Annotated in this window: 45 protein-coding genes, 1 tRNA gene and 1 pseudogene (2 of these 47 cut by a window edge); 42 read left to right on the forward strand and 5 right to left on the reverse strand. The window is 36.0% G+C overall.

Annotated features, from left to right (window positions below; translation table 11 throughout):
* Nucleotides 1-167, reverse strand: partial view of a Rossmann-like and DUF2520 domain-containing protein gene (locus GD597_RS05985; protein ID WP_394353234.1) — the 5' end (the start) only. Its footprint begins 613 nt before the window's first position; the window shows 167 of its 780 coding nt (coding positions 1-167); its start codon is at nt 165-167; its stop codon lies off the left edge, out of view.
* Nucleotides 168-178: 11 nt separating this feature from the next.
* Here GD597_RS05985 and GD597_RS05990 point away from each other — a divergent pair, with 11 nt between their 5' ends.
* The 11 genes from GD597_RS05990 to GD597_RS06040 all read left to right on the forward strand — a co-directional run bounded on the left by GD597_RS05990 (nt 179) and on the right by GD597_RS06040 (nt 15,485).
* Entirely contained in the window at nt 179-1,042 is an 864-nt protein-coding gene (locus GD597_RS05990) for an alpha/beta hydrolase (protein ID WP_171606924.1), read from the forward strand.
* A 374-nt stretch (nt 1,043-1,416) separates the two neighbouring features.
* The gene (gene topA / locus GD597_RS05995; RefSeq protein ID WP_171606925.1) at nt 1,417-4,035 is read left to right on the forward strand and encodes a type I DNA topoisomerase; all 2,619 of its coding nucleotides are present in this window, start codon (nt 1,417-1,419) and stop codon (nt 4,033-4,035) included.
* Nucleotides 4,036-4,361: 326 nt separating this feature from the next.
* Nucleotides 4,362-5,240, forward strand: a complete 879-nt coding sequence (locus tag GD597_RS06000; RefSeq protein WP_171606926.1) for a transglutaminase-like domain-containing protein — start codon at nt 4,362-4,364, stop codon at nt 5,238-5,240.
* Nucleotides 5,241-5,323: 83 nt separating this feature from the next.
* On the forward strand, nt 5,324-6,118 hold the full coding sequence (gene surE / locus GD597_RS06005) for a 5'/3'-nucleotidase SurE (RefSeq protein WP_171606927.1): 795 nt from the start codon (nt 5,324-5,326) through the stop codon (nt 6,116-6,118).
* Entirely contained in the window at nt 6,115-6,405 is a 291-nt protein-coding gene (locus tag GD597_RS06010; protein ID WP_171606928.1) for a hypothetical protein, read from the forward strand. Before surE ends, GD597_RS06010 begins: the two co-directional genes overlap by 4 nt.
* 231 nt (nt 6,406-6,636) lie before the next feature.
* Complete coding sequence (gene pfkA, locus GD597_RS06015) at nt 6,637-7,620, forward strand: 6-phosphofructokinase (protein WP_171606929.1); 984 nt, start codon at nt 6,637-6,639, stop codon at nt 7,618-7,620.
* A gap of 55 nt (nt 7,621-7,675) precedes the next feature.
* Nucleotides 7,676-9,169, forward strand: a complete 1,494-nt coding sequence (gene pyk / locus GD597_RS06020) for a pyruvate kinase (protein ID WP_171606930.1) — start codon at nt 7,676-7,678, stop codon at nt 9,167-9,169.
* A gap of 378 nt (nt 9,170-9,547) precedes the next feature.
* On the forward strand, nt 9,548-11,428 hold the full coding sequence (locus GD597_RS06025) for a CocE/NonD family hydrolase (RefSeq protein WP_171606931.1): 1,881 nt from the start codon (nt 9,548-9,550) through the stop codon (nt 11,426-11,428).
* 6 nt (nt 11,429-11,434) lie between these two features.
* The gene (locus GD597_RS06030) at nt 11,435-13,069 is read left to right on the forward strand and encodes a beta-N-acetylhexosaminidase (protein ID WP_171606932.1); all 1,635 of its coding nucleotides are present in this window, start codon (nt 11,435-11,437) and stop codon (nt 13,067-13,069) included.
* Nucleotides 13,070-13,406: 337 nt separating this feature from the next.
* Nucleotides 13,407-15,314 carry a glucosamine-6-phosphate deaminase gene (gene nagB / locus GD597_RS06035; protein ID WP_171606933.1) on the forward strand — a complete coding sequence of 636 codons (1,908 nt, stop codon included), beginning with the start codon at nt 13,407-13,409 and terminating at the stop codon, nt 15,312-15,314.
* A 94-nt stretch (nt 15,315-15,408) separates the two neighbouring features.
* Nucleotides 15,409-15,485, forward strand: a tRNA-Arg gene (locus tag GD597_RS06040).
* 733 nt (nt 15,486-16,218) lie between these two features.
* Here GD597_RS06040 and GD597_RS22185 read toward each other — a convergent pair.
* The 3 genes and pseudogenes from GD597_RS22185 to GD597_RS06055 form a co-directional block, all read right to left on the reverse strand.
* Nucleotides 16,219-16,998 (reverse strand): annotated as a pseudogene (locus GD597_RS22185) (recombinase family protein); the annotation flags it as partial.
* 219 nt (nt 16,999-17,217) lie between these two features.
* The gene (locus GD597_RS06050; RefSeq protein WP_171606934.1) at nt 17,218-18,015 is read right to left on the reverse strand and encodes a hypothetical protein; all 798 of its coding nucleotides are present in this window, start codon (nt 18,013-18,015) and stop codon (nt 17,218-17,220) included.
* A gap of 244 nt (nt 18,016-18,259) precedes the next feature.
* Nucleotides 18,260-18,781, reverse strand: a complete 522-nt coding sequence (locus GD597_RS06055) for a hypothetical protein (protein ID WP_171606935.1) — start codon at nt 18,779-18,781, stop codon at nt 18,260-18,262.
* Between the two features lie 501 nt (nt 18,782-19,282).
* Between GD597_RS06055 and GD597_RS06060 the strand changes: the two genes are divergently transcribed.
* From GD597_RS06060 to GD597_RS06200, 29 genes are all read left to right on the forward strand, one after another.
* Nucleotides 19,283-22,060: a type I restriction endonuclease subunit R gene (locus GD597_RS06060; RefSeq protein WP_171606936.1), complete on the forward strand. Its 2,778-nt coding sequence runs from the start codon at nt 19,283-19,285 to the stop codon at nt 22,058-22,060.
* Between the two features lie 172 nt (nt 22,061-22,232).
* Nucleotides 22,233-22,916, forward strand: coding sequence for a hypothetical protein (locus GD597_RS06065; RefSeq protein ID WP_171606937.1), 684 nt, complete (start codon nt 22,233-22,235; stop codon nt 22,914-22,916).
* Nucleotides 22,909-24,165 (forward strand): restriction endonuclease subunit S, encoded by a 1,257-nt coding sequence (locus tag GD597_RS06070; protein ID WP_171606938.1) that lies wholly within the window; start codon nt 22,909-22,911, stop codon nt 24,163-24,165. Before GD597_RS06065 ends, GD597_RS06070 begins: the two co-directional genes overlap by 8 nt.
* Nucleotides 24,166-24,179: 14 nt before the next feature.
* Complete coding sequence (gene qatA, locus GD597_RS06075) at nt 24,180-26,048, forward strand: Qat anti-phage system ATPase QatA (protein ID WP_171606939.1); 1,869 nt, start codon at nt 24,180-24,182, stop codon at nt 26,046-26,048.
* A 7-nt stretch (nt 26,049-26,055) separates the two neighbouring features.
* Nucleotides 26,056-26,994 (forward strand): Qat anti-phage system associated protein QatB, encoded by a 939-nt coding sequence (gene qatB, locus GD597_RS06080; protein WP_171606940.1) that lies wholly within the window; start codon nt 26,056-26,058, stop codon nt 26,992-26,994.
* A 2-nt stretch (nt 26,995-26,996) separates the two neighbouring features.
* On the forward strand, nt 26,997-28,340 hold the full coding sequence (gene qatC / locus GD597_RS06085) for a Qat anti-phage system QueC-like protein QatC (protein WP_171606941.1): 1,344 nt from the start codon (nt 26,997-26,999) through the stop codon (nt 28,338-28,340).
* Complete coding sequence (gene qatD, locus GD597_RS06090) at nt 28,337-29,086, forward strand: Qat anti-phage system TatD family nuclease QatD (RefSeq protein WP_171606942.1); 750 nt, start codon at nt 28,337-28,339, stop codon at nt 29,084-29,086. Before qatC ends, qatD begins: the two co-directional genes overlap by 4 nt.
* 122 nt (nt 29,087-29,208) lie before the next feature.
* Complete coding sequence (locus tag GD597_RS06095) at nt 29,209-31,347, forward strand: hypothetical protein (protein WP_171606943.1); 2,139 nt, start codon at nt 29,209-29,211, stop codon at nt 31,345-31,347.
* A 23-nt stretch (nt 31,348-31,370) separates the two neighbouring features.
* Nucleotides 31,371-31,559 (forward strand): type I restriction-modification system subunit M N-terminal domain-containing protein, encoded by a 189-nt coding sequence (locus tag GD597_RS06100; protein WP_171606944.1) that lies wholly within the window; start codon nt 31,371-31,373, stop codon nt 31,557-31,559.
* Between the two features lie 299 nt (nt 31,560-31,858).
* Complete coding sequence (locus GD597_RS06105; protein ID WP_171606945.1) at nt 31,859-33,073, forward strand: hypothetical protein; 1,215 nt, start codon at nt 31,859-31,861, stop codon at nt 33,071-33,073.
* A gap of 417 nt (nt 33,074-33,490) precedes the next feature.
* The gene (locus GD597_RS06110; protein WP_171606946.1) at nt 33,491-34,612 is read left to right on the forward strand and encodes a Fic family protein; all 1,122 of its coding nucleotides are present in this window, start codon (nt 33,491-33,493) and stop codon (nt 34,610-34,612) included.
* 6 nt (nt 34,613-34,618) lie between these two features.
* Nucleotides 34,619-36,115: a type I restriction-modification system subunit M gene (locus GD597_RS06115; RefSeq protein WP_171606947.1), complete on the forward strand. Its 1,497-nt coding sequence runs from the start codon at nt 34,619-34,621 to the stop codon at nt 36,113-36,115.
* Between the two features lie 83 nt (nt 36,116-36,198).
* The gene (locus GD597_RS06120; protein WP_171606948.1) at nt 36,199-37,560 is read left to right on the forward strand and encodes a PDDEXK family nuclease; all 1,362 of its coding nucleotides are present in this window, start codon (nt 36,199-36,201) and stop codon (nt 37,558-37,560) included.
* 249 nt (nt 37,561-37,809) lie between these two features.
* Nucleotides 37,810-38,745 carry a hypothetical protein gene (locus GD597_RS06125; RefSeq protein WP_171606949.1) on the forward strand — a complete coding sequence of 312 codons (936 nt, stop codon included), beginning with the start codon at nt 37,810-37,812 and terminating at the stop codon, nt 38,743-38,745.
* Between the two features lie 2,205 nt (nt 38,746-40,950).
* Nucleotides 40,951-41,211, forward strand: a complete 261-nt coding sequence (locus GD597_RS21865; RefSeq protein ID WP_216368524.1) for a hypothetical protein — start codon at nt 40,951-40,953, stop codon at nt 41,209-41,211.
* An 862-nt stretch (nt 41,212-42,073) separates the two neighbouring features.
* Nucleotides 42,074-42,337, forward strand: coding sequence for a hypothetical protein (locus GD597_RS06135; protein ID WP_171606950.1), 264 nt, complete (start codon nt 42,074-42,076; stop codon nt 42,335-42,337).
* Nucleotides 42,316-42,681 carry a hypothetical protein gene (locus tag GD597_RS06140; protein WP_171606951.1) on the forward strand — a complete coding sequence of 122 codons (366 nt, stop codon included), beginning with the start codon at nt 42,316-42,318 and terminating at the stop codon, nt 42,679-42,681. Before GD597_RS06135 ends, GD597_RS06140 begins: the two co-directional genes overlap by 22 nt.
* A gap of 462 nt (nt 42,682-43,143) precedes the next feature.
* Nucleotides 43,144-43,458 carry a hypothetical protein gene (locus tag GD597_RS06145; RefSeq protein ID WP_171606952.1) on the forward strand — a complete coding sequence of 105 codons (315 nt, stop codon included), beginning with the start codon at nt 43,144-43,146 and terminating at the stop codon, nt 43,456-43,458.
* Between the two features lie 5 nt (nt 43,459-43,463).
* The gene (locus GD597_RS06150) at nt 43,464-44,576 is read left to right on the forward strand and encodes a hypothetical protein (RefSeq protein WP_171606953.1); all 1,113 of its coding nucleotides are present in this window, start codon (nt 43,464-43,466) and stop codon (nt 44,574-44,576) included.
* A 157-nt stretch (nt 44,577-44,733) separates the two neighbouring features.
* Nucleotides 44,734-44,952, forward strand: a complete 219-nt coding sequence (locus GD597_RS06155) for a hypothetical protein (RefSeq protein ID WP_171606954.1) — start codon at nt 44,734-44,736, stop codon at nt 44,950-44,952.
* Entirely contained in the window at nt 44,927-45,241 is a 315-nt protein-coding gene (locus GD597_RS06160; protein WP_171606955.1) for a hypothetical protein, read from the forward strand. The genes GD597_RS06155 and GD597_RS06160 overlap by 26 nt, the downstream gene beginning before the upstream one ends.
* 262 nt (nt 45,242-45,503) lie before the next feature.
* Nucleotides 45,504-46,532, forward strand: a complete 1,029-nt coding sequence (locus tag GD597_RS06165; protein WP_216368525.1) for an HNH endonuclease signature motif containing protein — start codon at nt 45,504-45,506, stop codon at nt 46,530-46,532.
* Between the two features lie 535 nt (nt 46,533-47,067).
* Entirely contained in the window at nt 47,068-48,453 is a 1,386-nt protein-coding gene (locus GD597_RS06170; protein WP_171606956.1) for an AAA family ATPase, read from the forward strand.
* A gap of 7 nt (nt 48,454-48,460) precedes the next feature.
* Nucleotides 48,461-49,363, forward strand: coding sequence for a DUF4435 domain-containing protein (locus tag GD597_RS06175; RefSeq protein WP_171606957.1), 903 nt, complete (start codon nt 48,461-48,463; stop codon nt 49,361-49,363).
* Between the two features lie 426 nt (nt 49,364-49,789).
* The gene (locus tag GD597_RS06180) at nt 49,790-51,037 is read left to right on the forward strand and encodes a hypothetical protein (protein ID WP_171606958.1); all 1,248 of its coding nucleotides are present in this window, start codon (nt 49,790-49,792) and stop codon (nt 51,035-51,037) included.
* Between the two features lie 116 nt (nt 51,038-51,153).
* Nucleotides 51,154-51,657, forward strand: a complete 504-nt coding sequence (locus tag GD597_RS06185) for a hypothetical protein (RefSeq protein ID WP_171606959.1) — start codon at nt 51,154-51,156, stop codon at nt 51,655-51,657.
* Nucleotides 51,658-51,940: 283 nt separating this feature from the next.
* A complete protein-coding gene (locus GD597_RS06190; RefSeq protein WP_171606960.1) occupies nt 51,941-52,549 on the forward strand; it encodes a superinfection exclusion B family protein in 609 nt (202 codons plus the stop codon).
* Nucleotides 52,550-52,766: 217 nt separating this feature from the next.
* Complete coding sequence (locus tag GD597_RS06195; RefSeq protein ID WP_171606961.1) at nt 52,767-53,807, forward strand: DUF5677 domain-containing protein; 1,041 nt, start codon at nt 52,767-52,769, stop codon at nt 53,805-53,807.
* Between the two features lie 156 nt (nt 53,808-53,963).
* A complete protein-coding gene (locus GD597_RS06200) occupies nt 53,964-54,542 on the forward strand; it encodes a hypothetical protein (RefSeq protein ID WP_171606962.1) in 579 nt (192 codons plus the stop codon).
* Between the two features lie 273 nt (nt 54,543-54,815).
* Here the strand turns inward: GD597_RS06200 and GD597_RS06205 are convergent, their stop codons facing one another.
* Nucleotides 54,816-55,391 (reverse strand): DUF932 domain-containing protein, encoded by a 576-nt coding sequence (locus GD597_RS06205; protein ID WP_317170291.1) that lies wholly within the window; start codon nt 55,389-55,391, stop codon nt 54,816-54,818.
* 909 nt (nt 55,392-56,300) lie between these two features.
* On the opposite strand from GD597_RS06205, the gene GD597_RS06210 reads away from it, so the two are divergent.
* Together GD597_RS06210 and GD597_RS06215 are read left to right on the forward strand one after the other, a co-directional pair.
* A complete protein-coding gene (locus GD597_RS06210; RefSeq protein ID WP_171606964.1) occupies nt 56,301-57,260 on the forward strand; it encodes a hypothetical protein in 960 nt (319 codons plus the stop codon).
* Nucleotides 57,261-57,374: 114 nt separating this feature from the next.
* On the forward strand, nt 57,375-57,671 hold the start of the coding sequence (locus tag GD597_RS06215) for an FG-GAP-like repeat-containing protein (RefSeq protein WP_171606965.1). It continues 6,342 nt past the right edge of the window; only the first 297 of its 6,639 coding nucleotides appear in the window; its start codon is at nt 57,375-57,377; the stop codon falls past the right edge of the window.

Genomic DNA, 57,671 nt, shown 5'->3' on the forward strand with positions numbered 1-57,671 from the left:
TCATTTTTGGCAATGGCATTAACTTCCCCAGCCAGGGTACTGGCATGTGTTATATCCCTGCTTATGATTTCGGTTATAGTATGCCCTGCATGTTTTATTAATTTAGCCAATACGGTGGCAACATTACCCGATCCAATGATTACTACATTCATATCTTTGGTATTCACCAGTTAATTATATGGAACTTACACTATCCGCAAGAATTATTCTTAAATATTATAAAACGAAGTTACAGCTTCTGGAAAAACTGTCTCCCGAAAAGGCTGCCGCAGCTGCATTGCAATTGTTTTTTACACCCTTTGCCAATCAGCGTAAGCTGGAAAGACCCGCCATTTTTCATAAAGCAGAAAAACTATCTTTTGTTTTTGAAGGCAATACTATTAAAGGTTTTAGATGGCAATCACCAACACCAAATGCACCAGTTATATTGGTATGCCATGGTATGAATAGCTGCAGCTACCGGTTTGAGAAATATATACAGCTACTAGCGCAATATCATTTTACCATTTTGGCGTTTGATGCACCAGCACACGGACAAAGCGAAGGCAATATTTTAAATGCCGTTGTGTATGCAGATATGATATTACAAATTGAAAACACCTATGGCCCTATCCATGGCATTATTGCTCATTCTGTTGCCGGTTTAGCCACTTCCTTTGCGGCAGAGCAATGGAACCAAACAAATAAGAAAATTGTATTAATTGCACCTGCCACAGAAACTGTTACCGCAATCGATAATTTTTTTATCATGCTTCATCTAAAACCTTCATTCAGGGTGCTATTTGACGAAACGGTAAAAAAGCAAAGAGGCCATTTACCAACCTGGTATTCAGCAGCAAGGGCTATTCAGCAAACCAATGCAAAAACCTTGTGGATACATGATGAGCACGATAAAATTTGCCCTTATAAAGATGCATTGGCCGTTAAAAATATGCAATTACCACATGTTAATTTTATTACCACCCGCAAACTTGGCCACAATAAAATATACAGAGATGCCACTGTACAACATACCATCATGGAGTTTTTATTGGCGCCATAAATGTGCATGCAATTACTGTACCCAGCCAAAAATCTATATGCAGCATCCGTTGCGTCGCACTCTTGTGCCGCAGTAATACTATGCAGCTATACCATTAAACAACCCGCTGGCAGCCTGTAAACATGGGGCCAATTGTATAGCTTTATTAAAAATCTCCTCTAAAATTAATTATGGGCTAAACCGAGTTTTTTTTGATTTTTAAATGATTGGATTAATATTGCATGGTTAGAGCGGGGATGCACATGCTGTTTTTTATGCTCAATTTCACATCATTTGTATGCCTGCCCATCATAGTTCCGAAAGCTGAAGAGTGCGACGCAAGCGGCGTTGCACAGTAATACTAAAGCCCGGCTAAAACATTATAAAAACACAGAATGGCGAAGAATTTACTTATAGTAGAGTCACCGGCAAAAGCAAAAACCATTGAAAAAATTCTTGGTAGCAATTTTACCGTGCGCAGTTGCTATGGTCATATCCGCGACCTGGAGAAGGATGAAATGGGTATTGATGTGAATAATAATTATTTGCCGCGTTATAAAGTGCCTGATGACAAACAGAAAGTGGTAACAGAGCTTAAACAGCTAAAAAAGTCATCACAGGAGGTTTGGCTGGCAACGGATGAGGACCGTGAAGGGGAAGCTATTAGCTGGCATTTATGCGAAGTGCTGGGTTTAGACCCGGAAACCACCAAACGTATTGTGTTTCATGAAATTACAAAGCCGGCTATTTTGGCTGCTGTTAATAAACCACGTACGGTAAACATGAACCTGGTAAATGCACAACAAGCCAGGCGTGTGGTAGATCGTATTGTGGGTTTTGAGTTGAGTCCGGTACTTTGGCGCAAAATGAGTATGGGTAATTCGCTTAGTGCCGGTAGGGTACAAAGCGTGGCTGTACGTTTAATTGCTGAACGCGAAAGGGAAATAAATGGTTTTGCAACTGTAAGCAGTTTTAAAATTGAAGCCACTTTTGAGGCGCTTGATATACAAGGTAAACAGGTACAGTTTAAAGCAGAAGCAGCCAGGCAAAACACCGCCACAGATGCAGAAGCGTTTCTAAAAAGCTGTATTGGTGCCAATTATACCGTAAAAGATGTGCAGGTTAAACCGGCACGTAAATCTCCGGCAGCGCCTTTTACTACTTCTACCCTGCAACAGGAAGCCAGTCGCAAACTGGGTTATGGCGTAAGCAAAACCATGTTGCTGGCGCAGAAATTATACGAAAGCGGTTATATTACCTATATGCGTACGGATAGCGTAAACTTAAGTGATACCGCTACCGAAGCCGTAAAAGAACAAATTGCCAGCCAGTTTGGTAATAAATATATACAGGTAAGAAAATACAAAAACAAAAACGAAAGTGCGCAGGAAGCACACGAAGCCATCAGGCCTACCTATATGCAAAATCAAAGTATTGAAGATGCGGATGGCAGGCGCCTGTATGATTTGATTTGGAAAAGAACCATGGCTTCGCAAATGGCGGATGCTGAACTGGAAAAAACTACTGCCCGCATAAATGTATCTACCAATAAGGCAGAATTAACCGCACAGGGTGAAGTATTAAAATTCGACGGGTTTTTGAAAGTGTACATGGAAGATAAGGATGAAGAAGAAATTGCCGACGATGAAAGTGCTGAAGGCGTATTGCCACCATTGCGTGCAGGTCAGCAATTAAACTTTAAGGAAATGAAGGCCATGGAGCGCTTTAGCCGCCCTGCGCCAAGGTTTACCGAAGCATCATTGGTTAAAAAACTGGAAGAACTGGGTATTGGTCGTCCGTCTACCTATGCACCAACCATATCTACTATTTTAAAACGCAACTATGTAGAAAAGCGGGATAAAGAAGGTATAAAAAGAGATGTACGTGTATTAACCTTACAGGGGAATAACATTACAAAAGCAATGCACCAGGAAAATACAGGCGCTGAAAAATCTAAACTGTTTCCAACCGATTTAGGGTTGGTGGTAACAGATTTTTTAAACCAGCACTTTCTGGATGTGATGGATTATAGTTTCACCGCTAAAATTGAAGGTGAATTTGACGAAATTGCCAATGGTAAAACCAGCTGGACAAAAATGGTGGATGGCTTTTATAAACCCTTTAAAAAAGAAGTTGATAATACACTGGAACATGCTGAGCGCATAAGTGGGGAAAGGGTTTTGGGTACAGATGCAGCAACCGGTAAAAAAATTGTTGCCCGTATGGGGCGTTTTGGCCCAATGGTGCAAATTGGCAATAGCACAGATGAAGAGAAGCCAAAATATGCTAAACTAAAATCTACTCAAAGTATTGAAACCATTACCATGGACGAAGCCATGGAATTATTTAGATTGCCTTTGCAGTTGGGCGAATACCAATCTAAAGAGTTATCCGTAAATGCGGGCCGGTTTGGACCTTATGTAAAATGGGGCGATGATTTTGTATCACTGCCAAAAGGGGAGGACCCTTTAACCGTAGATATGGACAGGGCTATTGAATTAATTGGCCTTAAGCAAACAGCCGATGCTCCAATAGCCGTATACGAAGGTAAGCCGGTAACAAAAGGCAAGGGCCGGTTTGGTCCGTTTATAAAGTGGAACGATATGTATATCAATATTCCACGGGCCTACAATTTTGATATTTTAACACAAAAAGATTGTGCCGCATTAATTGAGGCCAAACTGGAAAAAGAGAGCAACCGCTATATTCAACAATGGCCCGAAGAAAAAATATCTATTGAAAATGGCCGTTGGGGTCCGTTTATAAAATTTGGCAAGAAAATGCTGAAAGTGGTAGGTCGCAAAGAAGATAATGCCAAGTTTAGTGCCGATGATCTTGCAGTAATTGCTTTGGATGATGTAAAGAAAATGATTGAAATTCAGGTGCCCGATGCCTTTGTAAAAAAAGCAGCCAAAAAAGCACCGGCCCCAAAAAAAGCAGCTACTAAAAAAGCTGCACCTAAAAAGGCCGCTGCAAAAAAAGCGGCGCCCAAAAAAGCAGCTGCAAAAAAATAAATATTATAGTTCATTATGCCTGCTGAAAAGCGGGCATTTTTTTTGAGTAGCCGGCAGTAGGTTGTTATGGCATCGGCACTTGCCACGCTCGGTTTAAGGTTCTGTTTTCATGGCAGCAGTAAATACATACGCGTAGCCGCCATATATTTCTACAGTACAAGAGTGCGACGCAACGGATGCTGCACATAGTAGGTAAGTTTGGCTAATAACTATTGGGCTATAGGTAAAACGCTGCATTGTAAAAGGCTTTAAATAATCCACAAACCTTAATAAGTTCCTTATGGAAGTGTTACAAAACTTTCTTTAGTTTACAAATCAAACTTACTATGGAAGAAAACCGGGAAATATCAGCATTGCTAACCCTGATTGATGATCCGGATGAAGAGGTTTTTACCACTGTTTCAGAACGTATTATTCATTATGGATCGGGTATTATTCCCAACCTGGAAAATTTATGGGAAAATACTCCGGATAATGAAATACAGGAAAGAATTGAAATGATCATTCACCGCGTACATTTTACCGGATTGGTACAGGATTTTACGCAATGGAGAGATAGTGCCTATCACGACCTTTTGTTTGGGGCTTTACTGGTAGCCAAATACCAATATCCCGATCTTCAAACCGCACCTGTAATTTATGAGATAGATAGAATGAAACGCAATATATGGCTGGAGTTGAATACTTATCTTACGCCATTAGAACAAGCCAATGTTTTAAACAGCATTTTGTATAATTATTATAATTTAAAAGGCACCGAAATTGCCTACAACAATGCAGATGATTTTTTTATTCATAAAGTAGTGCAGGGTAAAAAGGGCAACTCAATTTCAAATGGTATTTTATATATGATATTGGCAGAACTGCTGGATTTGCCTGTAAGGGCCGTTAATATTCCACGCCAGTTTGTTCTAGGTTATTTTAATAGTGAATTTGATGTGGAAAATGCAACTTTATTAGAACAGGCACAATCCGGTATTGACTTTTTTGTAGATGCCTCTAATGGCAATCCTTTTACCTGGCAGGATGTGGAAGGATATTTAAAGCGTGTGTCTATAACGCCAATGCCAGGGTATTTTAAACCGCTCTCAAAAAAAAGAATTATACAACAGTTATTGGAGGAGTTATCTCAGTGCTTTGATACCCCCGGCCAGCAATATAAAAAAGCTGAACTATTGCAATTAGCTGCCTTGCTGGACGCATAATTCTATGGTGTTTGGAGTGAAAGTTTCGTAAAGATTTCTTACAGGTCGCCGCTGAAAAATCTAAAATCAGCTATCTTGCATCAATGGCCAAAAAAACTACAAAAAAAGAAAAGCCCGTAATTTTAATCACCAACGATGATGGTGTTACCGCCCCTGGCATAAAAGCTTTGGTGGAAGCTGTAGCACACTTAGGTAAAATTGTGGTAGTGGCACCAGATAAACCTCAAAGTGGAATGGGGCATGCTATTACTATTGGTCATCCGTTACGTATGCATGCGGTGCATTTATTTGATGGGGTGGAAGCATACCAATGCAGTGGAACACCGGTTGATTGTGTAAAGCTGGCGGTAGATAAAGTGCTGCACCGTAAGCCGGACATTTGTTTAAGTGGCATTAACCATGGTGCCAATCACAGTATCAACGTAATTTATAGCGGTACTATGAGTGCGGCATTGGAAGCTGCTATTGAAAGTATACCTAGCATTGGTTTTAGTTTGCTGGATTATAGTATTGAAGCTGATTTTACCGGGGCCAAGCAATATGCCGCTATTTTGGTAGAGCACTTATTAAAAAAGAAATACGATAAACATCTTTGCCTGAATGTAAATATTCCCGCAATAAAGGCTGAGTTGATAAAGGGCATTAAAGTTTGTAAACAGGCTTATGCCAAGTATGAAGAAAAATTTGAGGAGCGTAAAGACCCGCACGGCAAACAATATTATTGGTTAACCGGTGATTTTGTAAATTTTGATACATCAAAAGATACGGATGAATGGGCATTAAAGCACAATTATGTAAGTGTGGTGCCGGTTCAGTTTGATCTTACCAATTATGCGCTAAGGCAAAAATTAATTTCACCTTTAACTAAATTGTCTTGAAAAAAAACAGTTTCCCTTTGGGAGTGATTATTGGACTGATTTGTCCGTTAATAGGCATCGTAATTTTCTATTTTCTAAAAGCAAGTGGAACCCCTTTCGATTATTTTCTGCAGGTAATGTGGCAGAGCAAACCATTACTTACTGCGGCCGTAAGCTTTTCGCTTTTTATAAATGCAGTTGTATTTACAATTACGGTAAACAAGGGTATTGACAAAACGGCAAAAGGTGTTTTTTTGGTTACTCTTTTAATTACCATACCTGCCATTATATATAAATTATTTTTTTAGGCAGATCACCGATATTTGAACAGAAAGCGTTCAAATTTTGATAAAAATGAGTATTTTTTTGTTTGTAAAGCATTAAAAATCACTCTCATTTCATATCTAAAAATTTAACATACTTGTAGTTTACAATCAAATCCTTATTTTCGCGACTTCATTTTGAAGAGAGATGGTATTTTGAACGATTTGCCTGCCTTAGTAGAAATTTTTTAATGAAATAATCTTTATTTTGATACAATGTCAAAAAAAGTTACAAAAATCGGAGTATTAACCTCCGGTGGAGATTCGCCGGGTATGAATGCTGCAATCCGTGCAGTAGTAAGAACAGCTATATATCATGGTATTGATGTATTTGGTGTGTCAAGAGGATATAATGGTATGATTGAGGATGAAATTGAGCAAATGAATTCCCGTTCGGTAGCCAATATTATTCAGCGCGGTGGAACAATACTTAAAACAGCCAGAAGCAAAGAGTTTTTTACTGAAGAAGGCCGTAAAAAAGCATACGAAAACCTTAGAAAAAGAGGGATTGACGGATTAGTGGTTATTGGAGGTAATGGTAGCTTTACAGGTGCATATAAATTAAGTCAGGAATTTGGTATTCCCTGCGTAGGCTTACCAGCTACCATCGACAAAGATTTATACGGTACAGATTTTACTATTGGTTTTGACACAGCCGTTAATACAGCGGTAAGTTGTATAGATAGAATCAGAGATACAGCCGATGCACATGACCGTTTATTTATTGTAGAAGTAATGGGGCGCCATGCAGGATATATAGCTTTACATAGCGGTATTGCAACAGGTGCAGAAAATATTCTTATCCCCGAGGATGAAACTTCTTTGGATGAAGTAATTGCCTCACTTTCTGAAAAAGAGAAACGTAAAAAGCTGGTAAACCTGGTGGTTGTGGCCGAAGGGCATAGCTCTGGCGGTGCAAATGGTGTTGCCGAAATACTAAAAAGTCATTTACCAAATCTGGATACCAGGGTTACTATTTTAGGGCATATTCAAAGAGGTGGCTCTCCCACCTGTTTAGACAGGCTTATCGCCAGTCGTATGGGTTATCACGCTGTAGAAAGTTTAATTGAAGGCCGTCATGATGTAATGATTGGTATATTTCAAAACACAATTAACTTTACCCCTATAGAAGTGGCTATTCGCGAAAAACAAAGAATGAGTGATGACTGGATGAGGATTGTGAAAATTCTTGCCAGCTAATTTGTATTACACAAGCCATTTAATTGGCCGATAATAAAACTACGAGGGAAACCATATGTCACAGAATTTATCAAAATACCTGCATAAAGAAATGGATAAAGAAGCAGGTATCAACCATTCTTATCACCGCACAAAAATCGTTGCCACGGTTGGCCCTGCATGTGATACTTATGACAAATTATTAGAACTTGTTCGTGCTGGGGTAAATGTATTTCGCTTAAATTTTTCTCACGGTACACATGAAGATAAAGCACGGATTATTGAATATATAAGGGAAATCAATGTAAAAGAACCTTATAATATTGCTATTCTGGCCGATTTGCAGGGCCCTAAATTAAGGGTGGGCGAAATTGAAAATGGCTCAATGGAAATTGTGCCAGGCGATATCCTCACATTTACCTGCAAGGAAAAAGTAATTGGCAATAAGGAAAGAATTTATTTGTCTTACCCCAATTTACATTCCGATGTAAAGCCAGGTGATAAGATTATGATTGATGACGGTAAACTGGAAGTGGTGGTTACCGAAATTACTGCCGGTGAAGATGTGAAAGTTCAGGTTACTTATGGCGGTACTCTATATCCTAAAAAGGGATTGAATCTGCCAGATACTGCAATTTCATTACCTGCACTTACCGAGAAAGATCTTATAGATCTTGAATTTATCATTAAACAAAATGTAGAGTGGATTGCCTTATCATTTGTGCGTAAGGCTGAAGATATTATAGACCTTAAAAGAAGACTTTCTGAAGCAAAAAGCAGCAGTAAAGTAATTGCCAAAATCGAAATGCCTTCTGCACTGGTAGATTTGCGCAATATCGTAATCCAGTCAGATGCTGTTATGGTGGCTCGTGGCGATTTGGGTGTAGAATTACCTCCTGAAAAAATCCCCATGGCGCAGCGCGAAATCATACGCAAAGCCATTCACCGTGCAAAGCCTGTAATTGTGGCTACGCAAATGATGGAAAGTATGATTGACCGCATTAAACCTAACCGTAGCGAGATTACCGATGTGGCCAATGCCGTACTGGAAGGTGCTGACGCAGTAATGTTAAGTGGTGAAACGGCTACTGGTAATCATCCGGCGCTGGTGGTACAAACCATGCGCAAGATTATTATGGAAGTGGAAAAAACCGAATACCGGTATAACCGCGAAGGCGACTTAAAACCGCAACCAAAATCTCCATCTTTTCTTAGCGATGCAGTTTGTTATAACGCCTGTAAAATTGCCGAAGATGTTAGCGCCGATGCTTTAATTGGTATGACACAAAGCGGATATACTGCCTTTATTTTAAGTAGTTATCGACCATACTCTCCGTTATACATTTTTACCAAAGTAAAATCTCTGGTAAACCAGTTAAGTTTAAGCTGGGGTGTAAGGGCTTTTTATTACGATGAAGAAGTAAGTTTGGATGATATAATCACCGATCAGATTAATATTTTAAAAGAACGTGGTTTTGTAAAACCGGGCGATATGATTGTAAATACAGGCAGTACGCCAATCCAATTGCACCTGCCCACCAACATGATAAAAATTACAAAAGTTGATTAAAATATAAGCCCCCGAATTATCGGGGGTTTTTTATTAAAATTATTGTGGAGCCGGGCAATGGATTTTTATAGCAGCTTTACTTGCGTCGCACTCTTGTGCCGCAAAACATCAGGCAGCAAAATACAGGTTCTTCATAAATTATTTTATCATGCCCAATAGCGTGTAAAGCGTTGAAGTGTGCGACGCAACCAGGCTAAATAGCATTGCTTCTGCCCACGCAATAATAATTTTATTTATAAATATATTGGCCGCCAACTATACTTTAACACCTGCTGCACCTGCTAATAAATTTGTATGTCAGCACAAGAAAAGATACATATTTGCGCTTAAGATTGGCCAAAAAAATTGCACCTTTAACACTCAAAATAAAATACTGCCATGAGAATATTAAATGCCCTTGTATGTGTATTAATTTCAACAGCAGGCATTGCTCAAAATGCTGATTCAGTTTGGATAAAGGCCAACTATACCAAAACAGAGTACCAAATTCCCATGCGGGATGGTGCAAAACTTTTTACCTCGGTATATGCACCAATAGATACGGTGCAAAAGCACCCTGTTTTATTAACCAGAACGCCTTATTCCTGTGCACCCTATGGCAATGATTGGAATAGTTACTGGTACTCTTACATGAAAGCATATTTTAAAGAGGGTTATATAATTGTAAAACAGGATGTACGTGGCCGCTGGATGAGCGAAGGCGATTTTATGGATGTTCGTCCTTTTAATGCCAATAAAAAATCAAATACAGATATTGATGAAGCCAGCGATACTTACGATGCTATTGACTGGATGGTAAAAAATGTACCTGGCAATAATGGTAAAGTAGGTGTATTTGGTATTTCTTATCCCGGTTTTTATTCAACCATGGCAGCAGCAAGTAATCATCCGGCATTAAAAGCGGTTAGTCCACAGGCACCGGTTACCAATTGGTTTATTGGCGATGATTTTCACCACAATGGTGTGTTTTTTCAAATGGATGCATTTTCCTTTTACTCATCCTTTGGAAAGCCCAGGCCAAAGCCTACCACTGTTGGTTCACCTGGGTTTGATTTTAACTCACATGATAACTATAAATTCTATTTAGATGCAGGTTCATTATCTAAATTAACGAGTTATATGGGCGATAGTATTGCTTTTTGGAAAGACCTGATGTCCCACCCCAATTATGATGCATTTTGGAAGGCCCGTGATGCACGCAATGCCACCAAAAACCTGCAGCCTGCCATGTTATGGGTGGGTGGCCTATTTGATGCGGAAGATTGTTGGGGGGCTTTTAATGCGTATAAGGCGGCTGAGCAAAACAATCCGGGTAAAGCATTTAATAAACTGGTGGAAGGTCCGTGGTATCATGGGCAATGGGCCAGTAATGATGGTACGCATTTGGGCAACATCCAATTTGGAAGCAATACCAGCGAATGGTATCAACAGCATATAGAAATTCCTTTCTTTAACTATTTTCTGTTGGGTAAAGGCGATATAAACCAGATAGCTGAAGCAAACGTATTTATTTCCGGTGCCAATGAATGGAAAACGTTTACCCAGTGGCCACCAGCACAGAAGGAAGATAAAACAATGTATTTGCAGGCAAATGGTAAACTAGGTTGGGCTAAACCAACAGCTACAAATAGTTTTTCGGGGTATAACAGCGATCCTTCACATCCTGTTCCCTATACAGAAGATGTACATTTTAACCGCACCAGAACTTATATGACCGATGACCAGCGTTTTGCCACCCGCCGCCCGGATGTAGTTTCTTTTCAAACTGAAATTTTAGATAAGGATATAACGGTAGCTGGAAATGTAGTAGCTGATTTGGTAGCGGGTATTTCTACCACCGATGCAGATTTTGTTGTAAAAATTATTGATGTTTTTCCTGATGATGCCGGGTATAACGATGTTGATATTTATGCAGAAGAAGATGCGCCCTGTAATTACCCCATGGCTGGATATGAAATGCTGGTGAGAGGCGAAATTTTTAGGGGCAGGTTTAGAAAAAGCTACGAAAATCCAACCGCTTTTACACCAGACAAACCAGAGCAGGTTAAATTTGAATTGCCTTCTATAGCACATACTTTTAAAAAGGGGCATAGAATAATGGTGCAGGTACAAAGCAGCTGGTTTCCGCTGGCAGACCGCAACCCACAGCAGTTTATTGATATTTACCATTGCAGCCCGGCCGATTTTATAAAAAGCGATATAAAAATTTATCATAGCACTACCCAGTTTTCAAAAATTATATTACCTATTTTACAATAAAGAAATATGAAACAGTTGCTTTTTGCCATTTGTACATTTTTTGTTTTGGCTGTTAATGCCCAGGAAATAAATATAATACCACAACCAGCTTCATTAAAGCAGGGTACAGGAAGCTTTACTATTAGTGCTACAACCAAAATTATTTTAGCCGGAAGCGGTACTGAAAAAAGTGCCGCATTTTTAAATGCGTATTTAAAAGCATATTATGGATTTGAGTTAAGTACTACAAAAGCCAAACTGCCGTGGAAAAATGCCATTGTACTTAATTACGACCGTATGGATAATGGTTTGCCTGGCGCATACAACCTTACAGTAGATAAGGAGAAAGTATATATAGGTGGCGATAATGAGCAGGGTGTTTTTTATGGTATTCAAACCTTATTACAATTATTACCGGTACAACCAGCAGCAGCTTTGGCAATACCCAATGTAACAATAGCTGATGCACCAAGATTTGCATATAGAGGCTTAATGCTGGATTGTGGCCGCCATTTTTTTAGTGTTGATTTTGTAAAGCAATACATTGATTTTATTGCCATGAGCAAGATGAATACGTTTCACTGGCACCTTACTGAGGATCAGGGCTGGCGTATAGAAATAAAAAAATACCCATTATTAACCCAGGTGGGCAGTTGCAGAAATGGTACCATTACAGGTCATCACCCTGGCACAGGCAACGACAATATCAGGGATTGTGGATATTATACACAGGAGCAAATAAAAGACATTGTAAAATACGCGGCCGACCGTTATATCACCGTAATTCCCGAAATTGAAATGCCGGGCCACTCATCTGCAGCCATTGCAGCATACCCACAATTAAGCTGTTTCCCTACTCAATCAACTGCAATTGCAAAAAAAGTAACATGGAGTGGTGATTCAACTGGTAAGCATGTGCAGCAAAGCTGGGGCGTTTATAGTGATGTGTTTTGCCCATCAGAATACACTTTTAATTTTTTACAGGATGTGTTGGATGAGGTAATGGCATTGTTCCCATCCACTTATATTCATATTGGTGGCGATGAATGTCCTAAGGAATATTGGAAAATTTCTCCCTTTTGTCAGCAATTAATTAAAGACAAGGGTTTAAAAGATGAGCACGGATTACAAAGCTATTTTATTGGCCGTATAGAGAAATACCTGAACGGCAAAGGCCGCCAGATAATTGGCTGGGATGAAATTCTGGAAGGAGGCGTAGCACCCAATGCAACTGTAATGAGTTGGCGCGGCGAAAAAGGTGGTATAGAAGCCGCAAAACAGAAGCATCAAGTGGTAATGACGCCTACTACTTATGTGTATTTTGATTATGCACAAACAAAAAGTGAAGACAGCCTCGTAATTGGCGGTTATTTACCTGTAGAAACAGTGTATAATTATGAGCCACTTCCCAAAGAGTTAACGGCTGATGAGCAGAAATATATATTGGGTGCACAGGCCAATGTTTGGAGTGAATATATGGCCAACCCCGGCAAGGTAGAATACATGCTTTTGCCCAGGCTGGCTGCATTAAGTGAAGTATTGTGGAGTACGCCTCAAAACAAAAGCTGGGCTGGTTTTACTACCCGCCTGCAAACACAGTTTAAAAGGTTTGATCTTTGGAAGGCGCATTACAATAAAAAGGGCATTAATAAAGGCGAGTAAAGCTTAATTGGATACCGGATTCAGCATATTATGGCATAGCCTTTTGTTTTGTATTTGCTGATTCGTTACGCAAATACCTCACTTTTTCGTTCGGGTTACATGGCAGCATTATACAGCCAGAAATGAGGGAAGTTGTAAATTGTAAATGCAATAGCCTGGTTGCCTTTATATGTATTTGTTTAGCTGCATTAAATTACTGCAGCACAAGAGTGCGACGCAAGTAAAGTAGCATAGTAAATTAGTAGCCCGGCTCAAAATAATTAGCAAATCAAACGATTGCATTCTGCAGAATGCTTTTGAAACAATATTTTTGAACGTAAAATAAAACCACTTCAACATGAGCAGTATGGTAGACTCCTTTGAAAAAATTCCATGCGAAATTTTTGGAAACAGTAAAGAAGGCTCCCGTTATGTAGCCCGGGAAATTGCTGATTTAATTAAACAGAAACAGGCGCAAGGCCAAAAATGTGTACTGGGTTTAGCCACAGGCTCAACACCCATAACCATGTATGCCGAGCTGGTACGCCTGCACAAGGAAGAAGGCCTTAGCTTTAGCAATGTAGTAACTTTTAATCTGGATGAGTATTACCCGCTGCAGAAAGATGCATTTCAGAGTTACTGGAGTTTTATGCATCGCCATTTATTTAATCATGTAGATATTGATGCTGCAAATATTCATATACCCAATGGTAGCTTACCTAAAAGCGAAGTAAAGAACCATTGCCTGCAATACGAGCAAATGATTGCCGATGCCGGTGGTATTGATTTGCAGGTATTGGGTATTGGTAATAACGGCCATATTGGCTTTAACGAACCAGGTGCCAGCATTTTCTCGAAAACAAGGTTAATTAACCTTGAAAACAGCACCCGTATTGCCAATGCACGTGACTTTCAAAATATTGCCCGGGTACCAAGGCTGGCATTAACAATGGGAATTAGCACCATTATGAATGCCAAGCGCGTAATTCTAATGGCCTGGGGCTTAAAAGCACCCATTGTAGCCAAATCGGTTGAAGGCCATGTAACTGACCAGGTGCCTGCCAGCATTTTGCAGCAACATAATAGCTGCACTTTTGTATTAGACGAATTATCGGCAGCAGAGCTTACCAGGTTTAAATCGCCATGGTTAACTGGCGAGATAGACTGGACACCTTCTATGACAAAAAGAGCGGTGGTAAATATGGCGCTGAAACTGGGCAAACCTGTATTAAGTTTAAGTGCACATGATTACAATGAAAATGGATTAGGCGAGTTGTTGGTAGAAAAGGGCGATGCCTATGAGGTAAACCTGCAGGTGTTTTATTTATTAAGAGATAGTATTACAGGCTGGCCTGGTGGCAAAAAAGAATTTAACCTGCCAACACACCCTGAGCGTAGCGAACCTTATCCAAAAACCTGTGTAATATTTTCTCCACATCCGGATGATGATATTATTAGCATGGGGGGCACTTTTATGCGACTGCACGATCAGGGGCACGATGTGCATGTAGCCTATCAAACCAGTGGTAATATTGCCGTAACAGATGAATTTGTAACACGTTTTCTTGACTTTGCTGTGGGATTTGAAGACATGTTTCATATGGATAATAAGCAAAGTCAGCAAATACTTGCTGATGCACAAAAATTCCTATCTACCAAACAGGCCAATCAAATCGATACTGCTGAAATCAGGGCCATTAAAGGATTAATAAGAAGATGCGAAGCCAAAGCAACCTGCAAATATGTGGGCCTGCCAGAAGGTAACTGGCATTTTCAAAACCTGCCTTTTTACGAAACCGGCACCATTGAGAAAAAACCAATGGGAGAGGAGGATGTTGTGATTACCATGGCTTTACTGCGCAAATTAAAGCCGCATCAGGTGTATTGTGCAGGCGATTTAGCAGACCCACATGGTACGCATAAAGTTTGCCTGGATGTAGTATTTGAAAGCCTGAAACGCATAAAAGCCGAAGGGGATGAATGGGTAAAAGATTGCTGGGTTTGGCTGTATAAAGGCGCCTGGCAGGAATGGGATATTGATGCTATTGAAATGGCAATTCCCATGAGCCCCGATCAGGTAGTTAAAAAACGCTTTGGAATATTTATTCACCAAAGCCAAAAAGATGCTGTACCCTTTCAGGGAAGTGATAGCAGGGAGTTTTGGCAAAGGGCAGAAGAAAGAAATGCTGCAACAGCCAATGCCTATGCTGCCTTGGGTATGACAAAATATGCCGCCATGGAGGCATTTGTAAGGTGGCATTTTTAATTGAATAAATTTTAGGGTAGAATTTTTGATTCTCAGTTTAAGCTCCTATATTTGCAGCCCGAATTAAGGCATAGATGCCTAAAACGGGTTGTATGGCTGCGTAGCTCAACTGAATAGAGCATCTCACTACGGATGAGAAGGTTTTAGGTTTGAATCCTAACGCGGTCACCACATAGGAAGGAGCAGCATTTTTGCTGCTCTTTTCATTTTTGGAATCGCTGAAACCCTTACCAGCATTGCAAAGCAGCGTTAGCAATTCACTCTCTTTTACGGTTTGAAACTCATTATTTACAAATACCAGTTTTTCTGGGAACATCAAACCAAGCATTTTCTGTTTATTATCCAACGATGCGGTAGAATAATAATAATTTAGGTTGCTCATAAGTGAAATATTGTATTTTACATATTCCTTAAACCCACTGTCAGTACTTTTTAACTCCAGAATCCTGCTTTTATAATTTGCACAAATCATAGCGTTATTTTCCTTCATTCTATTATAAGCAAATTTGTCTAGGTCCCCTTTTACAAGTGACCGGGCGGCATCGTCCATAAATTTTGTCTCTTCTGTTAATTTGGCTTCTAATTTCTTTATTTCTGCATCCCTATCCCCCTCATTTGTTTTAAATACGTCTTCAATTACTGCTAAATACAAGGCCCCAACTTCTGATTTAAAGGAAATATCTGACAGCCATTTGAAAAAATTTTCATGTAAATCATTGCTCTTAAATCGCTCATTACAACCTTTTGTGCAGTGATAGTAATAGTAAGTGCCGCCATTTCCTTTAGAACTGCTACCCGTTAAATTTTTGCCGCATTTAGAACAAACCATAAACCCCCTCATGGGGTATTCATCCTTTATTCGTGCATGTTTTGTGGTAATCTTCTTTTTGCCTGCCAGCACATCCTGAACCTCATAAAACAATTCTTCAGTTATGATTGGTTCATGTATTCCAAGAACGATTTCTTCGGGTTCATCGCCATAAGCTTTAATTCTTAATTTGCCACAGTAAATAGGGTTTCTTAAGAGTAGCCAAAATTGGTTTCGGCTAATCTTTAAGCCCATTTTATATAATTCCTTTCTTAGAACTTCTATTTGATAAATTCCAGTAGCAAATAATTCAAAAGCCTTTTTAACTAATGGCGCTGTTTCACTATTATGAGTAAGTAAAGGCCGGTCAGAAGCATCTTTACTATTCTTAAAACCAATCGGGGCAATACCTAAATACCTACCCTGTTTCATGTTCTTGCGCATGCCATTGGAGGTATTCATAGACCTTCTGTCGTTTTCTATTTCAGGGATGGTTAAATAGAACGATAAAAGCATTTTTTGTTCAGGTATTTTAAAATCAATTGGCTGTTCAATAGCATTAATCTCAACACCAAGTTTAATAAGCGTCTTAATCATTTGATAAGCCTCTGGAGCATTTCGACTAAACCTATCCCAACGTAATACCAATATCTTTGAAACAAGCCCCTTATTGGCTTTAAGGAGGATAAGTATTTTGTTCCATTCTGGCCGGTTGTCAAAACTTTTTGCGCTAAAATCCTCTGCATAATACTTTACAACATTATAACCAGTCAATTCGCAGTATTGATGTAGCCTATCCTTTTGAAAAGGGATGCTTGAGCCTTTTTCCGCCTGTTCATCAGTGCTAACCCGAGCGTATAGCAGTACGTTTGCCATCACTTTTATTTTTGAGATTATTAAAAAGTTGATATTCCAAATTAGCCAGCTTATACAGCTGATGTCTGATTTGTTTTATATCATCATCACTATGATTCTTACCTGTTGATTGTAAAAGTTTTTTACATTGTTCAATTGAAAGCATTTTTTAAATAAGCGCCTTCTTCTGTTTTTTGCAGTAAGTATAGCCGTTCGTAATAGTTATTCATTTTTTGAATTTTAATTGTTATGGAAAACCTTTTGATACATGCGTTTAATAAAAGCATCTTTTCCCTTCTGTCTTTTTATAATTACAGTTTGGTCGCTTTTTTCATTCATTATTTGTATATACTTTTTCTCATTGAGTGGCACATGTTCGCAAAACTCTGCTGAGTGAATATCACCATTCTTTGTTTTAATTGTAACCTCTGTTAAGTGCCTGTTTGTATGTATGGCATTAAGTAGCTCTTTTTCCTGAGCCGAAACTGTAATGTTGTTAGGCAAGTTGTTACTCAAATCGAAGTCAGGTAAGGCTTTCTTTAATATTTTGTGTAGCCGGATGTTGATGTAAAAGTCTTCTTCGTCGCAATTGTAAAATGTTTCCATTTTCTCACAACTTATTATTTTGCCATTGCCAGTTTTGGTAACCATTAAACATACTGGTAGCTTGTTTTGCAGGCAATAATGTAAACAATATTCCAATAGGGCTAAATTGGTATTGTATTGTTCATCTATGGCAGATAAAAGCATTTCTGTTTTCTCTATTTCGTTATCAGAATATCCACAATCCTTTAAGTAAATTACTATGCTACACCAAACCACTTGCAAAGGAGTAAGAAACAACGCGTCTGTAAGAGTTGACTTATCAACATTAAATGCTGGAAATCTATTATTTTCAATCATTATAAAATTTGCAGTATGTAGTTGCTTTTGTGTTTTTGTTTCTGATTTAAAGTATTCCTCAATTTGCTTTTCAAAAGAAGGTAATACAACTTCTATTGTTTGTCCGGTTGGTTGAATAGTAAAAATTTTGCTCATTGTATATACATTTATCTCTTTCTTTACTACCTTTGACAGTATAAACGAAAAGGTAGTTTTACATTATTTAATTAACCTTTAACAGGTTTTATTTAAGGTCGTTAAAAAGGCTCAAGCTGAATCAAACTTCCAATAATCACCTTTCATGGTGATTATTACATGTTAAACTAACCGCCTTTTGTTTTAATCAATTAAACCATTTGCAAACAAGTTGTAGGAGACCTATTGCAGATGGTTTTTTAATTTACCAGGATAGTTTCTTATCCCAATCTGGCACGTGTTCATTTTTTAATTCGCCATCCACAAACCAAAGCGGGTGACCATAATAATATCCCTTCATTTTAAACTCTTTAGGTTTATAAGCCGTAATCAGGTTGTTTTTTACCATAGTTGATACAATATTGGAAATAGCAGCATGTAATTTTTCAGTGGTATATGCTGGTTCATATTCCTTTATTCCATCTACTATTTGTGAAATTGTAACTACTGTATTCTTGTATTTCATAAAGGCTTTTATCTTATCCTGCCAGGTTTTGTCCTTTGGATAACTAAAACTCGTGATACTTTCAGCACTATTCTGATTTTTAATTATAGATAAATCTGGTGCTCCCAATTGAGTAAACGCCTCTATACCTATTTTTATCTTTTGAATTGAAATGTCCCTTATTTCCTTTTCTATAAGGGCATTCTTTTCTTCTTCCAGTAATTTAGCTAGTCTTAATTTTAGTTCTTTGAGTATCTGGCTGTCGGAGATTTGGTCAGACATATTATTGCTATTTAAAGCAAAGGTAAAAGAAGTATATAAATTAAAATAAAAATAAGTTATAAACAAGTGAATAAGAAAAGTAACTTTTTTCCCTAAAAGAGAAATTTTTTTTATATAGGTATGACTACAATTAGGATTATTAATTCACAGTAATAAAGCTCAAACTATTGAAAACAACCTTTGTAAAGCAAGAAAGGAGGGTTGGGCAGCCTTCCAAAAACCCTTTAACCAAAGATGTTTTTTAGCACCAGGGTAATCCGCTTTTATACATCTTTTGCAGCTAATTTAATTTTTCAAAAGTGCTGGCTCAATAAAGCACCAACCGCACAAGAGTGCGACGCAAGTAAAGCTGAATAGCGACAATACTGCCAGGTACATAATGATATTCCAATTATTCGCTAATATGCTGCGGGGTTTGCTTTGCAATCTGGTACCAGTAATTATTTAAATGCAATGCATGGTGCATTTAAAATTGTTTTATATATTAGCTTATTACGTACCATGAACCAGACCCCCGAACAATTTGCCCGTGACCTTATAGACTCCCAGTTATTGCGGAGTGGCTGGCTTATACAATCTAAACATCAAATTAATTTAAATGCCGCGTTAGGTGTTGTTATCAGAGAATACCAAACGGATATTGGTCCGGCTGATTATGTGCTGTTTGTAAATAAACAACCCGTTGGTATTATTGAAGCCAAAAGGGCAGAGGAGGGTTTGCATTTAACCATACATGAAGACCAAACCGAAGGCTACCGCACTGCTAAATTGAAATACCTGAACAACCAGCCACTGTTCTTTGGCTATGAAAGTACAGGAGATATTACGCGGTTCACCGATTTTCGTGATCCCAAACCCAGAAGCAGGCCTGTTTTTACCTTTCATCGCCCGGAAACTTTGCTGGAATATTGCAAACAGGAAAAATCATTAAGAGCCAGATTGCAGGATATTCCGGCTTTACCAGAATTAGGTTTAAGGGATTGCCAAATACTTGCCATTAATAAACTGGAGCAATCGTTTAAAGATGCCCGGCCCAAAGCCTTAATACAAATGGCCACCGGCTCTGGTAAAACCTTTACTGCCATTACATTTATATACCGCTTACTAAAATTTGCCAAGGCAAAACGCGTTTTGTTTTTGGTAGATACAAAAAATTTGGGCGAACAGGCTGAACAGGAGTTTATGGCCTATGTGCCCAATGACGATAATAGAAAATTTACTGAATTATATGGTGTTACCAGGCTAAAAAGCAGTGCTATACCCACTGATAGCCAGGTGTATATCAGCACCATACAAAGAATGTATAGCATTTTAAAAGGCACAGAGCTGGATGAAAGCGCCGAAGAAATGAACCCCAATGAATTTCAGCAAAGGGAACCGGCACCTGTAAGCTATAACGAAAAAGTACCAATAGAGTTTTTTGATTTTATTGTGATAGACGAATGCCACCGCAGTATTTATAATTTGTGGAAACAGGTACTGGACTATTTTGATGTGTTTCAAATAGGTTTAACAGCCACACCAGATAACCGCACTTTTGGTTATTTTAACCAAAACCTGGTAAGTGATTATGGGTATGAAAAAGCGGTTATTGATGGGGTGCTTGTGCCTTATAATGTATTTACCATTGAAACAGAAATTACCAAAAACGGCAGCATAATAAAAATGGGTGAAAAGGTAGATAAAAGAGAAAGACTCACCCGCCGTAAATTTTGGGAAAGTGTGGATGAAGACATTGAATATAGCGGCAATCAATTAGATAAAGACATTGTAAACAAAAGCCAGATACGCACCATTATAAGGGCCATAAAAGAAAACATGCCCGCCATGTTTAACGATCGTATTGCTACAGATGGAAAATTTGAAGTGCCCAAAACATTAATCTTTGCCAAAACTGATTCTCACGCCGAAGACATTATTGAAATTGTAAGGGAAGAATTTGCCGAAGAAAATAAGTTCTGCAAAAAAATTACTTACAAAAGCGATGAAGATCCCAAAACTGTGCTCAGTCAGTTTCGCAACGACTATTATCCACGCATTGCGGTAACGGTAGATATGATTGCTACCGGCACCGATATTCGTCCGCTGGAAATATTGGTATTTATGCGGGATGTAAAAAGCCGCAGCTATTACGAGCAAATGAAAGGCCGTGGCACCCGTACCTGCAGCCTGGAACAATTAAAAGCCACCGGCACACCATCTGCCAAATTTACCAAAGACCATTTTGTAATTATTGATGCCATTGGTGTGGAGAGCTCTCAAAAAACTGATAGCCGCCCATTAGAGAAAAAGCCCGGCATGAGCCTGAAAGACCTGTTGCAAAACCTAGCCATGGGCAATACGCAGGAAGACATTCTAAGCACATTGGCCAACCGCCTCATAAGGCTGGATAAACAGATCAACTCTGCCGAAAAAGCAAATTTTTCGGCCCAGGCCAATGGCCAAACCATCAGCCACGTGGTAAAAGAATTATTAAATGCGTACGACCCTGATACGGTGGAAGATTTAAGGCGAAAAATAGAAGGTGAAAACAAAGGTGCATCTCCGCAGCAAATAGATGCACAATGTAGCATTCAGCATGCACAACTTATAGAGCAGGCCACTGCCGTTTTTAGCAATCCGGAATTGCGCAATTTTATTATAGACGTTCGCAAAAAATACGACCAGGTAATTGATGCCATTAACATAGACACCATAACCAATATAGGTTGGGTAAAAGATCAGGAAGCCGCTGCCAGCCTTACCATCAGCAATTTTACGGCATGGATACAGGCACACAAAGACAAGATAACCGCCCTGCAAATTTTTTATGGTCAGCCCTACCGCCGCAGGGAACTTACTTACAAAATGATACGTGACCTGTACGAAAAATTAACCACCGAACAACCCCTGCTAAGTCCAATGCATGTGTGGCGGGCATACGAGCATTTGGGCCAGGCCAGTGGCAGTGCCAAAAACGAACTCACCGCATTGGTAAGTTTAATACGCAATATCACCGGCATTGATGGCGCACTTACGGGCTATGATAAAACGGTGGACAAAAATTTTCAGGACTGGGTATTTAAAAAACAGGCTGGTGCCGCCACCAAATTTACCGAAGAACAAATGCAATGGCTGCGCATGATAAAAGAATATGTGGCCGGCAGTTTTCATGTAGACAAAGAAGATTTTGAACTGGACCCCTTTAATAAGCAGGGCGGCCTGGGCAGGTTCTATCAATTGTTTAAAGAGGATTATGAGAAAATATTGGAAGAATTGAATGAGGTGCTGGCAGCGTAATTATCTGAATGGCGATTGATGTAGTTACAGTGATATTTATGAATAAAACATAATAGAAATTAAATCACGGTAATTATGCAAATCAAAAAAATTATGGTTCAAACAATTTTATTACTATTAATCATCCTTGCGTCGCACTCTTGTACTGTATAACTAAATTGAAAAAATTAATATGAATTGGATAAGGAAAAATAAATGGACATTTTGGTGGTTACTATTTGGTGTATTTGTAATCATATTTATATTCTATATTATTGAACATATTTCAAGGAGCGATTTTAATAGCGCGTTGCTTCAATTTGGTTCAATCATTATCCCATTATTTGCTGCAATAATTATTATGCTTCAGAATAATGAGCAAATAGACAGATCAACAAAAATTCAGTTAGATCATTTACAGAAATTAAATGATCGCGAAATCGAGGAACTGCAAAAGTTATTTCAGAAGCAGATTGATGTTCTGACTGAAAATACAAATAAACAAATTCTGGAGTTTAAAACAATGACAAATGAACAGATTAAGTCATTGCAAGAAAATACAAATAAGCAAATTTTAAGTTACACCGAACAAACACAAAAAGTAATTGATGAGCTTTCAGATAATGCGATTTTGTTAGGTGAAATCTTAAAAAGGGAACTTGAAAAAGGAATACAACATGCAAATCAGCAAATTAAGGATGCTGAAAAAACACTTGAAGAATTAAAAGGGTTTATTCTTGGAAGGTCAGAGGAAGACAAAGCTCAACAGATAAAACAGCAAACATCATTTATAACTTGGTGGAAGGGTTGGAGAGATAGGCTAAAGAGAAAACACAAAGCATTATTGGAAACATTTCAAGAAGACTTAAATGGATGACATAAATAAAATATTGCCAAAAGATTGGAAATGGTTAAAGTTGGGAGAAGTATGTAATACAACAAGCGGAGGAACGCCGAGCAGAAGAGAATCTAAATATTATGATGGAAATATTCCCTGGGTGAAATCTGGTGAATTAGATAGAGGAGTTATCACAGATACGGAAGAAAAGATTTCAGAAGATGCTATAAAAAATTCAAGCGCAAAGATATTTCCGAAAGGAACTTTATTGATTGCATTGTATGGAGCTACAATTGGGAAGCTTGCATTTCTTGGTGTTGATGCAGCAACTAATCAGGCCATTTGTGGCATTTTTCAAAATGAAAAAATTAGTTCCGCTTTTTTATATAATTATCTATTTTTTAAAAAACGAAAATTAATCGGTCAAGGTATCGGTGGGGCACAACCAAATATTAGCCAGACGATATTAAAAAACTTAGATATTCCTCTTCCTCCCAAACCTACCCAAGAAACAATGGTTTCCAAAATTGAAGAACTCTTTAGTGAGTTGGACAAAGGCATGGAAAACCTGCGTACAGCCCAACAGCAACTAAAAACCTACCGGCAGTCTGTATTAAAATGGGCATTTGAGGGAAAGCTAACCAATGAAAATGTAAAGGAAGGTGAACTGCCGAAAGGGTGGAAAGAAGTTCTTCTTAAAGATGTATGCAAAATTATTGGAGGAGTAACCAAGGGAAAAGACTTCAAAGGAAAAGAAACAATTCATTTACCATATCTACGTGTTGCTAATGTTCAAGACGGCTACCTAGATTTGAATGAAATCAAATTGATTGAAATATTGCCATCCGATAAGGGAAAATATCAACTCCTATTCGGTGATATTTTATATACTGAAGGCGGTGATAAAGACAAATTAGGAAGAGGAACTATTTGGAAAAATGAAATAGAAGATTGCATACATCAGAATCACATATTCAGAGCAAGGCCACTTTCAAATGAGGTTGCTTCAATGTACATAGCTTATTTTTCGCAAACAAGGGTTGCAAAGAGTTATTTTTTTAAACATGGTAAACAAACAACAAACCTTGCTTCAATAAATCTAACAATCTTATCGAACCTTCCAATACCTCTTTGTGCATTTAAAGAACAAAATAAAATCGTTCAAGAAATCGAAAGCCGTCTCAGCGTAGCCGATAAAATGGAAGAAAGCATCACCCAAAGCCTGCAACAGGCAGAGGCGTTAAGGCAAAGTATTTTGAAAAAAGCATTTGAAGGGAAACTCATTTAAATAAACAGATTATTATGTGGAATGACAAAGAAACGGACGTCGACTTACTTGGTCACGACAAGATTGCGCAGACAATATTGGAAATTATTAATGACAATCACCTGCGACCATTAACAATTGGAGTTTATGGTGATTGGGGCGTTGGAAAATCTTCAATTTTATCACTGTTGCAGGCAAAAGTATTATTAGAAAAACAAGCCAGTGTTTCTAAAATTCATTGCATCCTTTTTAACGGATGGTTATTTCAAGATTATGAGGATGCAAAAACTGCTTTGATGGAAACAGTGGTCACAGAGCTAGCGAGATTACAGCCAAGAAACGAAAAAATTCAAAAACTTGCAAAGTCTTTATTTAAACGAATCAATTGGCTTAAAGTTGCAAAGGTCTCTGCTGCTGCGGCAATGACTTTTGTTACAGGATTACCTGCAACTACTTTATTAGGTCAAATGGGAGGATGGATTAATAAGGGAAAAGAGTTGATTGGATGTAAGGAAGGAAAAGAAAGTGCAACAGATGAAGAATCTTTTTTAAAAGAGGAGGAGGAAGAATCCGTTACTCAACAAATTGAAGCTTTCCGTAAAGAATTTAAGAAATTGATTCAAACTTCTAAAGTTGATCATATAATTATACTTGTAGATGATTTAGATCGTTGTTTACCTAAATCTGTTATTGAAATATTGGAAGCTATTCGATTATTTCTTTTTGTTGAAGGCACGACTTTCGTATTGTCTGCTGATGAAAAAATGATAGAGTATGCAGTAAGGGAACACTTTCCTAACCTCCCATCAGACTATCAGGAATACACCAAAAATTATTTAGAAAAGTTGATTCAAATACCAATCCGGATTCCTTTATTGAATAAAACGCAAACTGGAAATTATATTAAATTATTGATGCTTCAACACCATTTAAAACACAATTATGTTCAGTTGAAAAGTGTTTATGAATATTATAATAAGCAGAAGAAAAGGCCGTATGATGCAGTCGATCTTTCTTATGAAATTATTTCTGCAGCAATTGGATCAGATGCAACAGAACTGAAAGAAACATTGCTGGTTGCCGACCAACTAACACCTACACTAGCATCCGGTCTTAAAGGAAATCCAAGGAATATAAAAAGGTTTATGAATACACTTTTCTTAAGAATGAGAATTGCTAGGATTTACGGATTGGAAGAAATCGTTAGAATGAATGTACTTGCAAAACTTATGTTACTAGAAAGATTTCAATCAAAAAGATTTGACGCATTAGTAGATGAAGTTACAACAACTATTAATGGTATTTCCTTGACGATAGAAGCGCTTGAAAAAAAGAAATTTGAAGGAAAGGAAGCGAGCACCGAAGGAACTAAAACGCCTGACAAAGAAGATGTGACATTCAGAGAATGGCTATCACTTGAACCCGTTATAACATCTGTTGATCTCCGACCCTACATATTTATTTCTAAGGAAAAAGCTATTGGTTTTGATGCTAGTTCTCTTTTCCCTGAGAATTTGCAAAAAATATATGAAATGTTAAATAGCCATTCTGATCTTGGACTACTTTCAGCTGAAAAACAACTTGCGGATATATCAACAAAAGAGAGAGTAATGCTTTTTGATAAGCTTGAATCAGAAAGTCGGTCTTCAACAGATTTAAAGAATATTCCCGATCCAATAAATGGATTACTTCGAATAATCAAAATTGAAAAATCTCTTGAAGAAAGATTTGTAGGTTTATTAGTCTCTTTCCCTCCTTCGGAATTAGGCCCTTGGGTAGTAACAGAGTTGAGTGGCATAAAAACTGAAGGTGCTAAAGAAAAGGTGAAAGCACTTTTTAAAACATTCGAAGGGCAAGAACAAAATAGAACATTGAAAGCAGTAGCAAAACAAGCTTTAAAATAAAAGTTTTATGGGTACATCAAGTTCAGGTGGTGGAGCTGGCGGAGGGAATCCGCTTATACCAAGTTGGATTGACAATGGGAATTTACTGACACCTCAAATATTGCCGCAGGAGGCTAATCAACCGGATCAGGATATTCCAGAGGGAGATCCTGCTGATTCGGAAAATCAATACGAGAATAATGGAGTGCCAGATTCGAATGGGGAGAGTGCTACAAATGTGAGCCCTTCAGGAGAAGGAATTGAAATGGGTGGAAATAATCGATATACTACACCTAAAAAACAGTTCAATAAATATGCTCGAAGTGGGGGAACTAACATTGCATATTTAAAACAAGCGTTAAGAAGTTATAGTAGAAATGCTGCTGGTAGTTCTACAACTCTTGCAAGAAGAATGCAGCCCTCAGCATCACGAGTGGCAATTTTCTATGAGACCATTGATAATATTCGAAGAAAAGGTACGGAGACGGCGTTAACTGAATTTAATCTTACTGCATACGTAAATCAACCTTTACTTAACACCTTATCTGCAATTGGTGAATTGATATTTACACATACAGGTAAAGTATACGAAGATACTCAGGATGATAGCATTACTAAAGCTGCTTATGCAAATACAGTGATGCGTATTTGTGAAGATTCTCCTGATATGGATTTAAATAATTTAAGTAATGATCAGGTAGAAGTTATGATGGCAGTTTTCATTGAAGAAACAATTGCCCAAAGAGTCATTAACGATATCGGAAATCAGTTTACAGAATCAACTACAGATATTGTGACCCTACTTGAAATAGAAAATGGTATTTACCAAATTGTAAAGGGAATGGTTCGGAATCAAATAATGCCTGAAATAAGTGCTACAAAACGGGGCGACAAACAAAATCTTGAACGAAATATTGAAAACATTTACCGAACTGCCTTCGATGCCATGGCAGGATCAAATGATTAACTATGGGAAAATTTGCTTTAATAACAAAACTAGGTGATGAAGATGCAGGAGTGAATCTGAATGAAAGCGGTAATTTAAAAACTGCTACTCTTAAAATGTTTACCAGCACTGCAGGGGTAAGTGTTCATGCCCTACTTACAAGCCTAAAAAGGCTAAAGCTGGAGCCTACTGAAATAGCAATGGATCTTCTTGTTGTTGCAAGCAGCATGTACGCAGCTGATACAAGAATAGATAGAAAAACATTTGCAGAAGATTCATGGACAAGAATCATAGACCTTTATATACCCGTAAGCGAACCCGATCTCTGGGACAATCAAAAAGATAATTTACAGAAAATTTTTCGCTTCTTAACTGGAGATATATGGACTTTATATTTTCGCCCAAGAACAAATATGCCAATTCTTTCTCCCAGGGGCAATCGCAAAGCTTATAAAATGCCATACGAAACAGATACCGTATGTTTGTTTTCTGGTGGGATGGATAGCTTTATTGGAGCAATTGATTTATTGGAAAGCGGTATTCGACCTCTTTTGGTCGGGCATGCAAAAAGTGCAGACGTCACTCCATACCAATCAAAATGTGCAGCGGCTTTAAACAATCATTATAATGAAAGAAGGCCAGAAAGGATATATGCATATTTAAGTATACCGAAGGAAGATTTATTCGGAAGCATAGATAATACTGAAAGAGGTAGATCATTTCTTTTTTTGACATTAGGAAGTATTTGTGCTTCTTGTTTAAGCTCAGCGCCAACTTTAGTGATTCCCGAAAATGGCATGATTAGTTTGAACCTGCCGTTAACGCCACTTCGTGTGGGTTCTCATAGCACCCGAACGACACATCCATGTTATCTGTTGATGATGCAGGAGTTATTTACGCAATTGAGAATGAATGTGCGCCTACATAATCCTTACCAGTATAAAACTAAAGGAGAAATGCTTATTGAATGTCATAATCAAGCATTAGTTGTAAATACTGAAACAATGTCTTGCAGCCATCCTGCAGCGGGACGTTATCATGGCGGTGTCGGCAGCTCAAATAGACATTGTGGGTATTGTGTTCCTTGTATAATTCGTCAAGCATCTTTCCATGCAGCGGGGCTGCTGGATGCATTTCCATATGGCACCGACCTTCATTCAACTCCATTAGACATAAGAACGGCTAAAGCAGCGGATGTAGTGGCATTTAAATATATGATTGAAAAAGTCCGACGTCATCCGACTTATTTAATTGCAGCAATCAGAAATACTGGACCATTAGGGGTGAATGTTCAACCTTATTTAGATGTCTATAATAGGTCTTTAAATGAAGTTGAACAATTTTTAACTGGAATTACACTAACATGAGTTATTATGTAGATGCACACTGCCATGTTGATTTATTTAAAAATATTCAGCAAACCTGGGTAGGCGAAGATAGTTTGCCAATAAAAACGATAAGTGTTACGAATGCTCCATTTATTTATGAACCATGTAAAAGCCTTTTTGCAAATTCAAAAAATATTAGAGTTGCCTTGGGCATGCATCCTGAATTAGTAGAGCAATATGGATCACAATTGAATTTATTTGAAGAATTAATTGATAGTACTAAATATATAGGAGAAATTGGTTTAGATGGATCTCCAAGGTTTAAAAAAAGTTGGGACTATCAAAAAGAAATATTTATTGAAATACTTAAACTTTGTAACGAAAAGGACAAAAAAGTACTTACAATTCATTCTCGTAATGCTGCGAATGAAACAATTCAATTAACATCCAAACACCTGGGAAATTCTAATTGTCGGATAATATTTCATTGGTATAACGGAGATCAAAACGATTTGAAAGTGGCTGTTCAAAATGGTTATTATTTTTCAATAAATCATAAAATGATTAATGCTGAAAAAGGGAAACAAATAATCATGGCTATACCAAATCACCTTTTGTTAACTGAAACCGATGCCCCTTTTACTTTTGACAATGTTATTAAAACAAGGGTACAAAGCCTAAAAGCGACAATTGAGGGGATTTCTGCAATTAAAAAAGTAGACTTTTTACCAACTAAGGATCTCATTTATAATAACTTTAAATCTCTGTTAGAATTTGTGAAATGATAATGTCGCCAATATTATGTAATAATACAAATCCTTCATAAATAGAGGTAATAAAAAAATTATTAAAAAGCAGACTCCATTAAAGAGATAAATTAACTAGTAATTGTCAATAATTACTCAATATGAAATTAAAAGAAATTTTTGCTAATACACACGGACTATTCATGCCCCTAAATCCAATTTGGAACTTAACTTTAAATGATGTGGAGTTGTCTGATTTGGAGCTAACTATTTCCCTCAATATGGAACGGTATTCCAAAGCAGATAGTCAGGAATTTAAGAAAATTTCTATCGAACTTCTAAAGGATATTTTAAATGCTAAAAACGCAGTCGATGTATATGGACGTATAAAGCTAAACTTTTTACAGTTTACGCAAAGTTATCAGATTGCAAGATTTTATAGCACTAAAGGTTTATTTTCTGACTGCCATGATTGGCTTATATATGCATTGACTGATGAGATTAACTATGGTGCGGAAATGGATTTCCAGATAGGAAGGCTTAATGATTTTTTAAAATCAACAAATCCCTACATTTCTTCGGAGGCTATAAATACAATGCTCGAGTTTTCTTCAACCCTATTCTATTACGCTTGGCATCGTGGAGGGTTAGTAGATTTTGCAACAATTGTACTCGAATTCATGCTCAAACTGATTTGTCATCTCCTTACAAACGGTATACCGAATTTTGTTCTTGAGGATTTACTAATCACTGCGGCGTCGAATGCTTTGGCTTTTGCAACTAATTTCAAAAAAGAAGGATTGAAGGGCTTAGCAGAGATCCTTGCAAATCATTTTGAGAAAACGGAAAGTGCTGAGATTAAAAAACAAATATCTCTTCAATTAGCACATGCAGGCGCAGAATTTACCGATAAAGTTTCTTTAGACTGGTGTTCAATTGTGCTCACAAATTATTCAGATTTATTGGTTGGTGGTCAATTGATGCAACTACTCTCTTTGTACTATTTTCATGATATCGGCAAACTTGATCATGAGTGGAAGAGGTTCGAGGAAGCTCTTGGACAATACAATAATTCAATACATGAAATGGACCAGCTTTTGTTAAAGTATGAAAAGGCTAGATTATTTGGTGTGTTGAATGGACTTGTAATGAAATGTGTGGAAAAAAGAAGGATTGATCTAGCAAGTAAAATCATAACTGAATTTTATTGCATTGATATTGGCAAAAGAATATCTTCTGACCAGTTATTTGTGATAGCCACCTATAATCACGGGGTTTTGATTTCTTCGTCCCATCAAACATTTGATTTTGGTAAAGAAACACCTGAAGATATACTTGAACTATTCTATCAAACAAATCGGTTCCTAAGTACTAAAATAGCAGTCAACAACTATTCAGATTTCGTTTTAGAAGAGCCCAAAACTCATGGAGTGCCCGTAAAAGATCAAGGAAAGGATTTTGAGAAAAGACTTACTGGACACTATAAATTTTCAGCACTTACAGAGATGAAATTAGACGCATTAAAATCAATAGTCGTAATTCCAGGATTTCAACATCCTGTTCAGCCATTAATGATAAAAGCCATTGGGAATACAATTCCTTTAGCAGGATCTTTTGAAATAGCAAATAAGAGGAGAATAGTTAGCAAAGTTTTGTTATGGTGCTTTGGTACTAGAACAAGTGATTTAGAATTATCGCTGACAAAAAAAATGTTTGAAAATGCTGGTATTGTGGTGGATATAATAAATATACTAAAAGCAAATAAGCAGGACTTTATTGATAAATATAAATCACCAGAGTATGACTTAATTTGGGTTGGTACCCATGGAAATTACGATCATTATACGCCTCACATTAGTAAAATAGAAATTTTGCCTGAAGACCATATTGAACTTAAGGACATCCTAGGATTGATTCCAAATACTGATTCACAAAGGTTATTATTTTTGAACATTTGCGATGGAGCTACTGCTTCGACTTTAAATGGTGTCTATGATATTGGTTTTGGCGCAAGTTTATGTAATAGTAATCAAGCAGTATTATCCCATATTTGGATGGTAGAAATTGATTATTCTTTCATCTACGGTGTTCTTTACGCTCATTACTTAATTGCTGGCGATGATTTTTTTCAGGCCTACGAAAATGTAATTAAAGCCTTTCTAAGTGGGAAATCCTTTATTATAAAACTCTTAGGTATTTATCATCATCTTGACGAAGATTTAATGAAGCATTTAAATAAGCTCGATGATGAAATAAATGAAAATATTTATTACTGGGGGTCAAGTATATATTATCAATAATTTATTTATATCACATAGAATATATGAGCAATAATAGTTCTGCCAACACCTCCATCATCGTCTCCAAAGTCTGGGCCTTCTGTAACACCCTCCGTGATGATGGCGTAGGCTATGGCGATTATTTGGAACAGTTGACTTGTTTGCTGTTTTTAAAAATGGCAGATGAATACACCAGTTGTTCCAAGTCTTCCACAGGGTGCCTTGTAACTTAGGATTTAAACCTTTCTATGAAAGGAGTTATTGAAAATTTTTTTATTATTGAATTATTTTATTTGCGTTGATAGTTGATGAGATATAATCTGAACGTACAAGAGCGCGACGCAAGAGGAGATGCCATAAAAATATATGGCACGGCCCATTAAACAATGGGTTTAAATATTTTATAGCACAATTTGGGTAAAAGTTAGATGCAATTCCTCAAGAGACATTCAATTGGTAAGGGCTTCAGGAAAAGCTTTGTAAGTAGGGCGTTTGAGAAAAATTGGTAAACATGTAAACTAAAACTAGCAATATGAAAGTAGGTATTTATATTGACGGCCTTGGACAGTCTGTAACCAATGAATCGCTGGTAAGCTACTCAACACGCCTTAAAAATGAGTTTGATTATCACAGTACAGGCGTAACACATGAATTAAAAATTGAGAAGATAAAGTATGCCAACAACCGTGAAAGCAATGTAGCCAGTATTATAGAACATAAAAGTGGGGTAGCAACTTTGTTGTATAAATTATATGAGTTTAGGTATGGTGATATCATGACAGATGATTACAAAAAGCAAAATTTACTTTTAAAGAGTGGCTATTTATTTAGCCTGGTAATTAAAAAGTTCCCGGTTGTAATTAAAGGTTTTTTTGGTAAAAAAAATTATGCTCGTCCGTTTCAAACCTTTTATATTTTCTTTCTGTTTTTAATAATTGCACTGGCCATACTTTTTATGGTGCCTGCCATTATTACCGTACTATCTAATTTTTTCCTGGAAAAATCGGTAACAGATTTTATTCAGTCACATACCTGGCTACAATCAATAGGTGTATTTCTACATATTAATGCCACAAATATGAAGTCCTTTTCGGAGTTTTTTGTGTCTATTATCTCTATTATTTTGCTTTTAGCGCCACAGGCCAATATTATTATTACCAGTCTTGCTACCGAGTTTGTATGTGCCCATAATTATCTTCAGTTTGGGCGGCAAAACCAGGATATACAGGGCAACCTTGACCAATTGGTAGAATATATTACCGAACATGAAACAAATGCTGAAATACATATTCATGCATATAGTTTCGGGTCGTTAATTGCCATAGACTACTTATTTCCCTTTGGAACAACTCCCTCCGGCAATAAGCTGGACAGAATGAAAGCCTTAATAACCATCGGCACCCCATTTGATTTTATAAGTACTTATTATGAAAATTATTATTCGGAGAGAAGTACTATAATGGAAAGCAAGGTTAGCTGGCTAAATGTATATTCCATAGCAGATGCACTGGCCAGTAATTTTCGCAAAGATGAATTGAGTGGAGCCGCTCAATATGGGTTAACCAGCCAGCGTGTGATACCTATTAATGTGAATTATGAGGTGGTAAAAATTAATCAATACAACCTTAGCAGTTTTATTTCTTTAAACAGTTTAAAAGCACATGGTATGTACTGGAGTTCTACCACAAGTGGCGCCAGCTGTTTACATCCTATATATCTTAAAATGAAAGAGTTGGGTTTGGTGTAATTTTAGTTTAAATCCTGCAATTAACCGGCTAAATTGGTTAAGTGTATTTTATCTACTGTTTTTAAAAATGGCTGGTGAATATAGCCGGCCGCTACACTGTAGCAATATGCCCATCCCTACAAAATACAATTGGGAAAGCCTGACCAAAAAAAAATTGGTGATGGGTTAGAAGTACATTACAATTACCTGCTGAAGGAGCTGGTATTAAAAATAGCAGGGCAAAAACTTACCTGCAACTGATAAAAAATACCTGAGCCGGGTATTTTCGATAATGTACAGCCTGGTGAAATTTATAACTGATAACCAGCTATTTAGATGAAATTAAACTGAAAAGTTAGTTTACAATTTCTTTATCTTGTAAACTAACTCTGTATTTAGTATACATTTGTGTACTGAATGTAAACTAAAAATTGAACCATGGCTATAGGCAAATTAATAAAGCAATCTGAAGGCTATACGGCCTTTATACCAGATGGGTTTCCAACTGCTGCATTGTTGGATTTTCCGGCTGAGATTTTAGCCAAAGCTGCAACCGCCGAGCGGTTAATTGGTAAATTAGACGGCATTACGCATGTATTACCGGATGCTGATTTTTTTCTTAGCATGTATATTGTAAAAGATGCTACCAGTTCTGCACAAATAGAAGGCACCAGGGCTACCATGATGGATGCATTGGAAATGAGTGCCGGGGTAAATGTAAAGGATACCGATGCGGATGATATTCTCTATTATATAAAGGCATTAAACTACGGTACAAAAAGATTAAAAGAGTTCCCTTTTTCGTTGCGCTTTTTAAGGGAACTGCATAAAGAATTGATGACCGGTGCAAGGTCAAGTCATTTTGCTGATCCGGGAGAATTTAGAAAATCACAAAACTGGATTGGCGGCACTAGCCTGCAGAATGCATCATTTATACCTCCCCCAGTTCATGAAATGAACAATGCATTAAGTGATTTTGAAAAATTCATTCATAACACCACATTAATGCCGGTATTACAAGCGGGCATATTACATGCACAGTTTGAAACCATTCACCCTTTCCTGGATGGAAATGGAAGGGCGGGCAGGTTATTAATAACCCTGTTTCTTTTTGAAAGAGCTATCCTGGAAAAACCGGTACTTTTTTTAAGCAGTTTTTTTAAAAAACACCAGCAATTATACTACACTAAGCTGAATGCTTATCACAATAATAAAACCAAAGACTGGTTGCATTTTTTCCTGGATGGTGTAATTGAAACTGCTAATGAAAGTATCAACACCTCTAAGAAAATAACAACGCTTCGGGAAGATGACATGCGTAAAATACAAGCCCTTGGTAAGAGGGAAGCAACCAGCGGGGTACTGTTTTTACAGCATTTATTTAAAAATCCCATTACCAGCAATGCTAAGGTTGCGGAAACCATGCACTTTACAAGGGCAGGTTCAGCGAAATTAATTGAACGGTTTGTTGACTTAGGTATTTTGAAACAATTGGATGAAAACAATAAATGGGGAAAGACCTATATCTACAAAAATTATGTAAGCATTTTTAATGAATAAAAAATTATGAGCAGCAATTCTACAAACACTTCCGGCATCGTTTCTAAAGTTTGGGCCTTCTGTAACACCCTGAGAGATGATGGCGTAGGCTATGGCGATTATTTGGAGCAGTTGACTTATTTGCTGTTTTTAAAAATGGCAGATGAGTACAGCCGGCCGCCGCATAGTCGAAATATGCCCATCCCCACAAAATATAATTGGGAAACACTCACCAATAAGAGCGGTGATGAGTTGGAGGTTCATTACAATAACCTGTTGCGGGAGCTGGCAAAAGAAAAAGGCATATTGGGCCAGATATTTACCAAGAGCCAAAATAAAATAACCGACCCTGCCAAGCTGTACAAATTGATTGCGCTTATTAATGCAGAGCAATGGGTGCTGATGGGTGTAAAAGACAAAGGCGATATTTACGAGGGTTTGCTGGAGAAAAATGCAGAAGATACCAAGAGTGGTGCTGGTCAGTATTTCACGCCTAGGCCACTTATTAAGGCGATGGTGGAGTGTTTGCGCCCTGAGCCTATGAAAACCATTGCAGACCCTGCATGCGGCACCGGAGGCTTCTTTTTAGCCGCTTACGACTGGATGACGGACAACAATGACCTGGATAAAGCCGCGAAGCAGTTTTTAAAATACGAAACTTTCTTTGGCAACGAAATAGTAGCAGGCACCCGGCGCTTGGCATTGATGAATTTGTTCCTGCATAATATTGGTGATATAGACAGTGAAAACGTAATGATATCTCCAAATGATTCTTTGATTGCGGCTTCTGAAACCCGATACGATTATGTGCTGGCCAATCCACCCTTTGGCAAAAAAAGCAGCATGACCTTTACCAACGAAGAAGGCGAACAGGAAAAAGAAGACCTCACCTACAACCGACAGGATTTTTGGGTAACCACCAGCAATAAGCAGCTCAACTTTGTACAACATATAAAGAGCATGCTTAAAACAACGGGCATGGCGGCAGTGGTGTTACCAGACAATGTATTGTTTGAGGGTGGGGCAGGAGAGACGGTTAGAAAGAAATTATTGGAAACCACCAATCTGCATACCATTCTGCGTTTACCCACTGGTATCTTTTATGCCAATGGTGTAAAAGCAAATGTGTTGTTCTGGGATGGGAAGCCCAGCAGCAAAGACCCCTGGACAAAAGAAATATGGGTATATGATTACCGAACCAATATTCACCACACACTAAAGAAAAATCCTTTAAAGCTTGATGACTTAAAGGATTTTATTGACTGCTACAATCCAAAAAACCGTAACAAACGTAAAGCAACCTTTGATGCCGTTACTAACCCCGAAGGCAGGTGGAGAATGTTTACCTACGATGAAATTATTGCAAGAGATAAAACGAGTTTGGATATTACCTGGTTAAAAGATCAATCCCTGGCAGACCTGGATAATCTTCCTGATCCGGATGAACTGGCTTTGGAGATTGTAGAGAATTTAGAGGCAGGGTTGGAGAGTTTTAGGAATATTATTGAGCAACTGAAGAAGTAAATTTGATGGCAATGAAATTAAGTAGTTGCAATTAAAACACACAAATATTGAATAACTAATAAGCTATAGTAAAAGTTATTATCATGATAGACGGTGCTATTACACAACAATTACATATTATTTGGGATAATTATAAGAATGCAGACAGAAGGGTGGTAGACACCAAAGGAAGAGCTTTTGAAGACATTGATAAAAGCAGGCTGGTTGCTATTACGGACATCAGGCAAATGATTGATTCATTTTTATCAGGAAAGCTTGAACTACCTGATTTCAAGACAAATCTTGATAGCTACAATAAGCAACATAATTATTGGGGTTTTACTGCGGCGAAAGGGCAGATGTTTTTTAACCTGCTTACCAGATCTAGTATTGGGGAAATGCATAGATATATTTCATTAATGAAAAATTTGTTAGAGGAGCCTGCATCCTTAGAAGATGGACTGTTAAAAATGAAGATGCTATTTGATTATTCAACAACTTTCAAACAGCAGGCAACGGATAAAAGATTTGTAGCCAATCCAATGTCTTCAGCATATTTCCTATCTTATTTTTGGCAAATACATGATCCGGAAAAATGGCCAGTAATGTATAGTTCCATTATTTTATCATTTGAAAAACTAGGCATATGGGAACCACAACAAACTTCCTACGAAAATTACCGGCTGTTTTATCAATTAAATGAAGTGATAAAGAATGTTATTGCCAAATATGCAAAACAACCTATTTCTAATTGGGATGTTGAGCATGCGCTATGGCATTTTGCCGGAACAGTAACTGTAAATTCTAAACAACCAAAACCCAAAAAAAATAAGGAAACTGAAAATTCTGTATTTGCCCAGGAAGAAACAGTTACTGTAGATACGCCAGTTCTGAATGCAGGATTTGAATTGAGCGATTACCTTATACCTAGAATTGCAAAGCTAGCAGAACTGGGAGGTAGCAGTGATAAATCCAGCTCAGCCAAAGGGCATGAGTTTGAGAAAATGGTTGGTGAAACATTTGGTCTTTTAGATTTTGAAGTTGAGACACTTGGGCAAGGTATGGGGCGTGAGCCTGATGCCATTGTAAAATATGCCTCAGAACATATTGCATTTATAGTAGATGCAAAAGCATATGCAAATGGGTATACTTTAGGAACAGATGATAGGGCAATAAGAGAATATATTAATTATCATTGTCCAAAATTGAAACAGGCCGGATTTACTAAATTGGGTTTCGTAATTGTTTCAAATTCTTTTAAATCTGATTTGAAAGAATTTATTTGTGAAATAACCTGGACGACAGAAATAAAACGTTTCTTATTATTAACCACCGAGGCATTATTACATCTAGTAGCATATAAAACAAAAGATAAAATTCCAGTTACACAAATTGTTGAAAAACTTATTGCCTTTGAAAAGATTATCACTAAAGAGATGATTATCGAAGAGTTTGGAGACTACTGATGTTGTGATTTGTAATAAGGATATTAGTAAAGGAGTGCCGAAGTGATTGAAAGGAAATTGGTTCAACTCAATAAAAATTTCAAAAGCTGCTTTACAATAATTTTTTTGGAGATTGTAGAGGGTTTAAAACCGGGGTTGGAGGGTTTTGTGGCTATAATAGCTTCATTAAAACTGAAAAGCTAGTAATATGTTATTTTTTATGAGATTAATAAAGCATTCATACTTAAAACTCACTAATAATAAATTTATATGAATAGTGCGATTATTCTCACAGCCATCTCCTTGTTATTGGGCCTGATAGGTACTTTAACCAAAACTTCAACAGACGGAATTAATGGTAAGAAGAAAATTACAGGTTGGGGTTATTGTGTAGTTATTTTAATGATTATTTCTGCAACCACAGCAGTTATAACACAAATAAAAACAAGCAACGAAAACAAAAAAAATAAAGAAAGGCAATTAGCTGAATCAAAGCAACAAAAGCTACTTTCTTTAATGGCGGTAAGTTCAAATTTTACTATAGAGCATGATCCATTTTTGAATCTGGTATTTTATGATGAGTACTCAGAAAAAGGAGACCTACTAGACAGTGCGAAATCCAGCCTTTATGATTTGTTTCCCGGTTTCGGGGTAAAGGATGTGACATACAGGCTTGAAATCAAAATATCCGATTCAAAAAATGACTTCATTGAAGGATCAGGAATAGTGATGGATGATTCAGGCGCAGCAATTGATAGTATAAGTGAAACAAATTCTGTTCAAACGGATACTATACAAGACGAATTGGAACAGACAGATGAGGAAACACCTGCACCATTAAAATTATCATATTCATCTGAGGCAATTAATAATGAAATGAATTACTTATGGACTTTTTCAGGATATTCAAGCCTTACAGAGCTTTTACTTGATTTTCAGGAAGGACGGGAAATTGGTACTTTGACATTTATGAAAAAAAAGTCTTTGCTGTCTGATAAGGAATTAAACATAATCAAAGATTACATTCAAACTTTTGGTAGTTGGGAAGTTAGAGTATACATTGAGAATAAAACTGTCAAAAGCAATCTTCTTCATTTAGCTATTCCAATAAAAATATCAGGGCCACAGAAAACTGGAAATGGATATGAATTCAAGTTAACTTCAGGACAGCCGGAAATTGGAAGCTATCAATTTTCTCCCGTTTGATAGAGCCTGAAAGGAAACTGAGGCATAATCTAATGTTGAAGGAAATAGTATTTTGGTCAAAAAAATCGATATGAAGCCTTTCTATGCTTTGCATTTTCTAAGGACGATATAAGTGGTATAGGCAAAATGGGAAGGCTTCTGAGCGACGCAAGTGCAATTATATGCATTAACTTTTGCCAGGCTCATCAATGGTTTAATAAGCTATGACACTTTTTTAAAATGATTTATTAATGCAGTATTATGCTTTTCTATGATTGATTAAATTAATAATGCTCTTTTTCAGGAAAACAATTCATTAAATCGTTTTATTGGTTTTAAAGGACTTTTTGTAAAAACTAATTAATTTTCATTACTTTTTCTTAACACTAATTAATTTTAATTACTTTTTGCAAATACTAATTAAAATTAATTAGTTCTCTTAATTGGTCCATTTATATTTCTCATATGTGTTGATTCTGAAGCATGTAAACCAGCTATTGAAATTACTCTCTACACAGTCAAGCAAGGGTCTTTGTAACCATTCTGAGTTATAGAGAAGGAATTTTTGAAATTACTCTCTTACAGAAAACGCATAGACACTAATAAGAAACAAAGACTTTCAGTAAAGATTCATTGGAAATTACTTTCTTACATAATCAAGCAAGGGGTCTTTGTAACCATTCTAAGTTATAGATAAGGAATGGTTGAAATTACTCTCTTACAGAAAACGCATAGACTCCAATAAGAAACAAAGATTTTCAATAAAGATTCATTGGAAATTGCACTCTTACACATTCAAGCAAAGGTCTTTGTTAGCATTCTCAGTTATAGATAAGGAATGGTTGAGATTACTCTCTTACAGAAAACGCATAGGTTCTAATAAGATACAATGATTTTCAGTAATGATTCATTGGAAATTACACTCTTACAGAGTCAAGCAAAGGTCTTTGTAACCATTCCAAGTTATAGATAAGGAATGGTTGAAATTAATCTCATACAGAAAACCCATAGACTCCATTAAGAAACAAAGACTTTCAATAATGATGCATTGGAAATTATTCTATTACAGAGTCTAGCAAAGGTCTTTGTAACTATTCTGAGTTATAGATAAGGAATGTTTGAAATTACTCTCTTATAGAAAACGCATATGCTCCAATTCGAAACAAAGACTTTCAGTATAGATGCATTTGAAATTGCTTTCTTACATAGTCAAGCAAAGGTCTTTGTTACCATTCTAAGTTATAGATAAGGAATGTTTGAAATTAATCTCTTACAGAAAACGCATAGGTTCTAAAAAGAAACAAAGATTTTCAGTAATGATGCATTGGAAATTATTCTATTACAGAGTCAAGCAAAGGTCTTTGTAACCATTCTGAGTTATAGATAAGGAATTTTTGAAATTACTCTCTTATAGAAAACGCATATGTTCTAATAAGAAACTAAGATTTTCAGTAATGATGCATTGGAAATTACACTCTTACACAGTCAAGCAAAGGTCTTTGTAACCAGTCTAAATTTCATTGGAGGAGTTTTTGAAATTACTCTCTAACAGAAAGCGCATAGGCTCTAATACGAAACAATGACTTTCAGTAAAGATGCATTGGAAATTGCTCTCAAAATATTCAAGCAGGGGTCTTTGTTACCATTCTAAGTTATAGATAAGGAATTGTTGAAATTACTCTCTTTCAGAAAACACATAGACTCAATAAGAAACAAAGACTTTCAGTATAGATGCATTTGAAATTACACTCTAATACAGTCAAGCAAGTGTCTTTGTAACCATTGTGAGTTTCTGAGAAGGAACTTTTGTAAACGCTCTTGCAGATGCTCTTACAGATACTCTTGCAGATACTCTTACTGATACTCTTACTGATACTCTTACTGATACTCTTACTGATACTCTTACAGATACTCTTACTGATACTCTTACTGATACTCTTACTGATACTCTTACTGATACTCTTACTGAAATTCTTCCAGATGCTCTTACAGAAAACTCATACGCTCCCATTGGAAACTAAGACTTTCAATAAAGAATTAATAGAAATTACTCTCTTGCACAGTCAAGCAAAGGACTTTGTAACCATTCTGATTTATAGAGATGGAATTTTTGAAAATACTCCTTTACAGAAAACGCATAGGCTCAAATACGAAACAAAGACTTTCAGTATAGATGCATTTTAAATTACACACTTACACAGGCAAGCAAGTGTCTTTGTAACCATTGTGATTTTCAGAAAAGGAACTTTTGTAAATGCTATTACAGATGCTCTTGCAGATGCTATTACAGATGCTATTACAGATACTCTAACAGATACTCTTACAGATGATCTGACAGATACTCTTATTGATGCTCTGACAGATTCTTTGACAGATTCTTTGACAGATTCTTTGACAGATTCTTTGATAGATTCTTTGACAGATACTCTTAAAGATACTCTTGCATATGCTCTTACAGAAAATGCATACGCTCCCATTTTAAACTAAGACTTTCAATAAGGAATTAATAGAAATTACACTCTTACACAATCCAGCAAGGGACTTTGTAACCATTCTGAGTTATAGAGAAGGAATTTTTGAAAATACTCTTTTACAGAAAACTCATAGACACTAATAAGAAACAAAGACTTTCAGTAAAGATTCATTGGAAATTACACTCTTACACAGTCAAGCAAGTGTCTTTGTAACCATGGTGAGTTTCTGAGAAGGAACTTTTGTAACTGCTCTTACAGATGCTCTTGCAGATACTCTTGCAGAAATTATTCCAGATGCTTTTACAGAAAATTCATAAGCTCCCATTGGAAACTAAGACTTTCATTAAAGAATTAATAGAAATTACTCTCTTAAACAGTCAAGCAAGGGACTTTGTAACCATTCTTAGTTATAGAAAAGGAATTTTTGAAAATACTCCTTTAAAGAAAACGCATTCACTCCAATTGGAAATAAAGACTTGCAGTAAAGAAGTAATTGAATTAACTCTCTTACCGTAGACATTGTTAACAAAGCTAATTGGATAAATATCCAGTTCGTAATAATTGAAAGAGTAATGCACATTATTTTATAGAAAGCGCCGGAGATACTATAAACATAATTTAAAGATGCCATACATTGTTAATGACAAGTGTCTGGAAGTTGCTATATAGAATCTGCATTTTGAAGAATAAGAGATGTATATATTCTTCTATTGTATAGTGTACACTATACAAACCAATATATTGGTGGTTGCTTATAAGAATTTCTCTATTTTTTGAATACTGGTATAAAATGCTGTGTTAATGTTGAAGCCTTCCTGCCGGCTAGATAGGAAGGTTACAATACTAATTAATTTTAATTAGTTTCTGATAAGCGTATGAAAAAAACGCAGAAGCCTTCCAAGGTAGAACGTTTTGAACCCATTAGCAGTAAGGAGTTGGATATTATTTTACATAGCCTGCGCGAAGGGCAGCAGCCTTTTATTGTATTTCTTGGCATGATCTATTTTGCATGGGCTCGGCCTGCAGAAATTGCCCGTTTAAAAATTGCTGATATAGATTTGGATAAAACATTATTCGCCTCCCCAAAGGCGAAACAAAAAATAAGCAGGGCGCCTATGTGCAAATTGTTCCGCCGTTAAAAAAGTTGCTGGCCAGCACCAACCTACAAAATTACCCCGGCAATTATTATATTTTTAGTGGCGATGGTACCGGCTTTATGCCAGGTAAAACAAAATTAAACCGCCAACGTGCCACCGCCCGATGGCTTGACACTGTTAAGAATGGCCTGGGCATTACAAAAGACATGTATGCTCTAAAACATACCGGCAATATTGATTACCTGTTAAACAACAAAGACAATATAGATCTTAAGTGGCAGCAAATGCAAAACCGCCACAGCAGCAGCGCCATAACGGAACGCTACAACCGTAAACTGGGCGCCTATTTTATCAACTGCAGCAATTTACATTTTAGAGATTTTTAGCCAGGCACCAAATTAAATATGTGGCTTTACTTGCGCACACTTGTACGGTTGCATTAATGTTGGGCTTTTACAAAGACAAAAAAGCGGCTTTTTAAAATAAAATCGTGCCAAACATTCAAATTGCTATAAACCTTAGCCAAAAACGTGATAAATCACGGGTGCGTGATTTATCACAGACCAAACCGCGTGATAAATCACGCTTTTTTGTATTGTCAGGATATTTAAATTTGTTAAATCGATTTCAAACCATTTAGAAAATTAGTTTGATGCTATAAACAATACATATGTAAAATATCGGTTTGTTGATTGTAAATGGTTTTAAATTACAAATTATATCTATTAATAGTATCAATCCTTTAGTTGTACGCAACCAATTTTATTTAAGTGGAAAAATCATATTTCTAAAACACTCTTTTAGAAGCCGTTGACAAAAATATTTTTTATTAATTAAAACCAAATATTATGAAGATTTTCAAACTAGAACTGCGACTTTACGATAACAACACTCGTAGATGTCAGGTATTTCTTGAAAGAATAAGAGAAGATCATATTATAGGCGGTTGGTTACCTCCAAGTGAAGGCAGAGACTACTATTCCAAAACTTGGAGCGAATATGGAATAAGTGACGACAATTTAGAGGTTTATTTGGCCTGCACAGGATATGGGGGAACAGCTCAATGTGTCGTTTTAATCAACGAAGCTAAGCCAAGTAAAAATAATACAGTCTTTGCTCAATCCGACGACACTCGGATAGCTTTTAAATCATTTTCCATCTAGCAAACATGAAAAAATTAATAATACTTCTTTCTTTCTTAATTATTGAAAAGTCCTACTCACAAATTCTTCTAAGGAACTTGCAGGGCGAGCCAATTTTTTCACCGTATTTGAATGAAAATACAAAAAACACAATGCTTAATTTAAATACAGGAACACAAAGCATCGGTGCAGATTACTTATTCACTAACAAATCAAATAATCCAGCAGATTATTTGGTTTATCGTTTTGGACTTTCAACCAAACCTAATGAAGGGGTTGGACCTTTAATTACGAATGGTCAATTTTCTCCTGGAGTAAAACTTAATGCTGCAAGAACTAAGGTTAGACTATTCGCAAGCCCTATGCTTGTTAGAATTGATGGAACAAAAAGAAAGTTTGACGACTGGTTAACTCTAAGTACATCCATTACTTATGAGAAGAATAAACTACTGAGAAAGGACACATCATTTAGTAGACAAGTTATTGATACGAGTTTTACCGGATATAGTTTAGGACTTGATTATAATATGGCTTTCGGGACATTTGAGCAAGATTACATCAACTTTAAAATTGTGTATAACAGAAGAAACAATTATGGTGAACTTTCAAATGTAGACATAATAGATAGGCGGACAACATTTGATAGTGCCTCAGGAATTCAAAGGAATATTGAAAAAAAAGTGACAGCAAAGGAAGGCATTTACAAAGAAATGGACGCAGCGTTAATTCAAATATCTTATACGCACTTGCCAAAATATCAATTTAAAAATCTCAAGAAGTACGATGGTAGTGATTTAATGAAAGAAAAAGAAGAGACTACTACGGAGTATGTAACAAACGGTGATAGGGTTGACACAATTACAAGAAAAACAGTTAAGTCTGAACCGGTACCAAATCCAAATTTTAAATCACTTAAATTTGGCTATTCACTCTTTTACAGTGCTCTTGCAACGACTGGAGAAATGCCTGAGAGCAAATTAGGAGGAAGTCTTTTTATAATTTCACCAGATAAAGATAATAACCTAATTCCGAGGTTAGCGGTGAATTTTCAGATGAACGATATATTCGATTTGCAAAAAAAAAATAACGGACTTTTTAAAAGATTTCAAGCTGGAGTAACTGCTACTTTTTCGTTATGAGGTTGCATCGAGGAGCTTGGGCAGCGCATAAAATGGGTTTTTGTGCAAGTTGGGCAGTCGGAATTATATTCCCACGCCAGCACATATCCCTTTTTGTGCCTGCAACTTAGACAATGTACCACAACCTGAAGAATTTTCACAACAAAATTTAATCAAAATGAGTAATGAAGCAAATGAGGACGTTTTAACGAAAAGATTGTTCCTTTCAAAAAATCAAATGATATTGAATGATAGCGAGTTTATAACATTTATGGAAGAATTAAATTCAGAAATAAACTCTGCAGCGTTTTTTACAGATCCAATTACCATTTCTGCGGCGGCAACAGCTGTAGTTGGCATGTATAAACTTTTTGAAAAAGGCGCTAAGCAATATTAATCAGAATAGCAATTCAAATATTCCTCTAATAAAAAAGCTTGAAAGAATTACGCTCGAAACATATGACCTAAGATTTCTTTCTCACCTTAGAGAACTACAAGAAAATAGTGATGAAGATTGGACATGGCAGTGGATGGATGAATGTATAAGGTATCCAGAAATCCACAGTCAGTTGACTACCAAAATCAAAAGTTTAGAAAGCGAGGGCTGGAAGGTTGCAACACTTAACTTTGACAATACAACAAAGGGAATTCATATAAACATGGAACTGGAAAAACCCTTTAAATAATGAAACATCCTTACAAGACGATAAGCTGCAGGCAACATTGGGTATGGCGTTATTGGTGCAGAATGTTGTATTCTAAATCTGTAGTATTGAGTAGAAATTGTTCGGGCTTGCCGTTTTTCAATTTAGATTTTTTAAATTTGGCTTCAGTTCCGGGTGGACTTTTTCCAAATGCATCAACAAAGGAATTCCCTGCCAGTAATCTGTCATAACATGACAACCTTGCAATTAATAGATTATTAAACTGACTAGAGATACTTTTAGAATGATTATGGTTGACTTGCACGATTTTACGAAAGAAAGTAAATGCTTTTACAAAAACGAGTCTTACTCTGTTCGTGACAACGGAGCAGTCTTACGACATAATATCGAGGGGAAACGACCACGACCAACGGACAACAATTGGACTTTCGGCAAACTAAACAACAAGACAGGTTATTTAGAAATTGGTTCGGTTCGTATTCATAGAATAGTTGCGACCGCTTTTCATGGAGAACCGCCAACAAGAGAACACGTTGTTGACCATATTGACACAAATAAGCAAAACAATCGACCAGAGAATTTACGTTGGGTAACAAGATTAGAAAACATATTACTTAACCCAATTACAGCAAGACGTATTGAACATGTTTGTGGAAGTGTAGAAGCATTTCTTGCCGAACCTTCAAAATTTCGTGACAAATTTCAAGACCCAAACTATGAGTGGATGTGTGCCGTTTCAGCAGAAGAAGCACAAATTAGTTTAGCTAGAATGTTGTCTTGGGCAAAAGGTAACAATCCATTAAAAGGAGGCTCTTTGGGTGAGTGGATATTTAATCGAGAATCTGTTGAAACTCCAATTGCTACACGTCCAAATTACATAATGTCTAAAACGCCAAATGCCGCACAACGTATTATTTTTAGCCTTGAGGATAAGCCAAACGAATACCCAAGTACACCACACGAATTTGAAGGCAATCCAATGAAAGCTTATTATGAAAACTTGACCGAAGAGGCGATTTTCTTCCGAAACCATAATGGAGAATACGTAGTTGTCAAAAGCGGATTTTCAAAAGACAGGCAATCTCTATACGTACTGACGAAGGCTGCTTATGTATATCGAGAACGAGATGGTGGAGAATGGATGCCTGTACCCATAGTTGAACTTTCAGAAAGAATATTTGATAAAGATTTGCCTCATGCTCTTACGGAAATAACTTATGAAGATGGTCTATTTGTGCACGAAAAGGTAGAATCTGGTTTCCATCCAACAGAAGAGTTAGAAATGATATTCAATGAATACACCGAAGAATAATAATGCCAAACCGCTAACTTGGGTATTGCTTCAAGTGTGGTAAGACGTTGTTACCATCGGCATTGGTTCGCAATCAGCAGCGGTTTCTGCAGACGGAATTCTGTTGGGCTTTTTTGTAAAACTTTACTTTTATAACTTTAATTATCATCGGCACCAGGCAAGACAATAGTAAATACCTAAACAACACGAAGTCCTGGACGCTACACGCCACAATACACAACATCATCATACTACCGACTTTTTTAAAATAAAATCGTGCCAAAAATTCTAATTGCTATAATAATTAGCCGAAAACGTGATAAATCACGGGGTGCGTGATTTATCACAGACCAAACTGCGTGATAAATCACGCTTTTTTGTGTTTCTAGGATATATAAATTTGTCATTGAGATTTTAAACCATATTATTAAATCTATTGATGCTATATATAATACAATATGTATAATAACCTTTGTTGATTATCAATGATTTAATTTATATATTGTCTGAAATAATACCATAAATCCTTGAGTTGGGCGTCATTTAAACAAACATTATGTTACTACAACTAAAAAGATTTGAAATATTAGGTCTGCATGGAGACATGGACGTTAAAATTAATATTGATGACAGTAAGTTAATTATTGTGGCAGAAAACGGTCTAGGAAAGACCACCATTGTCAATATCATCTACTATACCTTATCAAGACAATGGTATAAGCTAACTGAGTATCATTTTGAAACGTTACTATTTGAAATAGGTGAAAATGAATTTAAAATTCAACGTGAGGAATTAAATAATTTTATCAAACTTCGGAAACTAAGAAATCAGAGTTTCCGAAGAACACAAAGCCCTAGAATTTCTAGAATTTCAGATTACCTACTTGAAACATATGAAATCAAAGCTCTTTTAAATAATCCATTTGAATTAGAACAGCTAGCAAGCAGGTTTGATGTTCCTGTTTCTGTTCTATTTGACATTTCTAATGAACTTCTTTTCTCTACAAAAGATTCTTCGGATAACATCGACAAGATTTCGGAAATACTAAATAAAGAAATTAAGGCACAAATTCTTTATTTGCCGACTTATAGAAGGATTGAAAAGGATTTAAAAAATATTTTTCCAGATTTAGAGACAAATCTCGACTCTTTAAGGGACAAAAGACTTCATTTTGAACAAGAGAATTCATCCAAATACATAGAGTTAGTTGAGTTCGGCATGTACGATGTGCAGCAAAAAGTTGAACGAAAACTTAATTCTCTTTATATAAATTTCACAAAAAATTTAAGGCAGTCATTAATGGGGGGCTACTTGAGAGATATCCTCAATAAAAACTATGAGCGTTATAATTACAATGTACTAAATACCATAACGAGTGAAAAGCTAAACGAAATATTAAGTAGAATTGACGATAACATACTCCAGAAAAATGAAAAGGATAGTCTTAGCAAATTTGTAGATATCTACAAATCCCACCCTGCCTCTATTACAAACGAAAGTAAAATTATTGCATACTTTATACAAAAGCTAGTTGATATTTATGAGAAACAATCAATTGCTGAAAAAGAAGTTACAATTTTTGTTGAGTTATGCAACAGCTACTGCAATAATAAGGAGTTTATATATTCTAGAGAAGATAGAAAAATAAAGGTTTACTTAACACAACAGGAAAAGGAAATTGATTTCTCCAAGTTAAGTTCTGGCGAAAAACAAATTGTTTCATTATTTAGTCACTTATATCTATCTGATACAAAACAGTTTTTTGTAATTATTGATGAACCTGAGTTGTCTCTTTCCGTTTCTTGGCAAGAACGTTTTTTACAAGACATTTTAAATGCTAATAATTCAGGTTTAATTGCAGTAACTCACTCACCATTTATTTTTAGTGAAACTTTGGAAAAACACACAAAAGGTTTCAACGAATTTATCTCACTTAAGTAATTTTACTATGAATGCTGTTGAAGCTCTAAAGCAAAAAGCACAAACTTCAAATTTAGCTTATATAAAGCTGTTACAGAAGTATAGATTCGATACAAATGATTTGCATTATATATTTGAAGGATTTGACGACCAGTCTTTTTATTTCAATTATCTCCAAGGGCTAACTAAAAATTATATCACTCATATTAGCCTAGGGAAAAAGCAATCACTTGAAATTTACAATAAAATAGACTGGAGTATATACGATAAAAGGAGAATAATTATTTTTATTGATAGAGATTATTGTAGGATTTTAGGTGAGCCTATTCCCGAAGACGATAATATTTACGAAACAACATACTATTCAATTGAGAACTACATATCTAATCCCGAGGTTTTGAAACGTTTAATTCGTGAAATCTTGCATTTTCATGAAGAAGTACAAGTAAATCAAATAGTAACAAAATATGAGAAAGAGCTAGAATTGTTCATAAAACAGATCAGGCCAATTCTTGCGTGGGTTTTGACAGTAAGAAGTCACAAGCTTAAAGCCAATCTAAATATGATTGACCTTTCAAAGCTGTTTCAAATAAATAGCGATTTAACTTTCTTGTACTTAAAAATTGACAAAATAGCTTATTTGGAAAATGTAACACATGTCAAAACTCCTATAGTTCATTTATCTGGGTTAAAACACTGGTATAATGTAATGGACGCAACACCAACTTATAAATTATACTTACGAGGTAAATTTGAAGCTTGGTTTTTGATCACATTTTTCAATAGGCTTAACGGCTATTTATTAAAAAACTACAATCACAATTCCAAAGTCAAAACAAATATTAATCATAGCAACGCACTTGAAATAATTGGTCCTCGGACTTCAATTCCAGAACGGTTTGAAAAATTCTTAAAACAATTATTTCCATAAACGAACGCCTATCAAAAGGCTTGCCGAAAGGCTGTCGGACATAGTACTAATCAGCAGTTGTTCTACTAACATAATGATTTATGTTGTAGGTGAAAATGAATATCTTGAAAATAAATATCATTTTAATATTGTTGAACCTTTTTCAGGTAATGCAAGTTATGAAATCATTCATATAAATCATTTTGAGAAGCGTATAATGCATTTGGTATCTGTCTCGCTATTTTGAGGTTAGAAATGATGAATAATGTAAGGCATGTACTTTTTTAGAATAAAATCGTGCGAAAAATTCAAATTGTTATAAACCTTAGTCAGAAACGTTTTAAATCATGCTTTTTTATATTGTGTGGTTACTTAAATTTGTTGCATTGTTTCGATTAATTTCATAAATCCTTAATTTGTATGCAATGTTGCTAAATCCTACTTTAAATGAATCACTCTAATACGGGACGATTTTTTTCTGGAAAATCTTCAACTGAATTTTTTGACAATGAAAGACAATTCATTATTAATTCTATAAATTCAAAAAGTCAAAATGATCTTCTTAGCATTAGTATTGAGAAATATTCAGAATATTTATACTCGTTTCATTACATTGATTACCCGTTACTTGACACAACAAATTTCACAATATCAAGTTACGAAGGTGACATTCCTGGTTCTAGTTTTCCTAATGATTTCAACTTACATGATAGGAACAAATTAATAAAAAAGGATATAATAGTTTTTCATGTTCCTTACGAAGGCGATATTTCCTATTTAAATTACCGACCTTCTACTTATCTCTCATCAGGCATACCTGCACCAGTAAAAAGAAACAATGAATTGTTATTTAATTATATAAATTTTTATAATGACCCTGAAAGAATCAGAAGAGAGTTTAACAATGATCTTCTTAGTTTCAAAAGAAGCTATATTGCTTTAAAGGCGGACATTGAATCTTATAATAATGGTTTAAAGGATTTTATTGTTAGAGAAATAAATAATCGAAGGCAAGAGCTTTTAGAAAAAAATAATTTTTTATCGTCTTTTAATGTTCCACTAAAATCAAAATTCAACACCCCAAAAACTTTTACTATTCCGTCACCGAAACTCAGGGAGAAAATTACAATTAAAAATCCTATTGCCTCAAATTCTGGATTTACACCTGAGCCAACTTTAGATTATGACAATTATGTTAAGATTTTAAAAATCATAGATGATGTTGGTCGAAATTTTGAACGTCTTCCTTCGATTTATAAAAGCAAAAAGGAGGAAGATTTACGCGACCACATCTTAATGGTACTTGACCCCAATTTTGAATATGGCTCTGCCACAGGTGAAACCTTTAATATGAAAGGAAAAACCGATATTTTACTTCGCCATGATAGTTCAGTAGCATTTGTTGCAGAATGTAAATTTTGGGGTGGTGATAAAAAGTTTCTTAAAACTATCGACCAATTACTGAGCTATTTGACATGGAGAGACAGCAAAACAGCCGTTGTAATATTTGTACGTACCAAAGAGATAATTCCTATACTTGAAAAAATTAAGGTAGTTATTCCCAAACACAATTGCTACATTACAACAAAGGGGCAAAAATCTAATAATTGGAGTGAGCATATTTTTCATCTACCTGCTGATAAAAATAAAGAAGTAGTAATTTCAATACTCATATTTCACTTACCTGAAAAATAAATAAGTACAAAATAACAATGATGTTGGTTGTTACACAGCAATAACAAGGAAATTGAATTTTGAATAAAATCCGTAAAATTGTGTAAGCTTACTGGTTAATTTTGAATTAGAAATTTATGGCCACCAAAGAACAATACGACTTTTTTAAGGATCAATTTGTTGAGGAGGAAAAGAGATATTCTGACCTTACCAAACGTGGTGAAATTTACTTTTCTATACTTTCAATTTTATTGACTGGAGTTATTTTTAAAATAAAGGACATTTTTGAAATATTAAAAGTACTTGACAATGCTACTTTCAAGACGGTTTTAATAGGATTATTTGTGTTGTCGTTTTTGCTTTTTTCCTTAGGCTTCTTTTTTATAACATTAGGATTGAAAATACGTGAATTTGAAGGTGTGACTGATATTAAAAGCTATTTGGATTCTTTGGGGGGAACACCCCCTACCAATGAAGATTTTTTTGATGATAGAATTGTTGACTTTATAACTGCGAGTGAGCGAAATGAATCTGTTAATGATTTACGTGCAAATAGATTGAGCATCTCATTAGGCTTTATTTTAGCCGGTTTTATTTCTATGGCTGTATTTATATTCACCTTATTTATACAAATTTTATAATATGGCAAAAGCACCAAAGACAGAAAAAAAGAGTATTGATTCGGATAAAAAGCCTGAAACTTATAAGGCTAAAATGTTAAAGAAAAAAGCCGAGAGACCCACTGCAAAGAAGAAATAGTCTATTTTGCAAAATAGATTGATGATATAAACAATACAAAATGTATAATAACAGTTTGTTGATTATCAATGGGTTTATATTATGCATTAATTCAGTTATTAGCATCAATTCTGGAGTTGGTGGCAACTTTAAATCAGAATTCCGTTAATTAAAATTAATCTTCCAATGGAGAAGTTCTTTGAGAAACTTTTTGACATAAAGAAAATTCCGACAAAACTCATTTTTGTTATTTGGTTAAGTTCTGTGTTGTTATTATTCGTGCCACAAAGGTTTCTAACCGAATTAAATATCACTGATTTTCTCAAAGACTATGGAAAGTATATTGGCATAACTTTCATTATAAGCTCAGCCTTTCTACTTGTGACACTTATTAGCTTTGTTTCTCAACATTTTAGTCGTAATAACTATAGAAACAAAATCAAAAAGTCAATACTCAGGGACATCATGTATTTAGACAATCATGAAAAGGCGCTTCTAAGAGAATTTTATATAAATGGTAAACATACTTTACAGTTGCCTTTAGACAACGAAACAGTTGTCGGACTCGTTAATAAACATATTATTTATCAGGCATCAGGCACAGGATTTACTTTTTTACATGGCATTTACTTTCCATATTCAATGACGGAAGTAGCCGTTGAAAATTTGAAGTTTGAAATGATTGATTTTCCAACTGAGCCAACAGAAGATGAGAAAAGAAGAATATTAAATGAACGCCCTACTTGGGCAAAAGAAAAAAGCCTTAGGGAAGACAGGATCAATTCCCGGTGGTAAAGCCTGCCACCAACATTGGGTTTGCTGCAGGGCTGGCAAGACATATTGGAGCAACGGTCATTTTATCGCTGTTGTGCTTCATCTGGGCAGGACATACACTGTTGAGATTTTGTTTGTTAATATGTTTTTTTATATCTTTAATCACCAGTGGTTCTGGGCAGACAAGCAATGAATTCAAGCCCTGCAGCAAGCGCTACCCTTTGGGCGAAATACTATTATGAATAGAAATTGGATTGAGAATATCTATTTGGAAGCTTTAACTAGCACCTTTGCTGAACAAAAGCGAAAGCCTACACCAAGCCAAATTAGTAAAGCTATAGAAGAAACATTTCCACTATTTACGAAAGCTATCGAAAAGCATGTTAAACGAGAATCAAAAAATGTACTAAAGGAAAATAAAAAAGAAAATAGAAATTTTAAGGCAAACTTGAAGACACGTTGGGGTAAAGCTTTTGATTTATTAGAAATATTTATTTGCTACAATTTAGACCATGGTCAAACATTGGCCTACTCTTACAGGAAAATAAATATCAAAAATGTAAAGTTTGAAGTTTTATTACGCTTGCATGCAAGATCCTGCCAAGTTGCATTTGAAGTATTAGAGCTTCTAAAGTCAGGATTCGCTGATGGTGCACTTTCTCGTTGGCGTACCCTTTATGAAATTAGTGTTTTAGGAAATTTTCTAAATAACAAACCTGAAGATTTATCTCAAAAATATTTAGACTATTCAATTGTAGAAAGTTATCAAGAAAGACTTGAATTTCAAAAGAACTATAAAAAGCTAGGCAACAAAACATATTCGAAAAAAGACAATAATTATGTAGAGGCCCAGATTAACCTCCTAAAAGAAAAATATGGGAAAGATTTTGTAAAAGCTTATGGATGGTCGTCGGAATATTTGCTTCCTGGGAAACGAAATTTTGCTGGGATGGAAGAAACTGTTGAGTTTAAGCATATGCGGCCTTTTTATAAAATGGCGAACAACTATGTTCATAGTGGCGCAAAAGGGTTTTTATTTAAACTAGGTACATATCGTCAAAACAAAGTAATGCTTGCAGGTCCAAGCAATTACGGTCTAGCAGATCCAGGCCAAAACACAGCATATTCACTTCTACATTCTACCTTAGCGTTGCATGGATTTGAAAAATATCTCGAAGATGCTGTTTTTATGAAAATTGCAGAACTGATGATTGAAGAAATCGGCAATGAGTTTATTACAACTCAAAAGCAAATTGAGGCAGAGGAAAAGTCACGTTAAGTACTTCGCCTAACAAGTGGTTTGCCAAAATTGTGGCGGGACAATCTTAGCTTCTAGTAAAGACGGGCTTTGATTCAGGGCTTTACAAACAATTTTGGTATTAGTTTTATAAACTTTGACTTGGTTCAATTCAAGTTAAATTCAATTTAAACGATAATGATAAATTGGCAAACGATATTAACGTCGACTTTACTTTCAGGGACATTAGTTAGTGTGATTCTATATCTCTTTAAAAAAACTTTTGAAAAAGGAGTCGAAACCAAGTTTAAAGAAATCGAAAATCGCCAGCGAATAAATCTTGAAGAAGATAAAAGAAGACAGGGAAAACTTTTTGACGACCAATACGAATTATATAAAACATTGCTTGAATTGGTTTATAAGTTAAGAAATAGCGCTAGAGAAAATATGTACCAAATAAACAAAAGAGATTTTAAATTTCAATATCTAAAACCCTTTCTGCAAAAGCAACATGAATATCAGAAGTCACTGGAGACTTTACTTTATCAAAACAAAGCTATTCTTTCCGAATCCTTTTTTGGTGAGCTTCATGATTTAAAACGTTGTGTGAATAGCATTAGTTTGAATTTTCGTCTTTTTGCAAAATTGAAAAATTCTGAAGAAGGTGAGATTGATGAAATAAAGAGTCTGATTTCAAAAGATTATAATAAACTGGAGCAACATTACTTAATAATGACAGGAGTAATTCAATCAGCAATTGGTTCAAATGAAAAATAAATACAGCAACCATGCTACCTACTTCAAGTTGCGCACAGCTTCTATTCAGCTGTTGTTCTGGCTATTGAAAGTAACACGAGTAGTTCAATTAAGTTTATCCACTGAATAAAACTTTTTTTCTTTGCTACTTTCTTTTTAACAAGCTGAGCGAACGACTGAAGTATGATGGAGTGAGCGAAGCGCAGTAAAAAAGAAAGTAGCCCGGGCAATGCCGGGCTTTTTGGTGCTGCACAAGTGTGCGACGCAAGTAAAGTTTAATATGTGGGTTTCAGCTTAGTTCAAAAAATCGATGTATTTACTACATATTTCAAAGGCTTTTTTAGTGCGGTCTAACCCTGTACCGTACAGGATAGAATTTAGCTTTGCATCGGCATTTTTATAGTCTTTCACGTTTTGATAGTAGCCAGTTATGGCGTTGTATGCGCCAAACAAAGTGCCTGCTGTGGTTTGCATTTGTTGGGTTGGACTGGCAAATGCATAGCTTAATACATCATCTATTGTATCTACAAACTGGGTGCTAAACTCGAAAGCAGCATTTTCTGTTACTATTGCCTGAAATACCTCTTTGTTTGGTGCCATGGCAAGCTGTACCAATTTTTTTAACTGCTCGTCTGTTATGCGGGTTTTCGCCCATTTATTAAATAGGGTGGTTAGCTGGTCGGTAATATTATCAGATATTGCAATAATACGGGCGGCTTCGGTTAACTTGTCGGCTGCGTTGGCGGTATGCTTTATAAATACTGCATTGCTGTGGTTTCTTAGCGCCATGTTTAAGGTATTGTTACATACTATGCGAATGGGTGTAAATGCTGCCATAATTGAGCCGCTGCCATCGTGCGAAGGCTGGATTCTGGGAAAATGGCACTATGTATTAATAAAGACATGTACATACCTAAATAAAATTATCGGTATTGATTTTAGGAGGCAATAAATTTAATATTACCACATCATCAGCGGCATGACGGAACGCTAAAACTGTAAACTTAGGCGCCTATTTTATTAACTGCAGCAATTTACATTTTAGAGATTTTTAGCCAGGCTATTGATTTAGCATTGGGCTTTACTTGCGTCGCGCTCTTATGCGGAGGGATTGCTACTGGGCTTTTACAAAGGAAAAAAGCACATTTTTTAAAATAAAATCGTGCCACAAATTAAAATTGCTATAAAGCTTAGCCAAAAACGTGATAAATCACGGGGTGCGTGATTTATCACAGACCAAATTGCGTGATAAATCACGCTTTTTTATAATGTTTGGTAACTTAAATTTGATTTATTGTTTTCCGTACCAGTAACCACCGGCGATATTGTCCACACAAGCCGATTTCGAAAGATCATGTTGCGCCGATTCAAAATGACGACGTGGCACGAAGCGAAAGTTCATGCTGTTACCAGTCATTATATAAGGTTTAAGTTCGGGTTAAACAAACCTTAATGGGTAAAATTTCAATCAGCATGACTATAGTAAAACAGTTCATAAGATTACAAACTCTGGGATACAGTTAACCGAAAATAGATGTTCATTCAAGTAAATCCTGTAATACACTTAAGAATTCTACTAATGAATTTACAGGAAGCAAGTTGACCTTTGATGAGGTCTGCAGCTTAAGTAAAAAAACTTGCAGATCTGTTTGTAAAACCTTCAAATAATTCCATTAACGAGAATCTTCAATTGATGGCTTCACTATTAAATATAATTAAAAGATAATTTATCGCTATAGTAGATAAAAGATTAATAAAAGAACTTTAAGAAAACTCGAAATGCAAATTTTTAATCAGGCAAAATTTTTTGAATTATTAGCGCAGAATTCAAGTGTATTAACCGAAACAGCATGTAAATGGAATGAGGGCCGGCCAGGGGAAAAGATTGAGTTAATTAAAAAATTCAATCATCACGATGAATTTTATACCCTCTATAGTATAAAAGAAAATAAAGTTATTTGGCATTGGGGCTTTGATAGGCATATGGGTTATCCAATAACAACTGAACACGAATTAAGTATTGAATTTTATATTGGTTTGATACATCCATTTTTAAGAGAATGGATGACAGCTTTTCTGGCTGGTATACAGAAGGTAGTAATGGACAAAAAGCTTTCAAAAATAGATTTTTTTGAAACCAGATATTGTGTAAACCTACCAATGCGTAATGCTAAAGGAAAATATATGTTTATCAAACAGTTTAGCATGCCTTTTACTTTTGATAAAGCGGGGATGATGGAAACCTATCTTAACTGCCATGTTATCGTAGATAAATACAAAGGCGAGCCGCTAAAACCAAGGATATTTCATATGGAAAAAAGGAACAAAGCAGATGAAATGCTGGTAAAACAAGCTGCTGCCCATTTTCTAAATATTCCAAAAAAAAATTTACTAACTCCACAACTTTTAAATGCTATAAAAACATTTAAGGAAGTATCACAAAATAAAAAGGGTATTCTTACTAAAATAACAAAAGGCAAAATTGCCAGAAAAAATAAAAGTGGTGAACACCTTAAATCAGAAACAATAAACAGGTACAGACACAGGATTAAAACCATATTGCTGCCTTTGCTGCAAATTCCAAATTACAATACAAAAGATACATCTGAGCTTGAATTATTGAAGTGGATACCTGATTTCGAAGAAACCTATACATTAATAGATTTTATGCTGGAATCAGGTATTGTGGATGTGCTGGAATACTATAAAGCAAATAAATTATACCAGCATCAAGCTTAATTTACTTCCCTCATTTTTTTAGGAATTGTCTATCTAAAGGACATTTCAATAAATACATTTGAAAATTTATAAATATATTTTTGTTTACACTTCTTTTACAACCAAACTTAAATTATGAGAAAGACACTTTTATTGTATCACCTTATCTTTTTTATTTCATTTTATTCCAGTGGGCAAACAAACTGCCCATCCTTGCCTTCTGATCTATTGAATGGGCTGGTGGCTTACTATCCTTTTTGTGGTAATGCTAATGATGTAAGCGGTAACAATAATAACCCAAACTTCAATAGTGCAACGCTAACCACAGATAGGTTTGGAAATCCAAATTCGGCTTATAGTTTTAATGGAATTAACCAATATATAAAAGGCTCATCCAATAATTATCCTACCCTAAGCAGAACCATTTCATTT

Origin of the sequence: Limnovirga soli, assembly GCF_013106755.1 — a bacterium.
Lineage (GTDB): Bacteria > Bacteroidota > Bacteroidia > Chitinophagales > Chitinophagaceae > Limnovirga > Limnovirga soli.

Bases quoted from the DNA above. Each gene is read 5' to 3' on its own strand.
- GD597_RS05990 (WP_171606924.1), top strand. From the start codon at position 179: ATGGAACTTACACTATCCGCAAGAATTATTCTTAAATATTATAAAACG.
- topA (WP_171606925.1), top strand. From the start codon at position 1,417: ATGGCGAAGAATTTACTTATAGTAGAGTCACCGGCAAAAGCAAAAACC.
- GD597_RS06000 (WP_171606926.1), top strand. From the start codon at position 4,362: ATGGAAGAAAACCGGGAAATATCAGCATTGCTAACCCTGATTGATGAT.
- surE (WP_171606927.1), top strand. From the start codon at position 5,324: ATGGCCAAAAAAACTACAAAAAAAGAAAAGCCCGTAATTTTAATCACC.
- pfkA (WP_171606929.1), top strand. From the start codon at position 6,637: ATGTCAAAAAAAGTTACAAAAATCGGAGTATTAACCTCCGGTGGAGAT.
- pyk (WP_171606930.1), top strand. From the start codon at position 7,676: ATGTCACAGAATTTATCAAAATACCTGCATAAAGAAATGGATAAAGAA.
- GD597_RS06025 (WP_171606931.1), top strand. From the start codon at position 9,548: ATGAGAATATTAAATGCCCTTGTATGTGTATTAATTTCAACAGCAGGC.
- GD597_RS06030 (WP_171606932.1), top strand. From the start codon at position 11,435: ATGAAACAGTTGCTTTTTGCCATTTGTACATTTTTTGTTTTGGCTGTT.
- nagB (WP_171606933.1), top strand. From the start codon at position 13,407: ATGAGCAGTATGGTAGACTCCTTTGAAAAAATTCCATGCGAAATTTTT.
- GD597_RS06050 (WP_171606934.1), bottom strand. From the start codon at position 18,015: ATGAGCAAAATTTTTACTATTCAACCAACCGGACAAACAATAGAAGTT.
- GD597_RS06055 (WP_171606935.1), bottom strand. From the start codon at position 18,781: ATGTCTGACCAAATCTCCGACAGCCAGATACTCAAAGAACTAAAATTA.
- GD597_RS06060 (WP_171606936.1), top strand. From the start codon at position 19,283: ATGAACCAGACCCCCGAACAATTTGCCCGTGACCTTATAGACTCCCAG.
- GD597_RS06065 (WP_171606937.1), top strand. From the start codon at position 22,233: ATGAATTGGATAAGGAAAAATAAATGGACATTTTGGTGGTTACTATTT.
- GD597_RS06070 (WP_171606938.1), top strand. From the start codon at position 22,909: ATGGATGACATAAATAAAATATTGCCAAAAGATTGGAAATGGTTAAAG.
- qatA (WP_171606939.1), top strand. From the start codon at position 24,180: ATGTGGAATGACAAAGAAACGGACGTCGACTTACTTGGTCACGACAAG.
- qatB (WP_171606940.1), top strand. From the start codon at position 26,056: ATGGGTACATCAAGTTCAGGTGGTGGAGCTGGCGGAGGGAATCCGCTT.
- qatC (WP_171606941.1), top strand. From the start codon at position 26,997: ATGGGAAAATTTGCTTTAATAACAAAACTAGGTGATGAAGATGCAGGA.
- qatD (WP_171606942.1), top strand. From the start codon at position 28,337: ATGAGTTATTATGTAGATGCACACTGCCATGTTGATTTATTTAAAAAT.
- GD597_RS06095 (WP_171606943.1), top strand. From the start codon at position 29,209: ATGAAATTAAAAGAAATTTTTGCTAATACACACGGACTATTCATGCCC.
- GD597_RS06100 (WP_171606944.1), top strand. From the start codon at position 31,371: ATGAGCAATAATAGTTCTGCCAACACCTCCATCATCGTCTCCAAAGTC.
- GD597_RS06105 (WP_171606945.1), top strand. From the start codon at position 31,859: ATGAAAGTAGGTATTTATATTGACGGCCTTGGACAGTCTGTAACCAAT.
- GD597_RS06110 (WP_171606946.1), top strand. From the start codon at position 33,491: ATGGCTATAGGCAAATTAATAAAGCAATCTGAAGGCTATACGGCCTTT.
- GD597_RS06115 (WP_171606947.1), top strand. From the start codon at position 34,619: ATGAGCAGCAATTCTACAAACACTTCCGGCATCGTTTCTAAAGTTTGG.
- GD597_RS06120 (WP_171606948.1), top strand. From the start codon at position 36,199: ATGATAGACGGTGCTATTACACAACAATTACATATTATTTGGGATAAT.
- GD597_RS06125 (WP_171606949.1), top strand. From the start codon at position 37,810: ATGAATAGTGCGATTATTCTCACAGCCATCTCCTTGTTATTGGGCCTG.
- GD597_RS06135 (WP_171606950.1), top strand. From the start codon at position 42,074: ATGAAAAAAACGCAGAAGCCTTCCAAGGTAGAACGTTTTGAACCCATT.
- GD597_RS06145 (WP_171606952.1), top strand. From the start codon at position 43,144: ATGAAGATTTTCAAACTAGAACTGCGACTTTACGATAACAACACTCGT.
- GD597_RS06150 (WP_171606953.1), top strand. From the start codon at position 43,464: ATGAAAAAATTAATAATACTTCTTTCTTTCTTAATTATTGAAAAGTCC.
- GD597_RS06155 (WP_171606954.1), top strand. From the start codon at position 44,734: ATGAGTAATGAAGCAAATGAGGACGTTTTAACGAAAAGATTGTTCCTT.
- GD597_RS06165 (WP_216368525.1), top strand. From the start codon at position 45,504: ATGATTATGGTTGACTTGCACGATTTTACGAAAGAAAGTAAATGCTTT.
- GD597_RS06170 (WP_171606956.1), top strand. From the start codon at position 47,068: ATGTTACTACAACTAAAAAGATTTGAAATATTAGGTCTGCATGGAGAC.
- GD597_RS06175 (WP_171606957.1), top strand. From the start codon at position 48,461: ATGAATGCTGTTGAAGCTCTAAAGCAAAAAGCACAAACTTCAAATTTA.
- GD597_RS06180 (WP_171606958.1), top strand. From the start codon at position 49,790: ATGAATCACTCTAATACGGGACGATTTTTTTCTGGAAAATCTTCAACT.
- GD597_RS06185 (WP_171606959.1), top strand. From the start codon at position 51,154: ATGGCCACCAAAGAACAATACGACTTTTTTAAGGATCAATTTGTTGAG.
- GD597_RS06190 (WP_171606960.1), top strand. From the start codon at position 51,941: ATGGAGAAGTTCTTTGAGAAACTTTTTGACATAAAGAAAATTCCGACA.
- GD597_RS06195 (WP_171606961.1), top strand. From the start codon at position 52,767: ATGAATAGAAATTGGATTGAGAATATCTATTTGGAAGCTTTAACTAGC.
- GD597_RS06200 (WP_171606962.1), top strand. From the start codon at position 53,964: ATGATAAATTGGCAAACGATATTAACGTCGACTTTACTTTCAGGGACA.
- GD597_RS06210 (WP_171606964.1), top strand. From the start codon at position 56,301: ATGCAAATTTTTAATCAGGCAAAATTTTTTGAATTATTAGCGCAGAAT.